Genomic DNA, 54,775 nt, shown 5'->3' on the forward strand with positions numbered 1-54,775 from the left:
TTCGCGATCGCCTCCCCCAGAGGGGGAGGTTCCTTGTGGAGTCGCCTCGTCTTTAAAACCCCGGCGCGACGATCGCTCGCGCCTGGGTCTCGTCGCAGCGGATCTGCTGGATCATCAGCTCGATGCTGTCGAACTTCAGTTCGGGACGCAGGAAGGCGATCAGCTGGGTTTCGATGACCTGGCCGTAGAGGTCCTCGTCGAAGTCGAACAGCCAGGTCTCCAGCCGCGTCTCGACCTCGCCCGTGGTCGGGTTGTTGCCGAGGTTGGCGACGCCCGGGATCACCCGGCCGTCGGGCAGGCGCGTGCGGGTGGCGTAGACGCCGAGTTTCGGCACCACGTAGTCGACGATCTCGACATTGGCGGTGGGAAAGCCCAGCTGGCGGCCCAGCTGCTGGCCGCGGCGCACGACGCCCTCGATGGCGAAGGGGCGGCCCAGGATCCGGGCGGCTTCCTCAGGATGGCCGGCCCGCAGGGCCTCGCGCACGCCGGTGGACGAGAACTTCTCGCCGTCGCGATTGGCGACCGGCTCGGCCACCGAGACCGAGAAGCCCAGTTCCTCGCCATAGGCCTTCATCGCCTGCGGGCTGCCGGTGCGGCCCTTGCCGAACGAGATGTCGAAGCCGACGGCCACGTGCCTGATCCCCAGGCCCTGGTGCAGGACCCGCTCGGCGAAGGCGCGGTCGTCCAGCGTGGCCATCTCGAAGTCGAACGGCAGCAGGTAGAGGAAGTCCACGCCCAGATCGCTCAGCAGGCGGGCCTGCTGCTCGATGGTCATCAGCCGGAACGCCGGCTCGGTGGGGCGAAACAGGCGCCGGGGGTGCGGGTCGAAGGTGACCACGCCCAGCGGGACCTTCAGCTCGCGCGCGGCCCTGGCGGCCTCGGCGATCACCTGCTGGTGGCCGCGATGCACGCCGTCGAAATTGCCCAGCGCCACGGCCGCGCCCTTCTCCTCGGGGGAGACGTCCTTCCAGCCGTGGACGATCTTCAGGCGCACGCGCGGATCCATGCTCAGGCGCCCTTCTTCGGAACCAGGACCACGGCCTCGCCGTCGACCACGGCCTTCCTGCCGACGATGCAGGTGGTCGACAGGGTCACGCGGCCCTTGGCCTCGTCGATGGCGGTGACCGCGACCTTGACCACCACGGTGTCGCCGATGCGCACGGGGCGCTTGAAGTTCAGCGACTGCGACAGATAGACCGCGCCGGGGCCGGGCAGGGTGGTGCCCAGCGCCGCCGAGATATAGCCGGCCGACAGCATGCCGTGGGCGATGCGCTCGCCGAAGCTCGTCGTGGCGGCGTAGTCGGCGTCGAGGTGGACGGGATTGGTGTCGCCGGTGACGTCGGCGAAGGCCTGGATGTCGGCTTCGCCCACGGTGCGGCTGAACTCGGCCGCCTGGCCGACGCTCAAGTCCTCGAGAAAGAGACCCATGCGATCCCCGATCCTGCGTTCTTATTGATCTTGGACAGGCTTTGTAGCCGTTCGATCCGTCTTCACCAGACCAGATCGGCGATGGCGTGCGTGGCGCCGACGCTTTCGGCCGCCAGCAGCTTGGCTACGGCTTCCGGCGCCAGCAGGCCGTCGGGGCCCAGGGCCTTGTCGCCATGGATGCCCTTGGCGACGAACAGGCAGGCCAGCTTCTGGTTCTCGGCGCCCAAGACGTCGGTGATGATCCCGTCGCCGACGCACAGCACGCGCGAGCGGTCCACCGGGCCGCCCTTCAGGCGCTCGGCTTCGGCGAGGGCGAGGTCGTAGATCGCCGCGAACGGCTTGCCGGCCATCACCACCTGGCCGCCCAGCTCCTCATAGAGGTCGGCCAGGGCGCCGGCGCAGAAGATCAGCTTGTCGCCGCGCTGCACCACGCGGTCGGGATTGGCGCAGATGAACAGCAGGCCGCGATCAGCGGCCACCTTCAGGCGGTCGCGATAGTCCTCGGGGGTTTCGGTCTCGTCGTCGTAGAGGCCCGAGCACAGGATGAAGTCGGCGTCCTCGCAGCCGGCGAGCGTCAGGTCGAGGCCCGCCCACAGCGGCGCGTCGCGCTCGGGGCCGATCTTCCAGACCTTCTCGCCCGCGCGCGGCGTCAGCAGAGAGCGGGTGGCGTCGCCGCTGGTGACGAAGGCGCTCCAGGCCTCGCGCTGAACCTTCAGGCCGTCCAGCTGGGACAGCACGTCCTGCGAGGGGCGCGGGGCGTTGGAGATCAGCACCACCGGCCCGTGGTCAGCATTGAACCGCTCCAGCGCCTCGCAGGCCTCGGGGAAGTTGCGAACCCCGTTGTGGATGACGCCCCAGACGTCGCAGAGCACCACGTCATAGCGGTCGGTCAGGGCGGAGAGGCCGGCGGGAAAGTCGATCATGGATTGGGCGGGTACCGGTCATAGGCGGGAGCGTCAATGGCGTCGCGCTGGCCTTCCCGCAGGACCGCGCGCCCGCTCATATGGTGCGTGGGCGCGATCCAGCAACGGGTTCGCACCTCACGTCGCGTCGTGGAAGATCATGCCCAGCGTCCTGCGGGTCCCGCTCCGCACCGCGCTGACGCCATGGCGCAGGATGCGGCGATGGACGCCCCGCGTTCCCTCGGCCGGCCGCTCGCGCACGGCGAAGATCACGCCCTCGCCCTGGCCCAACGGCACGACCTGGGCTGCCGACTGCTGGCGGGGGCGCTGTTCGACGATGACGAACTCGCCGCCCTCGAAGTCGCGGCCCGGCTGGTCGAGCAGAAAGGCGGCCTGCAGGGGGAAGACATGCTCGCCGTAGAGGTCCTGGTGCAGGCAGTTGTAGTCGCCGGGACCGTAGGTCAGCAGCAGCGGCGTAGGCCGCGCCTGGCCGGCCGCGTGACAGCGCTTGAGCATGTCGTCCAGCGCCTCTGGAAAGCGCAGCTCCTCGCCCAGCCGCGCCATCCAGCCGTTGGCGATGGCGGCCAGCGGCGGATAGAGGCCGGCCCGCAGCCTCTGGACCGTCTCGGGCAGCGGATAGGCGAAATACCTGTATTCGCCGCGCCCGAAGCCGTGGCGGGCCATGACCACCCGGCTGCGGAACGGCGCGTCCTCGGGGTAGAGGCCGGCGACCCTGGCGCAGGTCTTCGGCGTCAGGACCGGGCCGGTCAGGGCCCAGCCCCGGGCGTCGAGCTCGGCGGCGATACGCGTCCAGTCCAGGCTCAAGCCGCGCGCTCCCGCTCCAGAAGAGCCTTCTTGCGTTCCACGCCCCAGCGATAGCCGGAAAGGGCGCCGTCCGAGCGCACCACGCGGTGGCAGGGCGTCAGCACCGCCAACGGATTGGCGCCGCAGGCCTGGGCCACGGCGCGCACGGCTTCGGGCCGGCCGATGGCGCGGGCGACCTGGGCGTAGGAGGCCGTGGACCCGGCGGGGATGTCCCGCAGGGCCTTCCAGACGGCGCGCTGCAGCTCGGTGCCGCGCTCGTCGAGCGCGAGGTCCGCGCCGGCGCCGCTTTGGATCGCCGCTGTCAGGGCGGCCAGGGCCGGGGCGGCGCCGTCGTCATCCTCGACCAGCCGGGCGCGGGGAAAGCGGGCGGCCAGGCCCTCGGCCATCGCCGCGCGGTCGTCGCCGAGGATCAGCAGGGCCAGGCCCGTCTGCGAGGTTGCGGCCAGGGCCAGGCCCAGGGGCGTCTGACCAAAGCCGTAAGCCAGGGTCTCGATCGGCTCGTCGGGGCGGCAGCGCAGGCAGGCGCGCAGGCCGGCGGCGCGGGCGGCTTCCCGGGTCTCGTAGAAGGCGACGTTGCGGCGCAGCGGCCGGCCCGCGCAGCTGGGGCGGCAATAGACGCCGGTGGTGCGCACGCCGCAGAAGAAGGCGCCGTCGGCGGCGCGGTCGCGACGCTCGATGGCGGCCCAGCGGTCGTCGTCGGTTTGATAGGCGGTGGTCATGTCGGGCTCCTTTCGGATCTGCCGACAGGATCGCGCCGTCGCCCGGTCGCGTCATTCCGATGCTTGCGGTCAAACGAAAACCGCCGCCGGAGCGATCCGGCGGCGGCTTGAAGTCTCGTGAAGCGGCCTGGCCTACCAGTTGGCGGCGCGGCGGCGCAGCGGGGCCTGGACGAAGTCGGCCGGGGGATCGGTCTCGGCCAGGACGGCGTCGCGGATGGCGCGCGGCTCGCCGAACAGGTGGCCCTGGCCGTAGCCGATGTCGAGATCGAGGATCTCGGCGATCTGGCGTTCGCCCTCGACCTTCTCGGCGATCACCTCGACGCCGTAGCGGCGCATCAGGGCGGCGAAGTCGGCGGCGTTGAGGTCGGGCAGCGAGCTGAGCACCAGCTTGCCGTCCTGCTCTTCCAGCTGCTCGAGGATCAGCTGGGCGCCGACCTTGACGAACTTGACGTCGGCGCGGGCCAGGTCCTGGAAGTCCAGATCCAGGTCCACGACCTTGTCGAGGCTGAACTGGAAGCCGAGGCTGGCGAGGCGGGCCATGTGACGGGCCTCGACCGGGCCGCGCTGGTTGAAGGCGGTCTGGCCCAGCTCGAAGATCAGCGAGCCGGCCAGGTCCTTGTTGCCCTGCAGGAATTCGAGGAACTGCGGGAAGAAGGTTTCGTCGGCCAGGCTGGCCAGCGAGATGTTGCAGAAGATGCCGACCTTGCGGTCCTGCTTGGCCAGGCGGCGCACGATCTGCACGCAGCGGAACAGCAGCAGGTTGTCGACAGCCGTCATCAGGCCTTCCGGCTCGGCCACGGCCAGGTACTCGGCCGGCATCATCACGCGGCCGGTCTCGTCGCGCAGGCGCGAGAAGCTTTCGTAGAAGACGGTGCGGCGCTGGGGCAGGCTGACGACCGGCTGCAGGTAGAGGTCGACGCGGTTCTCGGCCAGGGCGTCCTGCACGGCTTCCAGCACGGCGTTGACCGGAGCGGCGGCGCCGCGGCCGCGGGCGTCGTGGCGGGCGGCCGCGACCTGATGGGTCAGCTGGCTTTCCAGGCGCTCGCTCATGCGCTGCATCAGGTCTTCCAGCTGGTGGACCTCGCTGGTCAGCTCGGCCGAGCGCTTCTCGGCGTCCTCGGCGACGCTTTCCACGAGGCTGGTCATGCGCGCGTCGATCTTCTCGATCTGCTCGACCAGGATGCCGTGGGCCTCGCGCACGGTCTCGATGTCCAGCTTCAGCTGGGCGTTGTCGAACATGCCGCCGATGATGCCGTGGGACGCGAAGCACAGGCCCAGCGACCCGATGAAGGCCGACAGGCCGACAGCAGGGGTCGCCCCCATGCGCCACAGCAGCAGGGAGACGATAAGAGCCAGGCAAAGATAGGCGCCGGTCAGCAGAGCCAGCTTGAGCCTTCGCATTTCGGGTCCCTACGAATCGCTTGCAAAAATTAATGCAACCGGAGCGGCCTTGAGTCGAATAGATTAACGCTGCTGGGCCATTACGCCGCGCCATGCCTGTTAATTTTTTCCGCGACCGGCGTTCTTAAGGGGCATCTTTCATCGACAGTGGCGGTTGGGGCTGATAATCGTTCGCAACTTTTCGCCGCGAGGCCCAAGAATGTCCGACGCCGTCCTCACCGCCGATGACGCCCTTGCTTCCGACGCGCCGACCCGCGCCCTGAGCACGGCCGCGCGCGGCGAGACCGGCGTCATCGTCGCGGTGCGCGGCGAGACCGGCGCGGCCGAGGCCGTGGCGTCCGACGAGCTGGAGCGCCGCCTGCTGGAGATGGGCTTCGTCGAGGGCGCGCGCATCGAGATCCTGCAGGAAGGCCTTTTCGGCCGTGACCCCATCGCCGTGCGGGTGGACGACACCCGCGTGGCCCTGCGCCGCCGCGAGGCGCGCGCCGTGACCGTTCAGTTCGACGGATAGACGCTTTGACCGACACCGCTATCCGGCCCGCGCGCATCGCGCTGGTCGGCAATCCGAATTCCGGCAAGACCGCGCTGTTCAACGCCCTGACCGGGGCCCGCCAGAAGGTGGCCAACTACGCCGGCGTCACCGTCGAGCGCAAGGAAGGCCAGCTGGTCACGCCGGGCGGTCGGACGATCCGCGTCCTCGACCTGCCGGGCACCTACTCCCTGCGCGCTCGCAGCCCCGACGAGGTGGTCACCCGCGACGCCGTGCTCGGCCGTCTGTCGGGCGAGACCGCCCCTGACGTGCTGGTCTGCGTGGCCGACGCCACCAACCTGCGCCTGGTGCTGCGCCTGGTGCTGGAGCTCAAGCAGGTAGGCCGGCCGTTCGTGCTGGCCCTCAACATGTTCGACATCGCCCAGCGCCAGGGCCTGCGCATCGATCTGGAGCAGCTGTCGCGCGAGATCGGCGCGCCGATCGTCACCACGGTGGCGACCCGCAAGCGCGGCCTCGACGAGTTGCTGACCCAGGTCGACACCCTGACGCTGACCCACTCCAACGCCGGCGACAACACCTGGCGCGAGCCGAACGCGAGTGAGATCCGCGCCGCTCACGGCGAGGCCCAGCGCATCTATCGCGACTGCGTGCGCCCGCCCGAGCGTCCCGACACCCTGACGGGCAAGATCGACGCGGTGCTGCTGCATCCGGTGGCCGGCCTGCTGATCCTGGCCGCCCTGATGTTCACCGTCTTCCAGTCGGTGTTCGCCTGGGCGACCGTGCCCGCCGACGCCATCGACGCCGGCTTCGCGGCCCTGGCGGGGCTGGTCTCCGAGCATCTTCCAGAGGGCTTGCTGGCCAGTTTCATCGCCGACGGCCTGATCGCCGGCGTGGGCAGCGTGCTGGTGTTCCTGCCGCAGATCCTGGTGCTGTTCTTCTTCATCCTGATCCTGGAAGACAGCGGCTACATGACCCGCGCGGCCTTCCTGCTGGACAAGCTGATGGGCGTGGCCGGCCTGCATGGCCGGGCCTTCATCCCGCTGCTGTCGAGCTTCGCCTGCGCCATCCCGGGGATCATGTCGACGCGGGTGATCGACAACAAGCGCGACCGCCTGACAACCATCCTGATCGCGCCGCTGATGACCTGCTCGGCCCGCCTGCCGGTCTACACCCTGATCATCGGCGCCTTCGTGCCGCGCGAGACGGTCGGGGGGATCTTCAACCTGCAAGGGCTGGTGATGTTCGGCCTGTTCGCGACCGGCATCGTCTTCGCCCTGCTGGTCTCGGCCATCATCCGCCGCATCTTCTGGCGCGGCGCGGCCGAGCCGCTGATGATGGAGCTGCCGACCTATCGCTGGCCCGAGCCGCGCAACGTGGCGCTGAACCTGTGGACCCGCGCCAAGATCTTCATGAACCGCGCCGGCCGCATCATCCTGCCGCTGATGGTGCTGGTCTGGGTGCTGTCGACCTTCCCCTATCCGCCGGAAGGCGCGACGGGGCCGGCGATCGACTACAGCATCGCCGGGCGCGTGGGTAAGTTCATCGCGCCGGTCATGGAGCCGATCGGCTTCAACTGGCAGATGACCGTGGCCCTGATCCCGGGCATGGCCGCCCGCGAAGTGGCCGTGGCGGTGCTGGGCACCGTCTACGCCGTCGGCGGCGACGCCGACTCCCACGATGCGCTGAGCACCCTGCTGTCGCAGCAGTGGTCGCTGGCCACCGCCCTGGCGTTCCTGGCCTGGTACGTGTTCGCGCCGCAGTGCCTGCCCACCCTGGGCGTGGTCAAGCGCGAGACCAACAGCTGGATCTGGCCGACCGTCATGTTCTTCTACATGGTCGGCTTGGCCTATCTGGCGGCCTTCGTCGTCTACCACACGGCCGTGGCGCTGGGGGCTGGGTGAGTCGTCGGACGGGCGAGGCCGTGTTAGGCTTCGCCCATGACGATCCAGTTCGACATCGCCAAGCTCAACAGCCTCGACGAACTCCTGGCCGTAATCGACGCGGGCGAGGACATGACGCTCGTCCGCGATGGCAGGATCATCGCTACGGTGAATGTCGAGAAGAAGCCGGAAGGGCTTGATGGGCCCAAGGCGCAGCGCCGGCTGGGAGCTTGGGAACACCTGAAGCTGGATCTCCCGGATGATCTTTTCATCGGCCCGGATCCTGAGATCGAGGCCCTGATGGACGCCCCGATAATTCCTCGTACATAGCGAAGCTCAGACGCGCCTGTTCGGTCCCGAGCGGTTCCCGCGAAGTCCCGCGTATCCTTGGGACTTGGGTGGACCTGTTTGGTAGTTTTCAGCTCGACCTAGGGGGCTGAAATGCGGCTACTGATCGATACCCACGTCCTGATCTGGAGCCTGACTGATCAGGCGAAGCTTTCGCCCGCAGTAGCCGGGGCGATGCTCGACCTGAACAACGAGATTTTTGTCAGCGCGGTGTCGATATACGAGGTTCTCTACAAGCGACTGAGGGCGCGTGGAACGTCCCTCGAACGCATGCCGGTCGATCTTGAAAAGGTGGTGCAGGACCAGGGGCTGTCCTGGCTGCCGATTTTACCGGGTGATTGCGCTGCCGCGGCCGCATTACCGGACCATCATCGTGATCCGTGGGATCGCATCCTGGTCGCGCAGGCGAAGAGGGGCGACCTCCTCTTGGCCACTGTGGACGAGGAGGTACGTGCCTACGACGTTCCGATCCTGTGGTAGCCGACGCGCCTCAGCGCGTCGGGACCGGGACCTCGCCGCGATAGTCGTAGAAGCCGCGGCCGGTCTTTTTGCCGAGCCATCCGGCCTCGACATACTTCACCAGCAGCGGGCAGGGGCGGTACTTGCTGTCGGCGAGACCTTCGTAGAGCACGTTCATGATGCTCAGCACGGTGTCCAGGCCGATGAAATCGCCCAGCTCCAGCGGGCCCATCGGATGGTTGGCGCCCAGCTTCATGGCGGTGTCGATGGCGTCGACCGTGCCGACGCCTTCGTACAGCGTGTAGATCGCCTCGTTGATCATCGGCACCAGGACGCGGTTGACGATGAATGCGGGGAAGTCTTCGGCGTTGCTGGTGATCTTGCCCAGCGACTTGGCGAAGGCCACGGCCGTCTCGTAGGTCGGCACGTCGGTGGCGATGCCGCGGATGATCTCGACGAGCTTCATCAGCGGCACGGGGTTCATGAAGTGCAGGCCGATGAACCGCTCGGGTCGGTCGGTGGTCGAGGCCAGGCGGGTGATCGAGATCGACGAGGTGTTGGAAGCCAGCAGGGTGTCGGGCTTGAGGTGCGGCTGCAGGCTGCGGAAGATGGCCTTCTTGACCTCTTCGTTCTCGGTGGCGGCCTCGATGGCCAGGTCGGTCTGGCCGATGGCCTCGACGTTCTCGGCGGCGGAGATGCGCGCCAGGGCGGCGTCGGCCGCGGCCTGGTCGATGATGTTGCGGCTGACCTGGCGGGCGAGGTTCTTGCCGATCAGCGCGATGCCGGCGTCGATACGCTCGCGCGAGACGTCGTGCAGGCGGACGTCGTAGCCGCCCAGCGCGCAGACATGGGCGATGCCCGAACCCATCTGGCCAGCGCCGATCACGCCGACCGTCTTGATATCAACCATGAAAATCCAAGCCTTCGCTCACGGTCGCGCAGGCTCCCGGCAGGGCGCGCTGGACCGTCACGAAAGTTCTAGCACGAGTAGCCGCACGCTCGACAAGGCTTTGCTGCGTTGCAAACGTTCACGAGGCGCCAGTTTGGACGGCGATCCGAAACTATCCGCCTGGCGAGGCCGCTCAGGCGATCAGTTCGGGGTCGTTCCGCCGCAGCCAGGCCGCGGCGTAGGAGCACAGTGGCGTGATCCGCATGCCCTCGGCCCGGGCCACCTCGGCGACCTTGGTCATCAGGCGGCCGGCGGCGCCAGTGCCGCGCAGGGCGGGATCGGCCTCCACATGCGGGATGACCAGGCGATGGCCGCTGCGCTGGTAGTCGGCGAAGGCGATCAGGCCGTCGACTTCCAGTTCGTAGCGGCTCTTGGCGGGGTTGTGGCTGAAGAGGTCGTCGCTCATGGGGCCTGAAACGCGAAAGGGGCGAAGGTGGATGCAGCGCAGCATCACCTTCGCCCCTCACATGGCGTTCAAGCTTGTAGGTTCAAGCTCAAGCCCGAAGCTTGCCGCCCGCTTTCTCGACGGCGGCGACGACCTTGGCCGACAGGGCCTCGATCTCGGCGTCGGTCAGGGTGGCGTCGCGCGGCTGGACCAGCACCTCGATCGCCACCGACTTGGAGCCTTCCGGCACGCCGGGACCCTCGTAGACGTCGAAGACGCGGGCCGAGGCGATCAAGGCCTTGTCGGCGCCGGCCGCGGCCTTGACCAGATCGCCGGCCGCCTTGGCCTTGTCGGCGACGAAGGCGAAGTCGCGGGTCAGCGGCATCAGGGCCGACGGCGTGAACGCCGCCTTGGTCTTGACGGCCTTCTTCTTCGGCTCGGGGATCGCCTCCAGGACGATCTCGAAGCCGTAGACCGGGCCTGCGACGTCCAGCGCCTTCAGCACCGCGGGGTGCAGTTCGCCGAACTCGGCGACGACGGCCTTGGGGCCCAGCTGCAGGCGGGCCGAACGGCCCGGGTGCCACCAGGGCGAAGCCGAACCCTGCGCGGTCTGCAGCGAGGCCACCGGCGCGCCGATCTCCTCCAGCAGGTTCATCAGATCCGTTTTGATCGTGAACACGTCCTCGGCGGCGCGCTTGTCCCAGGCGCGCGGCGGGCGCGGGGCCAGGATGCCGGCCACCACCGTGCGCTGGTCCTTGGGACCGTCGCTCAGGAACACCGGGCCGACCTCGAACAGGGCGACGTCGGCGAAGCCGTGTCGGGCGTTGCGGCCGGCCGCTTCGATCAGGTTGGGCAGCACCGAGGGGCGCATGCAGTCCAGTTCCGAGGCGATCGGATTGGCCAGCACCAGCTCGGCGGCGCCGCCGCCGAACAGCTGGGCGGTGGCGCGGCTGGTGAAGCTCCAGGTCACGGCCTCGGCGTAGCCCGACGCGGCCAGGGCGCGACGGGCGGTGCGGGCGCGGGCCTGGCGGGCGGTCAGCACGCCGCCGACGGCGCGCGGAACTTCCGGCAGGGGCGTGGACGGCAGGGCGCCGAAGCCGGCGATGCGGGCCACTTCCTCCACCAGGTCGGCCTTGCCGTGTACGTCGCGACGGAAGGTCGGCGGCGTCACGCAGACCACGCTCTCGACATGGGTGGCGAACTCGGCGACCGGCACGTCCTTGGGCGGCTCGATCTTGAAGCCCAGGGCCTGCAGGATCGACAGGCTCTTCTCGGGCGCGATGTCCAGGCCCGACAGGCCCTGCACATAGGCCGGGTCGAACAGGATCGGACCGGGCGCGGCCGGCGCCTCGCCGGCCACGAACACGTCGGAGGCCTCGCCGCCGCACAGCTCAAGGATCAGCTTCGTGCCCAGCTCCAGGCCGGGAACGACCGAGCCGGTGTCGACCGTGCGGGCGAAGCGGTACTGGGCGTCGCTGTTGATGCCGGTGTCGCGGCCGGTCTGGGCGATGCGGATCGGCTCGAACCAGGCGCTTTCCAGGAACACGTCGACGGTGGCTTCCGAGCAGCCGGTGCTTTCGCCGCCCATGACGCCGCCGATGCCGATCGGACGTTCGCCTTCGGCGTCGGCGATGACGCTCATGGCCGGGGTCAGCTCGTAGGTCTTGCCGTCGAGCGCGATCAGGTGCTCGTCGCCATGGACGCCGTGATGGCCGAAGCGCGCCACGATCTTCGATCCCGACAGCAGGGCCGCGTCGTAGACGTGCAGCGGCCGGGCGCGGTCGTAGGAGACGTAGTTGGTGATGTCGACCAGGGCCGACTTCGGATTGATGCCGATGGCCTTCAGGCGGTCCTGCAGCCACTTGGGCGAGGGGCCGTTCTTGACGCCCTTGATCAGGCGGCCGGAGAACACCGGGCAGGCCTCGCCGTCCACCGCGACCGTGATCGGGCAGGGGAAGGTCCCCGGGACCGGGGCGATCGACAGGTCCTTCAGCTTGCCCAGGCCCGCGGCGGCCAGGTCGCGGGCGATGCCGGCGACGCCCAGCCAGTCGGGGCGGTTGGGAGTGACTTCGAAGTCGATGACGGCTTCCAGGCCCAGCGCCACGGCGGCGGGCGTGCCGACGGCCAGGTCGCTGGACAGTTCCAGGATGCCCTCGGACCCGTCGTCGGCTTCCAGTTCCGAACCCGAGCACAGCATGCCGTTGGAGACGACGCCGCGCACCGGCTTCTCGACCAGGGTGACGCCAAGGCCCGGCACATAGGCGCCGATCGGGGCGTAGATGGTGGTCAGGCCGACGCGGGCGTTGGGCGCGCCGCAGACGATTTCCTTGCGGCCGTCGATCGTGTCGACCTGGCAGACGCGCAGGCGGTCGGCGTTCGGGTGCTGGACGGCCTCGACGATCTTGGCGACGCTGAAGGCGGCCAGCTTGGCGGCCGGGTCGGTGACATGCTCGACCTCGAGACCGGCCATGGTCATGGCGGCGACCACCTGCGCGGCGGTCGCTTCGGTGTCGAGGTGATCCTTGAGCCAGGAAAGGGTGAACTTCATTGCGTGGTTTCCAACGCCAGGATCTGCTGCAGGAAGGTCTCGGGGCCGGTGAAGCCGACCGCGAAGAACTGGCAGCCGATGAAGGCGCAATCCTTGAAAGGTAGGGCGCCGATGACCTTTTCACCGGCGGGGCGCAGCACGAGGTTGGCGATGTCTCCGCCGTGGAAGCCGAAGTTGGTCGAGTCGAAGGTCACGCCTTCGAGCGCCAGCATCACCACCGGCCCGTGCAGGCGGCAGTTCTTGAAGGTGCGGCCGCTGACCATGTTCACGCCGCCCTGAAGCTGGGCGCGGAACAGGTCGATCAGCGAGATCTCCAGGTTCTCGAAGACCTTGGCCGAACCGTCGATGGTCGGACGCGGGGCGTTCATCACGACAGCCCCGAAGCCGGGTTCGGCGCGGCGAAGCCCGAGAAGCCGTAGTGGGCCAGCCAGCGGCTGTCCGACGCGAACATGTCGCGCAGGTCAGGCATGCCGTACTTCAGCATCCCCAGGCGATCGACGCCCATGCCGAAGGCGAAGCCCTGGTACTCGTCCGGATCGATGCCGCAGGCGCGCAGCACGTTCGGGTGGACCATGCCGCAGCCCAGGATCTCGAGCCAGCTCGAGCCCTGGCCGATCTTGATTTCGCCGCCCGAGCGGTCGCACTGCACGTCCATCTCGGCCGACGGCTCGGTGAACGGGAAGTGGTGCGGGCGGAACTGCGTCGTCACCGCGTCGGTCTCGAAGAACCGGGCGATGAAGGTCTCCAGGGTCCACTTCAGGTGGCCCATGTGGATGCCCTTGTCGATCACCAGGCCCTCGACCTGGTGGAACATCGGCGTGTGGGTGGCGTCGCTGTCGCAGCGATAGGTGCGGCCCGGCGCGATGATGCGGATCGGCGGCTTCTGCGAGACCATGGTGCGCACCTGCACGGGGCTGGTGTGCGTGCGCAGCAGCATGCGTTCGCCCGTCTCCTTCGGTTCGAAGAAGAAGGTGTCGTGCATTTCGCGGGCCGGGTGCTTCTCGGGGAAGTTCAGGGCCGTGAAGTTGTGGAAATCGTCCTCGATGTCCGGACCTTCGGCGACGGCGAAGCCCATGTCGGCGAAGATCGAGACCATCTCGTCCATGACCTGCATGGTCGGGTGGACGGAGCCCTTGCGGCGATAGGGGCCGGGCAGGGTGAGATCGAGGGTCTCGCGGGCGAGGCGCGCGTCGAGCTCGGCGGCTTCCAGCGAGGCCTTCTTCTCGGTGATGGCCGACTGCACGCGGTCGCGCAGGGCGTTGATCGCCGCGCCGCGTTCCTTGCGCTCGTCGGGGCTCATCGCGCCCAGGGTCTTGAGCAGGCCCGAGATCGAGCCGGTCTTGCCTACGGCCGCCACGCGGACGGCGTCGAGCGCTTGCAGATCGCCGGCGGCGGCCACCTGGGCCAGGACGTCGGATTCGAGGGTGTTGAGATCGGTCATGACGGGCATCCGTCTAGGCGGTTTTGACGCTTGGTGGAACCGGATAACGCACAGCAAAAAGCCCTCCGGCTCGCGCCGGAGGGCTTTTCAAAGGATAGGTGAGCGGTGAGGCTCAGATGTCCTTAGGCCAGGGCAGCGCGGACCTTGTCGGCGATGGCCTTGAACGCAACGGCGTCGTTGCCGGCGATGTCCGCCAGGACCTTACGGTCGATCACGATACCCGCCACGTCCAGGCCGTGGATGAATTGCGAGTAGGTGAAGCCTTCGGTGCGGGCGCCGGCGTTGATGCGCTGGATCCACAGCGAACGGAAGGCGCGCTTGCGCACCTTGCGGTCGCGGTAGGCGTACTGGCCGGCCTTGTCGACCGCGGCCTTGGCCGTACGGATGGTGTTCTTGCGGCGGCCATAGAAGCCCTTGGCCTGCTCCAGAACCTTCTTGTGCTTGGCGTGGGCGGTGACGCCACGTTTAACGCGAGCCATGTGTCAGCGCTCCTCTTACAGGCCGTAGGGCAGGTACGTACGGATGATCTTGGCGTCAGCCTCGCTCATCACCTTCGTGCCGCGGTTTTGGCGGATGTACTTGCCGTTGTGGCCGATCAGGCGGTGGCGCTTGCCGGCGACGCCGGCCTTCAGCTTGCCCGTGGCGGTGATCTTGAAGCGCTTTTTGGCGCCCGACTTCGTCTTCAACTTAGGCATTTCGCGTCGGAGCGTTTAACGGCCCCGTCCTCTGGATAGCGAGACGAACCGCCATGGCATGCCAAATTGGCCAGGCGGTTCCGGAAAGGCGGGGTGAATACTGGAGCCCCGGGAGAAAAGCAAGGCCCGACGGACTCTTAAGTCCCGGGCCCGCCTTTCAGGGCGCGGCCTTGGCGCGGCGTCCCACCGTCACGGCCAGCACGACGGCCGGGACCGTCAGCAGGGCGCCGACCCAGTAGGGCGCGCCGGTGGCCAGGCCGAACAGAGGGCCGGCCAGCATCGGGCCGCTCATCCGGGCCAGGGAGCCGCTGGCCATGTTGAGGCCCAGCATCGCGCCCTGCTGGTCGGGCGGGGTGGCGCGCGAGATCAGCGCCGCGATGCACGGGAACACCAGCGACTGGCCGAAGGCGGTGAAGCCCACGAACAGCGGCACGTATGCGGCGCTCGGCACGAAGGGCGTCATGGCCATCGACACGCAGATGATCGAAAGGCCGGCGGTCAGCACCTTGGGCTCGCCGAAGCGGCGGGCCAGGCGTCCGGTCAGCACGCCCTGGCCCAGCGAGGCCACCACGCCGATGACGGCGAAGCACAGGCCCACCTGCTGGGGCGTCCAGTCGAATCGCGCCTGGCTCCACAGGCCGAAGGTCGCCTCCATGCCCGAGAAGGCGGCGGTGGAGACGAAGGTGACCATCAGCACCCGCGACAGCACCGGATGGGCGAACGCGGCCTTCATGGCCTCGCGCCGGGGCGGCGGGGGCGGGGCGTCCTTGCGGGGCGCGCGGCTCTCGACCACGAACAGGAAGACGCCCAGGGCGGCCGTGGCGGCCAGGCCCGCCGCCACCAGCAGCGGCAGCTGAAAGCCCAGTCGCCCGGCGTCGGGGTGCGCCAGCAGGCCGCCCAGCGCCGGGCCGACCACGAAGCCGGCCCCGAAGGCGCTGCCCAGCAGGCCCATGCGCGCGGCCCGCTTCTCGGGCGGGGTGACGTCGGCCATGTAGCCCTGGATCGTCGAGATGTTGCCGCTGGCCGCGCCGCTGAGGAAGCGGATGACGAAGGCCGCCGCGATGGTCGGCGCGAAGGCCAGGGCCACGTACGAGGCGGTGTTGGCCAGGATGGTGACGATCAGCACCGGCCGGCGGCCGATGCGGTCGGACAGGCGTCCCCAGAACGGCTCGGCCAGGAACTGGCCCAGCGAATAGGCCGAGAACAGCGCCGTCACCTGCCAGGGGCTGGCGTTCAGCGCCTTGGCGTAGAAGGGCAGCAGCGGGATCACCAGGCCGAAACCGACCAGGTTGATGAACACCACCAGCAGCAGGACGTAGAGGGCGCGGGAACTGTGGACGGGCGCCGGCGGGGCGGCCGGAGCGGCGGACATGGACATGACGGGAACCTTCGAGGCGGCTCCTCTACGCCCGATGGCCCGAAAAAGCGACTGAAATTTCAGTTTCCGGGTGCGGAGGATGTTTCCAGCCGGCGGACGGCGATGGACTTGGCCTCGAAGCGGGCGTCGCCGAAGGTCGCCGCAAAGGCCACGTCGGCGGCGTCGCGGCCAAAGCCGATGGGGACGAGGCCGGCCAGCGGCGCGCGGCGGGTTGGGTCGAAGGTGCGCCAGGCGCCGCCGAGATAGACCTGAAATACCGCGTGGAAGTCGGGCGGCCGCAGGTCCAGCGCGTAGCAGGAGACGAAGCGCGCGGGCATGTCGAGCGCCCGGCACAGGGCCACGCCCAGGTGGGCGAAGTCGCGGCACACGCCGACGCGATCGACCAGGGTGTCGAGGGCGCTGGTGGCGCCGCTGCTGGTCCCGGCCTCGTAGGTGATGGCGGCGGCGATCCAGTCGGTGATCGCCTGCGCCTGGCCCAGGCCCTGGGGGCGGGCCCCGAAGGTCTGGCGCGCGAAGGCGGTCAGGCGATCGGACGGGCAGTAGCGGCTGGGATTGAGATAGGGCAGCACCGTCAGCGGCAGGTCGTTGACCACCTCGCCGCCGATGAAGTCGCGCTGGTCGACGACCGAGCGCCGCTCGACCTCGGCGACATAGCCTATGTCGAGCGGTCCGGGCTGGGCCAGGAACCGGATGAAGCGATTGCCGGCGAAGGCGTCGACGAAGAAGTCCGCCGTGATCCCCGGGGGCAGCAGGATGGTCTCGTCGTCGACCGTCTGCTCGGCGCCGTCGGCGGCCTGGATCGCCAGGATGAAGCTCGTGGGCGCCCGCACGTCGTAGCGCAGGCGACAGTCGATCGAGAGACGCATGGCGCGGGTTCCGAAGGAGGGCAGTGTTAGGGCGGCGTCCCTAAACGCCTGACGGCGGCGTTTGGGGCCGGGCCGCCATGCGGGCGTCCTCGGCGTCGGCCAGTTCGCTCCACGTGCGGGCGGCCTGCTCGTGCTTGGCCTGGACGTGCGGCAGCGAACTTGCGCCGGCGGCCTCCAGGGCCGTGGCGGCGAGCGCGCGGTATTCCGGCGCGCGAAAGGGATGTCTCAAGGGGCGAAGCTCCTGCCGAAGGCAAAGTCCGGGGCGGGCTTCACCGGCTTCATATGGGGACGAAGCGCGGCGATTACGAATTCGAGGCTCGGCGGGGCGCCGAGCGGCCGATCGATGAATGTCCTTTTCTGTCCGTTCTTAGTCCGTCGTCTTGCTTATCCCGCTTGAGCACGAAGCCTAGCTTGCGCCATCTTCCAAGCCACGGAGACGCAAGAAATGTCCGCCGCCACCGCCCTCATCGTCGTCGACGCCCAGGATTCCTTCCGCCAGCGCGCCTCGTGGGACCCCGCGATCGCCGGGGCCTACCTGGAGCGCCAGCAGGCGCTGATCGACGGCGCCAGGGCGCGAGGCCTGCCGGTCGTGCAGATCCTGCACGTCGAGGCCGAGGGGATCTTCAGCCTGGCCTCGGGTCACGTGCGCACCGTCGAGGGCCTGTCGCTGGCGCCCGACGTTACCTTCCACAAGCCCAGCCACAGCGCCCTGGTGGGCACCGGCCTGCTGGTCTGGCTGACCCAGAACCGCATCGGCCGGGTCATCGTCAGCGGCATCCGCACCGAGCAATGCTGCGAGACCACCACCCGCCACGCCTCGGACCTGGGCTTCGCCGTCGACTACGTCACCGAGGCCACCCTGACCTTCGACATGACCGACCGCCACGGCCGGGTGTTCACCGTCGACGAGATCAAGGCCCGCACCGAGCTCGTCCTGCACGAGCGCTTCGCCCGCATCGTCACCGTCGAGGAGGCTCTCGAAGCCGCATGACCGACCCGTCGCCCGCCGTCATCCCCGTCTATGTCGTCCTGCCGCCGCGCACCCTGCTGCTCGACGTGGCCGGGCCGATGGAGGTGCTGCGGCGGGCGGCGATGGAGCCCGGCGCGCCGGGCTTTTCCGTACGCTACGTCGCCGCCAGGCCGATGATCGACAGTTCTGTCGGCCTGGCCCTGACCGGCCTGGCGCCGCTGCCCGACGCCTTGCCCGACGGTGCGATGGTCGTGGTCTCGGGAAACGTCGACCAAGTGCTGGGCGGCTCCGGCCCGACGGACCAGGACGCCGCCGACGAGGAGGCCATCGTCGTCTGGCTGGCCCGGGTGGTGCGACCGGGCGTGACCCTGGCCTGCATCTGCTCGGGCGCGCTGCTGGCTGCGCGGGCTGGACTGCTGGCCGGCAAGGCCTGCACCACCCACCATGTCTGCATCGAGGACCTGACGCGCCTGGCCCCCAGCGCCCGCGTGCTGGAGGACCGCCTGTTCGTCGAGGACGGCGAGCGGCTGACCAGCGCGGGGATCACCTCGGGCGTCGACCTGATGCTGCATCTGGTCGCCCGGCTGCGCGGGCCGGCCCTGGCCGTTTCGATCGCCCGCCAGATGGTGGTCTATCTGCGCCGGGGTCCCGCCGACCCGCAGCTGTCGCCGTGGCTGGAGGGGCGCAACCACGTCCATCCCGCCGTCCACCGCGTGCAGGACGCCATCGCCGCCGATCCGGCCCGCGACTGGAGCCTGGAGGCGCTGGCCGATCTGGCCGCGGCCAGTCCGCGCCACCTATCACGACTGTTCAACGCCCACGCCGGCATGAACCTGACCGACTACGTCAACCGCCTGCGGCTGGCCCTGGCCAGCGAGATGCTGTCGGCGACCAGGCTGGACATGGAAAGCGTCGCCGAGCGGGCGGGCTTCGCCTCGACCCGCCAGCTGCGCCGCGTCTGGCGGCGGCATCACCCGACGCCGCCCAAGGCCGCCCGGGCGGCGCTCTGATCAGCCGCGCGTGCGGATCCAGCCGGTCAGAGACAGGCGCGGGGCCGCCGCGTGGGGCGTGACGTAGCTGACGGCGTGCTTCTGCGGCACGCGGAAGATGTTCAGGGCGTTGAAGCTGGGCGTGTAGCCCTCGGCCACGTGGCCGTCGCCGTCGAGGAACAGCAGCAGGCCGCCCCAGTCGCTGCGCCATTGCGGCGTCAGGTTCAGGACATAGGCATAGAGGCGGTTCTTGCCGTCGGCGTGATCGTCGTGCTCGGTCAGGAAGTGGCCGGGGCGATAGCGGGTGGCCTGGCAGTCGCAGTATTCGGGGCGATCATCGCCCGTCAGGTCGCGCACGAAGCCGAGGAAGGCCTCGCCGTTGATCAAGTCGTAGGCGGCCTCCAGCAGCCGGCCCTCGCGGCGGCCGGCCTCGACCTCGTCGCTGACCCGGAAATTGTCGAATCGAAAGCCGAAGCCGGCGCGGGTCTCCTCGGCTACCTGGCGGTCGAGGGCTGCGTCGTCGGCCGCCGACAGGGCGCCGGGGCCGTCCAGCGGCAGGTTCCAGAGCTTGGTTCCGACACCGACCACGCCGCTCCACGGCGTGTCGATGGTGAGGGCCGCGTGCAGGCGCGCGGCCGAGTCGGCCGTCAGGATCCCCGGCACGTGCAGCCGGCCGGTGGCCGCGAAGGCTCCATGCCAGGCCTTGGGCGTCAGGCCCGGGTCGAGCGACAGGGGGTCTTGCTTGGGGGCGGACTGGGGCATGGACGGAACCAGAAACGAAAAACGCCCCGGCATGACCGGGGCGTCTTCAGCATAGAGCCTGAGCTTAGCGGGGCGCCAGGATCATGATCATCTGGCGGCCTTCCATGCGAGGCTCGTATTCGACCTTGGCGATCTCGTCGAAGTCGGCCTTGACCTTGAGCAGCAGCTTCATGCCGAGCTCCGGGTGCGCCATTTCACGACCGCGGAAGCGCAGGGTGACCTTGACCTTGTCGCCTTCCTCGAAGAAGCGGTGCATGGCCTTGGCCTTCACCTCGTAGTCGTGGATGTCGATGTTCGGGCGGAGTTTGATCTCCTTGAGCTCGACCACCTTCTGACGCTTGCGAGCCTCGTTCTTCTTCTTCTGTTCCTGGAACTTGAACTTGCCATAGTCCAGGATCTTGCAGACAGGCGGGTTCGCGTTCGGAACGATTTCCACCAGGTCCAGCCCAGCTTCCTCGGCCGCCTCCATGGCGGACGCGGTCGGCATCTCGCCCTGCTTCTCGCCGTTCTGGTCGATCAGCAGCACGCGGGGGACGCGGATTTCATCGTTGATACGCGGTCCATCCTTGACGGGCGGCGCTTGCATGGGACGGCGAATAGGGGCGGCTCCGGAATTGTTGTAGAGGATTTCGCGCGGCGCCCATGGGGCGTCGCGTTGAGATGATATATGACGCTAGACACGGGCGCTATCAAGCGTCCGCCGCGACAAGAGCGTTCCATGCCGCCGGAGATCGGCGGCGAAAGGGGCGACGGGGTGGGAACGCGATCGGGACGGGCGGCCGTTTCCCATCCCTCCAGACGACGATTCGACGCCCTTGAACGCCGCCGCCGCCTCCTCCGTCCCGCCCATGCCCGCCACGCGCCACACGCTCATCGAAGACGTCCACGCGCTGCTGATCGGCACGAGCTTCATCGCCGTGGGCCTGACCCTGCTGAAGACCGCCGGCCTCGTGACCGGCGGCATCGCCGGGATCGCGCTGATCGTCTCCTATCTCGGCGGCTGGCCGGTAGGGGTGGTGTTCTTCGTCCTGAACCTGCCGTTCTACATCTTCGCCCAGCGGGCCCTGGGGTGGACCTTCGCGTTCAAGACCCTGGCGGTGAACGTGGCCCTGACCGGCCTGACCCTGGCCCTGCCGTACTGGCTGAAGCTGAAGGGCGTGGATCCGATCTTCGCGGCGGTGTTCGGCGGCACAATCATCGGCATGGGCATTCTGGCCCTGGCCCGTCACCGCGCCTCGGTCGGCGGCATCGGCGTGCTGGGCCTGTGGCTGCAGGAAAAGCACGGGATCAGCGCCGGCAAGGTGCAGATGGGCACCGACGTCCTGGTGGTGGGCGCGGCCTTCATGGTCGTCAGCCTCGACAAGCTGCTGCTGTCGATCCTGTCGGCGGTGGCGCTGAGCGTCGTCATCATCGCCAACCACAAGCCGGGTCGCTACGCCGGCTATTGACGGCGATGTTCATTGCCCCTGTGGGGCCAAGCTGGCATACGACGCGCGACGTAGCGCGCGTTAGCGCTACCAGGAGTTCCGCATGACCCGTCCCGTCCTGGCGACCGCCCGCGCCCGCGTCGAACTGCTGCCCGAGGTGGGCGGTTCGATCGGTCGCTTCGTGTTCGACGGCCGCGACGTTCTGCGCCCGACGCCGGAAGGCGCGACCGACGCCCTGAACGTCGGCTGTTTTCCGCTGGTGCCGTTCTGCAACCGCATTCCGAACGGCCGCTTCGCCTTCCAGGGCCGTGACATCGCGCTGGCCCCGAACCTCGGCGGCCATCCGCATCCGCTGCACGGCCAGGGCTGGCGCGCGGCCTGGACGGTGACGGGCCTTTCCGACACCCGCGCCGTACTGACCTACGACCACGCCCCGTCCGACTGGCCCTGGGCCTACCGCGCCGAGCAGATCCTGGTGCTGTCGGACGATGGCCTGCGCATCGAGTTGTCGGTGACCAACACCGGGACCGACACCATGCCGGCCGGCCTTGGCCTGCACCCCTATTTCGCCGCCCGCCCGGGCGAGGCCCTGAGGATGGACGTCGACGGCGTCTGGATGGTCGACGCCGACGTGCTGCCGACCGCTCATCACCAGGGCCCCTGGATGCGCGACTGGACCGTGGGCGCGCCGACCGCGACCGACAGCCTGATCGACAACTGCTGGACGGGGTTCGGCGGCAAGGCCGTGCTGTCGGCCCCGGAAGGGACCTCGACGATCATCGAGGCCTCGGACAACTGCCGCTGGGCCCACGTCTACTCGCCGCCGGGCGCCGACTTCGTCTGCGTCGAGCCGACCTCCAGCCGTCCCGACCCGTTCGGTGAAGGCGACACCGGGATCGTCGCCCTGGCCCCGGGCGAGAAGGCGTCGGTCTGGATGACCCTGACGATCGCATGATCGCCGACCTGCTCGATTTGCGCCGGATCAAGGCGCGCTGGACCGACACCGGCTTGACTGGCGCCATGTGCGCCCCTTCGCCCGCCCGTCCGCTGGTGATCATCGTCGAGCCCGACGAGGCCCTGCGCGAGGCCCTGGCCTTCGCCCTGGAGACCGAGGGCTACTGGCCGCGCGCCTTCGCCGGCGTGGCCGAGGTTCCGCTGGCCGAACTGATCGCCGCCGACTGCCTGGTGCTGGACGTCGACCTGCTGGCCCTGGCCTCGCTGCGCGGCAAGGGCGTGCGCACGCCCGCCGTGCTGGTGGCCGAAGGCCCTGTCGACCTGACCGTCACCGACGCCCTGTGGGCCGGGGTCGCCCACAAGCCGCTGATCACTGACGCCCTGAGCGTGCAGGTGAAGAAGGCGGTGGGGGCGTAATCCAGACCCTCTCCCTGAGGGAGAGGGCGAAGGGCCGGAGGGGGAAGTCCCTCCCGAGGCCCGGGACGCCCTACAGGCGGGTAGTCACATCCCCCTCCGTCGGCTTCGCCGACACCTCCCCCTTCAGGGAGAGGATTTTCAGTTCCGCACCGACAGCGTCATGCGCACCAGGGCGGCCAGATTGTCGGCGTGCATCTTGCTCATCAGCTTGGCGCGGTAGATCTCGACCGTGCGCGGGCTGATGCCCAGGTCGCGGGCGATGATCTTGTTGGGGTGGCCGGCGACGACGCCGTCCAGCACCTGGCGCTCGCGCTCCGACAGGGTCTCCATCCGCGCCAGCACCTGGGCCTGGTCGTCGCTGACCGTGGGCTGGGGCGCGGCGGCCAGGGCGCGCTGGAGGGCCGCCAGGATGCGTGCTTCGGAGAACGGCTTTTCGATGAAGTCGACGACGCCGTCGCGCATGGCCTCGACGGCCATCGGGATGTCGCCGTGGCCGGTGATCATCACGACCGGCAGGGCCGAGCCCTCGGCCTTCAGGCGGCGCACCAGCTCCTGGCCGGTCATGCCGGGCATGCGCACGTCGGTGATCACGCAGCCGGGCTCGACCTCGGAGAGCTCCGACAGGAAGGCCAGGGCGCTGGCGTAGGTGCGCACGCGGAAGTCGGCCGTCTCCAGCAGGAAGGCCAGCGAGTCGCGGGCGTCGGCGTCGTCGTCGACCACGTGCACAACGGCGTCGCTCATCAAATCGTCTCCTGGTCGGCTGCAGGCGTGCGGGTCTTGGACGGGGCGGGGCCGGGCGGCAGGGTGAAGCGGAACACCGTGCCGCCGCCGGGATTGGCGTCGGCCCAGATGCGTCCGCCGTGCGCCTCGATGATCGAGCGCGAGATCGACAGGCCCACGCCCATGCCCTCGGCCTTGGTGGTCATGAACGGCTGGAACAGGCGCTCGCGGAACTCGTCGTCAACCCCGGCGCCAGTGTCGGCCACCGACACCTCGACCGTGCCGTCCTCCAGCCGGCGGCTGGCGACGGTGAGGCGTCGCACAGCCTGGCCGTCCATGGCCTCGAGGGCGTTGCGGATCAGGTTGACCAGCACCTGCTGGATCTGCACCCGGTCGGCGAAGACGGCGTCGCAGGCCTCGTCCAGGGCGATGCGAACCTCGGCCTGACCCTCGCGAACCCCGATCAGGGCCAGGGCGCGGGCGTCGTCGACCAGTTCCGACAGGCTCTCGACGTCGCGCTCGGTGGCGCCGCGTCGCACGAACTCGCGCATGCGGTGGATCACGTCGCCGGCCCGCAAAGCCTGGTCGGAGGCGCGGTCGATGGCGTCGCGCACCTTGGCCTGGTCCTCGGGGCGGCCGCGATCCATCAGCCGGCGCGAGCCGGTCAGCAGGTTGGCGATGGCCGACAGCGGCTGGTTCAGCTCGTGGGCCAGGGTGGTGGCCATCTCGCCCATGGCCGTCAGGCGCGAGACGTGGACCAGCTCGCCCTGCAACTCCTGCAGGCGGGCCTCGGTGGCGTGGCGCTCGGTCAGGTCGCGGATGAAGCCGGTATAGGCGCGGGTCGGGCCCTTGGTCTCGCCGACGGCCAGCTCCATGGGGAAGGTGGTGCCGTCGCGGCGCAGGCCGGTGACGACGCGGCCGACGCCGATCACCCGCTTCTCGCCGGTCTGTTCGTAGCGCGCCAGATAGTCGTCATGGGCGGTCTGGTGCGGCTCGGGCATCAGCATGCTGACGTTCCGGCCCACCGTCTCGGCGGCGCTCCAGCCGAACAGCCGCTCGGCGGCCGGGCTGAACGAGGTCATGATCCCGCGCGGATCGATGACAACCACCGCGTCGGGCACGGTGTCGAGGATGGAGCGCAGGTGGCTGGTCATGGCCACGGTGCGGCGGCGGGCGGCGTGGAACCAGCCGCCGCCGATCGACATGCCCACCCCGATCATCAGGAACACGATGCTCGACACCGCCGTCGCCTGGTCCGGATGCGGCGAGAAGGTCAGGAGCCAGACGATGGCCGAGGCCGCGACCGTCGAGATCAGGCCGGGCACCAGGCCGCCGAGCGCGGCGCTGACCAGCACCGCCGGCACGAACAGCAGGAAGGCGGCCGGCGCGGCGTAGCGGCTGGGCAGGGCGAAGAAGAGCAGGGCGCAGGCGGCGATCATCGTGGCCGAGGCCAGAAACACGCCGGGGCGCAGCTCGCTGTGCAGCGGGCCGGGAGCACGCGGGGGAGCGGCCATGGGCCTCAAGGCTTCGCCGGTTCGATCATGGGCCGGCTTATAACCGACCCGACGGGCCGCGACACCGTTTCCACCGCCACGGCTTGTTCGCAGAGCGTCAGCGGCGCCTTGCGGTGGCTGACCAGCACCAGGCCTTGCCCGGTTCGGCGCAGGCGAGCGTCGAGCCGAGCGACCACCTGGGCCTCGGTGGCGGGGTCGAGGCCCTCGGTCGGCTCGTCGAGCAGCAGCCAGGGGGCGTCGCGCAGCAGGGCGCGGGCCAGCGACAGCCGCCGGCGCTCGCCGCCCGACAGCCGCTCGCCCGCCTCGCCCACCCAGGCGTCCAGCCCCTGGGGCAGGGCGCGCACCCGGTCTGCCAGGGCGGCGTCGTCGAGGGCGGCCCACAGGGTCTCGTCGGTGGCCGTGGGCGCGGCCAGCTTCAAGTTCTCGCGCACCGTGCCGGCCAGCAGGGCGGCGTCCTGCGGGGCGTAGGCGAAGGCCGGACGCAGGGCGGCCGGCGGCAGATTCGCGCCGTCCTCGCCGTCCAGCGCGAAGGCGCCAGTAGGGGCGGGGCGCAGGCCGAGCAGCTGTTCCAGCCGCGTGGTCTTGCCGCTGCCGGTGGGGCCGGTCAGGGCCAGGCGCGCTCCGGGGGGCAGCTCTTGGCCTTGCAGGCGCAGGGCGGGACGGCCGGCCTTTGTGGGCGGCGTGTCCTGGGGCGCGTGGCGCAGCAGGGCGTCGAGCCGTTCGCCGGCCGCCTCGGCCGCGCCGTCCTGGTCGAAGGCGCGGGCGATCGGGGCGGCCGCCTCGACGGCCATGACGGCGGCCAGCGCGGCCAGGGCCGCCAGCGGGGCCGAGGCCGGGGCGGCCAGGGCCAGTACGGCGGCGACGGCGATGCCGGTCAACGCGCCTTCCGACAGGCCGAGGATCCCCTGCGCCCGGGCGGCGCGGACCTTCAGGGCGTCCAGCCGGTCGCCGAGCATGGCGATGCGGTCGAGGGCGGGCCCCTCCGCCCCATAGACCCTCAGCTCCGGCGCGGCGGCGGCGAAGGCGGCCAAGGCCTCCTTGAGTTCGCCCGCCGCCGCCTGGATCGCCGCCCCGGCCGGGGCGCTGAGCCGCCGGGTCAGGATGCGGGCGAGAACGAGGTGGGCGGCGACGGCGACCAGTATGGCCAGGGCCGGTCCGATCCCGGCCAGGGCGGCCAGCGCCACGGCCATGCCGACCCCCGCGCCGGCGCCCCACGGCGCGGACAGGCGCACGAAGCGGGTCTCGACCGCGTCGACGTCCTGCACCAGGCGGGCGGCGGCCTCGCCGCGCGAGATCGCCAGGGCCTCGCGCGGCGGCGCGGCGGCCAGGGCGGCGAACAGGCGCGGTCGGATGGCGGCCAGGGCGTCCAGAGCGGCGGCGTGGCCCTGCAGGCGCTCGCCGTAGCGGGCGACGGTGCGCAGTATGGCCAGCAGGCGGATCGTGGCGCTGGGCAGCAGCACGTTGAAGGCCTGGGCCGCAGCCAGGCCCGCGACGCCGGCCAGGGCCGCGCCGGTGATGAACCAGCCCGACAGGCCCAGGAGGGCGGTGGAGCCGGCCCCGACCACGGCGGCGGCGATCGCGGCGGTGATCAGGGGACCGGCCTGGCGGCGACGCTGCTCGGCGACGAGCTTGGAGAGCGGGCTCTTGGTCACAGGCGCACCACCTGGTCGGCGACGGCCGCCAGGGCCTCGGAATGAGTGGCGATCAGGGTCGTGCGGCCGGCGGCGGCCTGCCGGATCGCGGCGATCATCGCCGCCTCGGCCTGGGCGTCGAGATCGGCCGTCGGCTCGTCCAGCAGCAGGATCGGCGCGGGCTTGAGCAGGGCTCGGGCTATCCCCAAGCGCCGGCGCTCTCCGCCCGACAGGCCGCCGCCGCGCTCGTCCAGAGGCGCATCGAGACCGCCGCGGCGGTCGAGCAGGTCCGACAGGCCCGCGCGGCGGGCGGCGGTTTCCAGGTCGTCGCGCGAGGCGTCGGGCCGCGCCAGGGCCAGGTTGTCGGCCAGGGTTCCGGCCAGCAGCAGCGGCGACTGCCCGGCCCAGGCCAGGTCGGCGGCGAAGGCGCCGGCCTCGGAGAGCCTGGCCTCGCCCACGCGCACTTCGCCGGCGGTCAGCGGGGCAAGGCCGGTCAGCAGGTTCAGCAGGGTGGTCTTGCCGCAGCCGCTGGGGCCGAGCAGGGCGGTGATCTTTCCGGCCGGGGCGACGAGGGCCAGGCCGTCGAACACCGCCGCCTCGCCGCCGGGATAGGTCACGCCCACGCCCTCGAAGCGGATCTGCGGCGCGGACGGCAGGGCGAGCGGCGCGGCGGCCGGGGCGGGGACGGGCAGGCGGGCCAGGGCCAGGGCGGCCGTCTCGGCGGCCTGGCGGTCGTGATAGGCGGCGGCCAGCCGGCGCATCGGGGCGTAGACCTCCGGCGCCAGGGCCAGGGCGAAGAAGGCCCGCTTCAGGTCCAGCGTCTCGGGCACGGGGAAGGGCAGCAGGCGCAGCAGGTTGAAGCCGCAATAGACCGCCGCCAGCGCCACCGACAGGGCCGCGAAGAACTCCAGCGCCGCCGACGAGAAGAACGCCACGCGCAGCACCGCCTGGGTGCGCCTGGAAAGATCGTGGGCGGCGCCCGCCAGGCCCGCCGTGACCCGGCTTTCGGCCTGGAAGGCCAGCACCACCGGCAGGGTCCGCACGCGGTCGAGGAACAGGGTCGACAGCCGCTCCAGCGCCAGGAACTGCCGGCGCGAGGCGTCGGCGGCGGCCATGCCGGCCAGGGCCATGGCGGCGATGAACGGCAGCAGGGTGAAGAGCTGGATGCCGGCGCAGACCGGACTGGCGATCGCGGTCAGGCCGATCAGCAGCAGCGGCGCCACCGCCGAGGCGCTGCGGGCCGGAGCAAAGCGCGAGAAGTGGCCGTCCAGCGCCTCGACCCCCTCCATCACGGCGGTGACGGCCGCGCCGCCGCGCGGCGCGCCGGGGGCCAGCAGCGAGGCTGCGGCCTGGCGCCGGGCATGGGCTTTCGCCCGAGCCGCCGCCTCGGCGCCGGCGCGGGTCGCCTTCGCCGCCAGGAAGCCGCGCGCCAGGGCCGAGACGAGGGCCAGCGCCAGGAAGGGCAGGGCCTCGGCCAGGCTTCGGGTCAGGGCGTCGATCCCGAAGGCCAGGCCGGCGGCGAAGCCGGCCGCGCCGACCACGTCGGCCAGCCGCCAGGCGGCCGCGGCGCGGCTGAACGCGGAGGTTGTCCTGTTCAAGCTTCGCAGCCACGGGCGCGCGAGCGTGAGGATCTCGGTCTCGACGGGGGTCCGAACGGTCATGGCCAGGCTTTAGCGCTCCATCGTGCAAAGGCCTTGATCCGCATCAAAGACCCCTATCGGAAACACGCCTAAGGCGAGATGCTCGTGCGGCGCGACCGATCGCCGTCCGACACCGGAGCTACGCATGGATCCCGCCGTCGTCGATTTATCCCGCCTGCAGTTCGCCCTCACGGCCCTGTACCACTTTCTCTTCGTGCCCCTGACGCTGGGGCTGTCCTTCATGCTGTTCATCATGGAGGCGGTCTACGTCATGACCAAGCGCCCGATCTGGCGCACGGTCACCAAGTTCTGGGGCGCGCTGTTCGGCATCAACTTCGTCCTGGGCGTGGCCACGGGCCTGACCATGGAATTCCAGTTCGGCATGAACTGGTCGTACTACTCGCACTATGTGGGCGACATCTTCGGCGCCCCGCTGGCCATCGAGGGCCTGATGGCCTTCTTCCTGGAAGCCACCTTCGTGGGCCTGATGTTCTTCGGCTGGGACAAGCTGAAGCCGGTCACCCACCTGCTGGTCACCTTCCTGGTGGCCCTGGGCACGAACCTGTCGGCCCTGTGGATCCTGGTCGCCAACGGCTGGATGCAGAACCCGGTCGGCGCGGCCTTCAACCCCGACACGATGCGGATGGAGGTGACCGACTTCAAGGCGGTGATCTTCAACCCCGTGGCCCAGGCCAAGTTCGTGCACACCGTCAGCGCCGGCTACACCATCGCCGCCGTCTTCGTGCTCGGCGTCTCGGCCTTCTACCTGCTCAAGGGCCGGTGGACGGGCGTGGCCAAGCGCTCGATGACCGTCGCGGCCGCCTTCGGCCTGGCTTCGGCCTTGTCGGTCGTCGTCCTGGGCGACGAGAGCGGCTACGCCCTCACCGACAACCAGAAGATGAAGCTGGCCGCCCTGGAAGCCATGTGGGAGACCGAGCCCGCTCCGGCCGGCCTGACCGCCGTCGGCATCCCCAGCCTGGCCGACCGCAAGACCCACGCCGAGGTGAAGATCCCCTACGTGCTGGGCCTGATCGCCACCCGCAGCGTCGACAAGCCGGTCGAGGGCATCTTCGAACTGGTGGCCACCGCCGAGGACCGCATCGAGCGCGGCGTTGTCGCCTATGACGCGCTGGAGAAGCTGAAGGCCAATCCGCAGGACCTGGCCGCCCGCGGCGTCTTCGAGGCCAACCGTCGCGACCTGGGCTACGCCCTGCTGCTCAAGCGCCACGTCGAGGACCCGCGCACGGCCTCCAAGGAGCTGATCGCCAAGACCGCCTGGGACACCGTGCCCAACGTGCCGGTGATGTTCTGGGCCTTCCGCATCATGGCCGGCACGGGGCTCCTGATGATCGCCCTCTTCGCCACCGCCTTCGTGCTGGTCACCCTGCGCAAGCACGAGACCAAGTGGTTCCTGCGCCTGGCGGTGCTGGCCATTCCGCTGCCCTGGATCGCCACGGAGCTGGGCTGGGTGCTGGCCGAGGTCGGGCGTCAGCCCTGGGCCGTGGAAGGGGTCCTGCCCACCTTCCTGGCGCCCTCCAGCCTCAGCGTTCCCCAACTGATCGCCAGCATCGTCGGCTTCACCCTGCTCTACGGCGCCCTGGCGGTGGTCGAGGTCGGGCTGATCCTGAAGACCATCAAGAAGGGCCCGTTCGCCGAACAGGACGCCTTCCCCCCGGAATCCGGCGCGCCCGTCGTCGCCGAAGCCGTCGCCTAAAGGAGACCGCTAGATGGAACTCCCCCTCGACTACCCGACCCTCCGCCTGATCTGGTGGGGCCTCCTGGGCGTGCTGCTGATCGGCTTTGCCCTGACCGACGGCTTCGACATGGGCGTCGGCGCCCTGCTGCCCTTCATCGGCCGCAACGACGAAGAACGCCGGACGGTGATCAACACCATCGGCGCCACCTGGGAAGGCAACCAGGTGTGGTTCATCACCGGCGGGGCGGCGATCTTCGCGGCCTGGCCGATGGTGTACGGCGCCAGCTTCTCGGGCTTCTACCTGGCCATGTTCCTGGTGCTGTCGGCGATGATCATGCGGCCCGTCGCCTTCAAGTACCGGTCCAAGCGGCCGGACGCCAAGTGGCGCTCGTTCTGGGACTGGTCGCTGTTCGTCGGCAGCTTCGTGCCGGCCCTGGTGTTCGGCGTCGCCGTCGGCAACGTGCTGCAGGGCGTGCCGGTCCACCTCGACAGCGACCTGCGCAGCACCTACCACGGCCACTTCTTCGAGCTGTTCACGCCCTTCACCCTGGTCTGCGGCCTGCTGTCGACCGCGATGCTGGTGCTGCACGGCTCGGCCTGGCTGGCGGTGAAGGCCGAGAAGGGCCCGATCGTCGACCGCGCCCGCAAGTTCGGCCTGATCGCCGGGATCGCCAGCATCGTGCTGTTCGCCCTGGGCGGCCTCTTGGCCATGCGCCTGGGCTTCCGGGTCGAGGGGGTGGTCGATCCGGCCGGTCCGTCCAATCCGCTGCGGGCCACGGTCGTGGCCGCGCCGGGCGCCTGGTTCGACAACTTCGGCCGCTATCCGTGGATGACCATCGCTCCGGTGCTGGGCTTCGTCGGCGCGGCTTTTGCGACCTTCGGCCTGTGGAAGCGTCAGGAAGGCCTGGCCTTCGGCGGCTCCTCGGCCTCAGCCGCCGGCATCATCGCCACCAGCGGCCTGTCGATGTTCCCGTTCATCCTGCCCAGCACGGTCGACGCCCATTCCAGCTTCCTGGTGTGGAACGCCTCGTCCAGCCACACGACCCTGTTCATCATGCTGGTCGTGGTCGTGGTGCTGATGCCGGTGGTGCTGGCCTACACGGCCTTCGTCTACCGGGTGCTGTGGGGCCGCACGAGCAGCGCCGCCCTCAAGACAGACCCCGCCCTCTACTGAGAAGGAACCTGGATCATGTGGTACTTCACCTGGGTTCTCGGCCTCGGCCTGGCCCTCGCCTTCGGCGTCCTCAACGGCGTCTGGTACGAATTCAACCTGACCGACGAGGGCGATACGGGCCTCTCCGAGCCCTGATCGCGCCGACCGCTTGAACGCGCTGACCGCCGTCCCGGCCCCGGGGCGGCGGTTTTGCCTTGCGTGGTTGCGGCTGTCGCAAACGGCGCCGCCAGATCGTCCTCCAGGAGGACTCATGGTGAACAGGCGCAAGCTGATGCTCAGCCACGACGGCGTGAGGATCTATCACAGCTGGAAAGGCGGCCGGGCCCTGACCTGGTGGTACGCCCTGGCGCCCGACCATGACGCCGAGGGCGGCGGCCGCGACTTCGACATTCGCAGGCTGCCCGAGGCCTATCTGGCGGGCCTCGACCTCGACATGGCCCGCGTGGCCGACGCCGCCGAAACGCTCAAGGCCTATGAGCGCATGCTCGACGCTCACCGCGAGGTCCTGCGCCGGGCGATCGACGCCCGCCACGACTTCGAGGCCAGCGTGGCGCGGGATCACCGAAAGGGCGGCGCCTGGACCTGGTTGCGGCGGCTGATGGGACGCTAGATCGACTTCACCGCCTTGGCGTGGTCGCGGATGATGGCCAGGGTCGAGGCGTCGGCGTCGAACACGCCGAACAGGCCCTGCTCCTCCTGCGGGGGATCGCCGACATAGGAGCGGTCGCCCTTCTTGAACCAGGCGTCGGCGTGCTGGGCGCGGCCCTCGCCGTTCCAGGCCCAGAAGTTGACGCCCGCCGTCGGGCCGCCGGCCTTCATGTCGGCCTCCACCTCGTCGAACACCATCTTGTAGAACCGGTCGCGGAAGGTGACCGGCGAGCCGGGCGCGAAGGCGCGGCCGTCGCGGATCAGGCCGAACTCCTCGATGGTCAGCGGCTTGCCCATGGACTTGGCCAGGGCGATGTGGCGGCGGATGTAGTCGCGCGACCGCGCCGCGCCCGCTTCGTAGGTCGCGGGCTGGTCGGTCATCGAGATCCAGCTCCAGTTGTTGGGCCAGACGTGCAGGGTCAGGTAGTCGATGGCCGGGGTCTTGTGGCTCTCGACCACGCAGGCCTCGCTGCCCAGGCAGCCCATGTCGCCCTCGCTGCCGCTGGACACCAGGTGGTTGGCGTCGATCGACTTGATGAAGCGGGCGGTGCCGTCGATCCAGGCGTCGTAGGCGGGGCGGTTGGCCTTGCCGAATGCCTCGCTGCCGGCCGGGCGCGGCTCGTTGGCCAGCTGCCAGGCCATGATCGTGGGATCGTCGCGATAGGGCTTGCCGGTGACGGTGCTGGTGCGGCCGACCAGGGTCTTCACATAGTGGCGGAAGAGGGCGTTGGCCTTTTCGTCGGCGTAGAAGCGGGCCGAATAGTCGGCGAAGGCGGGCCAGGGGTGGGCCGGGTCGCCCTGCTGGAACCAGGTCCCGTTGCCGGTCCAGTTCAGATAGGCCGGCATGCCGCCCGACCAGTCCCAGAAGTTGTTGACGTAGATGACGGCCTTCATGCCGCGCTTGCCCATCTCGGCCAGCAGTACGTCCAGGCCCGTCAGCAGGGTCTGGTCGTAGTCCTCGCCCGGGCCGCGGAAGGTGGGATCCATGGCCACCTTGGCCGGCGAGCGCTCGCCCGCGCCCAGGACGCGCAGGTTGGTGACGCCCAGCGATTGCAGCTTGTCGAGTTCGCGAGCCAGGCGCGCGTGGTCGCCGAAGGCGGCCGGGGCGCCCAGCCAGGCGCCGTACCAGAGGTTGGCGCCGACGAAGCGATAGGGCTTGCCGTCGAGGCTCAGGCGGCCGTCCTCGACCTTGACGAAGCCCTTCCGCGCGGCGGCCAGGGTCGGAAGGGCGGCCAGGCCCGCCGTCAGGCCGGCCGCGCCGGCGGCCAGGATCGCGCGTCGCGAAAGCATTCCCGGTGTCTCCCCACTTGTGATTTGCGGGGACGTTAGCGGAGCCGGATGGGCGTGGTCCAGCGATTAAATAAAATTGATGAAGTTAATCGGCGTGCTTGTGCGCGGGCCTGGCGGCATGGGCCACGGTCCAGTCGACGATCGCGTTCACGGCCGACGGCGCCAGGGTCTCCTCGATCTCGGCATATTCGGACGGCGCGCCGGTCTTGGCCGTCTGGAACAGGTGGTTCAGGCCTGGCAGCGGCAGGATGGTCACGTCCTTGTTGCCGGCCAGCGCGGCCTTGATGGCCGGCAGGTTCTCGGCGGCCGAGACCTGCACGTCCTTCTCGCCGTTTATGGCCAGGACCGGCGCCTTGACCTGTTTCAGGTAGCCGGCCGGATCGAGGCCGAGGAAGGTCTTGAACCATGGGGTGGCGAAGCGCCCGAACCCGGCCTCGGCGGCTTCGGGCGGCATGCCCTGCTCGGCCAGCAGCGAGGCCAGGCGAGGTTTCAGCTTGGCGGAGTCCGGCTCCGCGATGACCATGTCGCTGACCTTGGCGATCAGCTTGACCTGCTGGTCGATCATCGCCTGCGGGGCGCCGCCGGCCAGGGCGATGTCGCGGCTCTGGCTCTGCATCACCTTGGCGCCCGGCAGGCCGGTGCCGGCCATCAGCACCACGAAGGCGATCCTGGGGTCCTTGGCCGCGACGATCGGGGCGATCAGCCCGCCTTCGCTGTGGCCGATCAGGCCGATGCGGGCCGGATCCACGTCCTTGCGGCCGCGCAGGAAGGCCACGCCCGCCTCCACGTCGGTGGCGAAGTCCAGGCTGGTGGCGGCCTTCAGCTCGCCGCGTTCCGAACCGCCGGCGCCGCGGTCGTCGACCCGCAGCACGGCCACGCCCTTGCGGGTAAGGGCGTCGGCCAGCACCAGGAACGGCTTGTGCTCGAACAGGGTCTCGTCGCGGTCCTGCACGCCCGAGCCGGTGATCAGCACGGCGACGGGGAAGGGGCCTTCGCCCGGCGGCAGGGTCAGGGTCCCGGCCAGCTTCAGGCCCGAGGCCGGATTGACGTACGACACCTCCTCGGCGCGATAGGGGAACGGCGGCTTGGGCGTCTGCGGGCGATTGGCCGGCGTCACCGCCGGCGGCGTGCGGCTCATGGCCAGGGGCAGGCTGGCGCCGCCCTGCAGCCACTGGCCGTCCAGGCTCTTGCCGTCGGCCGACAGCTGTCCTTCGAAGCTGGCCGGGGGATAGATCAGGGTCAGGCGCGCCTTGCCGTCGGCGAAACTGGCCGTGGCCTTCAGGCCCATGGCGCCCTGGGCGGGGCTGTCGATCTTGGCGGTTCCGTCGGCCAGGACGTGGAACACCAGCGGCAGTTTGGTCGGTCCCGCCTGCAAGGTCCCGTACCACTCGCCGACGAGCGGCTGGACCTGGGCGGCGGCGACGGCGGGCGCCAGCAGGGCCGCGGCGATCACGGCGGACGGCAGGAAACGCATGGCTTGAAGCTCCCCGAGAAACTGCACCGCAGATTGTGCATGTCGGCGAGCGGCCGTCTACCGCTGCTCCAGGCCGTGCCAGATCCGGGTGATGGTCACGCGCTGGCCTTTGACACGGTAGCGAACGACGTAAGCGCTGTGGCCGAAGGGGATGTTGATCTCGCGGGTGAAGGCGCCCATGGAGCGACCCCGCAGAGGGGATTCAGCGAGGCTGCCGATCGCCTTCTCGAGAAGAACACCGAGACGAGCGGCCGCCGTTGGGTCACGCTCAACGAGCCAAGCCTCCAGGCGATCGAAATCCCGATCAGCGCGAGGCGAAATGATGATCGGGTAGATCAATCTTCCCGGCGACCGGAGCGAAGAAGCTTGGCTCGGAAGTCTTCCCAGGAAATGGCTTCTTCCTCGCCGGCCTCGACGGCGTCGGCGATGGCCTCGTCGATGGCTGGATCGGGGTCGATCGTTCTGGGGGGCAAATCCTCCAGTCCCGCCTCGATCAGCGACCTCGCATAGTCGGCGGCCGACAGGCCAAGCAGGTCCGCCACGGCTTGGAGCCGGGCGGCCTGTTCTTCGTCGATATGGATGTCGAAGCCGTCGGCCATGGGCGAAGGGTCTCGCCCATGGCCGGAGAGGTCAAGATCAGAGATTCAGCAGCGCCGGGTCGCCGCCCTGGGCGGTGATGTTGACGCTGAGCGCGCGCTCGACGGCGAAGCGCAACAGGGCGTGGGGGCCGCCGGCCTTGGGGCCGGTGCCCGACAGGCCCTCGCCGCCGAACGGCTGCACGCCGACCACAGCGCCGGTCATGGTGCGGTTGATGTAGGCGTTGCCGGCCGGGACCAGGCGCACCACCTCGTCGGCGAAGGCCTGGATGCGCGAGTGCACGCCCAGCGTCAGGCCGTAGCGGCGGGCCGCCAGGGCGCCGGCCACCTGTTCCAGGTCCTCGGGCTTGTAGCGGACCACGTGCAGGATCGGGCCGAACACCTCGCGCTCGAGGAAATCGGCGGCCGGGATTTCGGCCAGGACCGGGCCGAAGAACGTGCCGCCGGCCGGGGTTTCCAGCGCGTGCAGCACCTTGGCTTCATGCTTGAGGCGGACCAGGTGCTTTTCGAGCGCGTCCTTGGCGTCGGCGTCGATCACCGGGCCGAGGTCGGTCGCGGCGTTGGCCGGATCGGCCACCACCAGGGCGTCCATCGCGCCCTTCAGGCCCTCGATGATGTGGTCGGCGGTGTCGGTCGGCAGGAACAGCAGGCGCAGGGCCGAGCAGCGCTGGCCGGCCGAGCCGAAGGCCGAGACGATGACGTCGTCGATCACCTGCTCGCGCTGGGCGGTGGTGTCCACGAACATGCCGTTGAGGCCGCCGGTCTCGGCGATGAACGGCACGATCGGGCCCTGGCGTTGGGCGAGGGTCTGGTTGATCCGCCAGGCGGTGTCGGTGCCGCCCGTGAAGGCGACGCCGTCGAGGCCCTCGTGTGCGGTCAGGGCCGCGCCGACGGTCTCGCCACGGCCGGGCAGCAGGGCCAGCAGGCGTGGGTCCAGCCCCGCGGCGTGATAGAGCTTCACCGCTTCATAGGCGATGATCGGCGTCTGCTCGGCCGGCTTGGCGACCACGGCGTTGCCGGCGGCCAGGGCCGCGGCGATCTGGCCGGTGAAGATGGCCAGCGGGAAGTTCCACGGGCTGATGCAGACGAAGACGCCGCGACCGGCCAGGCCAAGGGTGTTGGTCTCGCCGACCGGACCTTTAAGCACCTCGGGCTCGCCGAACTGCTTTTCGGCCAGAACGGCGTAGTAGCGGCAGAAGTCGACGGCCTCGCGCACCTCGGCGATGCCGTCGGCCAGGGTCTTGCCGGCCTCGCGCGACAGGATGGCGATCAGGCGCTCGATATTGGCTTCCAGGGCGTCGCCCATGGCGCGCAGCACCTTGGCGCGGGCCGGGCCCCCGGCCTGGTCCCAGGCCGGTTGGGCGGCGCGGGCCAGCTTGAAGGCCTTGTCGATCTGCGGCAGCTGGGCTTCCGACACCGCGCCGACCACGCGGCCGGCGTCGATCGGCGAGACCACCGGCAGCGGCGGGCCGCCGGCTTCCATCTTGCCGCCGACCAGCGGACCCGACTGCAGCGGGGCGGCGTCCAGCACCGTCACCGCGGCCGACAGGCGGAAGCGGTCGGCGCGGGTCGACAGGTCCAGGCCCGCGCTGTTCTTGCGGCCTTCGCCATAGACGTCGATCGGCGTGGGGATCTTGGCGTGGCGGTCCGGGTGGGCCTCGACCACGTCGATCGGGTCGGTGACCACCTTCTCGACCGGCACCCGTTCGTCGAGCAGGGCGTGGACGAAGCTGGTGTTGGCGCCGTTCTCGAGCAGGCGACGCACCAGGTAGGGCAGCAGGTCCTCGTGCCCGCCGACGGGGGCGTAGGCGCGCAGGGTGATGCCGTCATAGAGGTCGTCGGCGGCCTTGTAGAGCGCCTCGCCCATGCCGTGCAGGCGCTGGTGCTCGATGCGGACGCCGGCGTTCTTGGCCATGCGCACCACGGCCGCCAGGGTGTGGGCGTTGTGGGTGGCGAACTGGGCGTAGAGGTGCGGCGCGGCCCCGATCAGGGCCTTGGCGTTGACCAGGTACGACAGGTCGGTGGCGGGCTTGGTGGTGTAGACCGGATAGTCCGGGCGGCCGGCGACCTGGGCGCGCTTGATCTCGCTGTCCCAGTAGGCGCCCTTGACCAGGCGGACCATCAGGCGACGGCCGGTCTCTTCCGACAGCGCCTTCAGGCGGGCGATGACCTCGCCGCAGCGCTTCTGGTAGGCCTGCACGGCCAGGCCCAGGCCTTTCCACTCCGCCAGGGCCGGTTCGCGGCACAGCTTGTCGAGCAGCTTCAGCGACAGCGCCAGGCGGTCGGCCTCTTCGGCGTCGATGGTGAAGTTGATGTCGTACTTGGCGGCGATCAGCGCCAGACGCAGGGTGCGCGGATAGAGCTCTTCCCACACGCGGTCTTCGTGCGTGGCCTCGTAGCGTGGGCACAGGGCCGACAGCTTCACCGACACGCCGTGGCCGGCCTCGGGACCGGCCTTGTTGGACAGCTTGCCGACCGTCTCGATGGCGTCGGCGTAGGACTTTTCATAGCGGGCCGCGTCGGCGGCGGTGCGGGCGCCTTCGCCCAGCATGTCGAACGAGCACATGGTGTCTTCGTTCGCGGCGCGCTTGATGGCCGCCTCGATGGTGCGGCCCAGCACGAACTGCTCGCCCATGATGCGGATAGCCTGGCCGACGGCGGCGCGGATCACCGGTTCGCCCACGCGGCCGGCCAGCCTTTTGATGAACGCCGGCAGATCCTTGCGGGCCTCGTCGTCGGGCTCGACGATCTTGCCGGTCAGCATCAGGCCCCAGGTCGAGGCGTTGACGAACAGGCTGTCGCTGCCGCCCAGGTGAGACGCCCAATCCGCCGAGCCGATCTTCTCGGCGATCAGGCGGTCGCGGGTCTCGTCGTCGGGGGTGCGCAGCAGGGCTTCGGCCAGGCACATCAGGGCCAGGCCCTCGCGGGTGCCCAGGCTGAATTCCTGCAGGAAGCTCTCGACCACGCCCTGCTTGCGTACGGACCGGCGGGCGCCGCGCACCAGGGCCTCGGCCTCGGCGCGGACGGCGGCGCGATCCTCGCTGGACAGGGGCCCCGCGGCCAGCAGGTCGGCGATCACCGCCTTTTCGTCACGGTACTTGCCGTCGTCCAGGGAGTCCCAATCGGCCATGATGCGCCTCGCTAATGATTTATCGTCGCTGTAGCCCGGCTATGATCGAAGGTGCTTCGTTTGTTGGCTCTGGCTTCCGTATCCTGTTCGGCGTAAACGTCGAAAAACGTTGTCTGCTCCAGGCGTGCGAAAAGCCCCGCGACAGGGCGTCGCGGCGTGCGTGGGCGCAAGCCTGGGTCGGCAGCTTATGAGGGGAAGGGGAGCACTGGAAGGGACGCGTCTCGGGGGGACTCGCGCGTCCCTTCCGCTCGTCGCCGACGCTGGGGGATGCGTGGCGAGCTTTCCCGCCGAGCGGGAGGCCCTTGGCGAAGCGCGCCGACTGGGGGATGCGGCGTGGGGGAAGCTTCGCTAGGACGATTGAGGGTGTAGTCCTCTTCGTGCCGAAGGTGCTTTGTTTGTTATCGCTATTATCAGAACAATCTTCGCTGAAAGTGACGAAAATCCATGTCCGCTCTAGATGACACCGACCGCCGGCTGCTGCGCGTGCTGCAGGCCGATGGGCGGATCACCAACGCCGAGCTGGCCAAGCGCTGCAACCTCTCGCCGGCCGCCACCTTCGACCGGGTGCGGCGCCTGCGCGAGCGCGGCTTCATCACCGGCTACGCGGCGCTGCTGGATCCGGCCAAGGTCGACCGCGCCCTGCTGATCTTCGTCGAGGTGGTGCTGGACCGCACGACCGGCGAGGTGTTCGACGACTTCGCCGCCGCCATCCGCCGCGCGCCGGAGGTGCTGGAGTGCCACATGGTGGCCGGCGGCTTCGACTATCTGATCAAGGCCCGCGTCCGCGACATGGACGCCTATCGCAGCTTCCTGGGCGACATACTGGTCAAGATGCCGGGCGTGCGAGAGACGCGGACCTACGCGGTGCTGGAAGAGGTCAAGAGCACGGTCCAGCTGCCGCTCTGAAGCGCCGGCTCCCCACGCTCGCCCTTTCCCGCTAGACTGGCGCCCATGATCCACGACCTGCCTATCGGACTGGCGCTGCGCCGCTTCCGGCGGCTGAACGCCGTCAAGCAGGGCGCCGTTGCCGAGCTGCTGGCCGTGTCGCAGGGCACGGTGTCGCGCTGGGAAAGCGGCGAGCACGAACCCGACGAGGCCCATCGCGAGCGGATCGCGGCCCTGATCGCGGCGAAGGCGGGCGAGGGGAGCGACGCGGCGATCCGGCGGCTGGTCGAGACCTCGTCCCAGGCCGTGCACCTGGTCTGCGACGCCACCCACCAGCTTCTGGCCGTGTCGCCGGCGCGGCTGGCCTCGTGGCGGATCGACGCGTCCGACTATCTGGGCGTGTCGCTTTGGCGTTTCGCCAGCCCCGAGATCGCCCGGGCCCAGGGCGAACTGGCCCGGACGGGCTGGTTCGAGCGTCCCTACCAGCGGCTGCGTTTCGAGACCGGTCCCAACGACAGCCCCGAGGTTCCCGTGGCGCTGGGCCTGACCGAGTGGGAGACCATTCCCCTCGCCGACGGCCGCGTGGGCCGCCTGACCACCACCATCGGCTGAAGGCTTTCACGCCGTGGGCCACCACGCATAAGTTTTTCGTGTCGCGCGAAGGCGCATCGGTCTAGGGCGGCGCCATGCTGCGTTCCTGGTCCAACATCATCGCCCTGTGGCTCATCGGCGTGCTGGCCGCCGCCCAGCTTCCCAAGATCGCCGTGCTGGTTCCGGTGCTGCGCCAGGAGCTAGGCCTGTCGCTGGCCCAGGCGGGCTTGCTGGTGTCGTTGCTGGAGATCGGCGGGGCGACCCTGGGCATCGTCGCGGGCCTGGCGCTGGGCCGGTTCGGCGGTCGCCGCTTCATGGCGATCGGGCTGGTCGGCCTGCTGGCGGCCAGCCTGGTCGAGGCCTTCGCGCCCAATGTCGCGGTGCTGTTCGCCGCCCGGGCGCTGGAGGGCGTGGCCTATCTGCTGGTGGTCATCGCCGCCCCGACCATGATCGCCGCCGTCGCCTCCGACAAGGCGCGGGGACCGGCCCTGGCGCTTTGGAGCACCTTCGTGGCCGTGGGCGTGGCGGTCGGCAGCGGCGTCACCGGCTTCGCCATGGCGCTGAGCGGTCCGCGCGGGGCCATGCTGGTGTGGGCGGTGCTGTGCGCGCTGGGCCTGCTGGTCGCCCTGCGCCAGCCCAAGGGCCTGTCGGACGGCGCCCGCATCGCCCTGCCGCCGCCGGCCGCCTGGGTGCTGACCCTGGGCTTCGGACTCTACACCGTCTTCATCTGCGCCCTGACCATGCTGCTGCCCAGCTTCCTGATCGAGAAGGCGGGCGCTGGCGTCGCCGGCGCCAGCATCGCCACGGGCCTTGTTTCGCTGGCGGCCCTGCCGGGCTCGGCCATCGCCATCCGCCTGCTGCACGCCGCGCCGCTGGACCGGCGGCGCATGACGCGGGTGGTCGTCCCCGCGCTGCTGGCCACGGCCGTGGTCGCGCCCTTCGTCTTCCTGTCAGCCAAGGCCCTGCTGGTCGCCGGAGTCGCCTTCCTGGTGGTGCTGCTCAGCGGCATCGCCTCGCCGCTGGTCTTCGCCCGCCTGCCGGCGCTGGCGGGCGGGACCGACGGCCCGCGCATCGCCGCCGCCAACGGCCTGCTGACCCAGTTCGGAGCCGGCGGGGCCCTGATCGGCCCGCCCCTGGGTGGCCTCGTGGTTGGGCGTTTCGGCTGGGAGGCCCTGGGCGCCGTCATCGCGGTCCTGGCCGTGGCGATGCTGGCGGCGATGCTGGCGGCCGAGCGGATGGCGCGGAAGGCTATCTAATATTCTCCCGTCATTCTCGCCCTCGTGGCGAGAACCCCTGTTTCCGCCCGCACGGGAAGTGCAAGCGGATCGTCGACGATCCGCTCCATCCGCCCTTGCGGTCGATAGAGAGGTTCCCGCCACGAGGGCGGGAATGACGGGAAGGGGGATATGAAAAAGCCGCCCAGGTTTCCCCGGGCGGCTTCTTTTTCGGTGCTGGCGAAAGCCTTAGTGGCTGTCGCGCGGCAGGCCCTTGGTCTGGGCGATGCGCTGGTACTTCACGGCCGGTTCCAGCACCGCGCCGGTCTCCATCTGGCCGACGATGGCGCGCTGGATCTCCTGCCACGGGGTCTGGCTTTCCGGGTACTTGTAGCCGCCGGCGGCCTCGAGAGCCTTGCGGCGCTCGGCCACTTCCTCGGGGCTGATCAGCACGTCGACGCGCGACTTGCGCAGGTCGAAGCGGACGCGGTCGCCGGTCTTCAGCAGCGCCAGGCCGCCGCCGACGGCGGCTTCCGGCGAGGCGTTGAGGATCGACGGCGAGCCCGAGGTGCCCGACTGGCGGCCGTCGCCGATGCAGGGCAGCTGCTTGATGCCGCGCTTGATCAGGTAGTCGGGGGCGCGCATGTTCACCACCTCGGCCGAGCCGGGGTAGCCGACGGGGCCGGCGCCCCGCATGAACATGATCGAGTTCTCGGTGATGCCGACCGACGGGTCGTCGATGCGGTGGTGGTAGTCTTCCGGACCGTCGAACACCACGGCGTTGCCGACGAAGGCGTCCGGGTCTTCGGGGTTCGACAGGTAGCGGTCGCGGAACTCGCCCGAGATCACGCTGGTCTTCATGATCGCCGAGTTGAACAGGTTGCCGCGCATGACGACGAAGCCGGCGCGCTCGACCAGCGGGCGCTCGTACGGGCGGATGACGTTCTCGTCCTCGATCACGGCGTCGCGGCAGGCGTCGCCCATGGTCTGGCCCGAGACGGTCATGACGTCTTCGTGGATCAGGCCCTGCTTGATCAGCTGGGCGGTGACGGCCGGAACGCCGCCAGCGTGGTAGTAGTCTTCGCCCAGATATTCACCGGCCGGCTGCAGGTTGACCAGCAGTGGGATGTTCTCGCCCTTCTCCTGCCAGTCGTCGACCGACAGCTCGACGCCGACGTGGCGCGCCAGGGCGTTCAGGTGGATCGGAGCGTTGGTCGAGCCGCCGATGGCCGAGTTGACGGCGATGGCGTTGAGGAAGGCCTCGCGGGTCAGGATGTCCGACGGCTTGAGGTCTTCCTTGACCATGTCGACGATGCGCAGGCCGGTCAGGTAGGCGTTCTCCTGGCGGTCGCGATAGGGGGCCGGGATGGCGGCCGAGCCGGTGAGCGACATGCCCAGCGCCTCGGTCAGCGAGTTCATGGTCGTGGCCGTGCCCATGGTGTTGCAGAAGCCGGTCGACGGGGCCGAGCTGGCCACCAGCTTGATGAAGCCGGCGTTGTCGATCTCGCCGGCGGCCAGCATCTCGCGGGCCTTCCAGACGATCGTGCCCGAGCCGGTGCGCTCGCCCTTGTACCAGCCGTTCAGCATCGGGCCGACCGACAGGGCGATGGCCGGGATGTTCACGGTGGCGGCGGCCATAAGGCAGGCCGGGGTGGTCTTGTCGCAGCCGATGGTCAGCACGACGCCGTCGATCGGGTAGCCGTAAAGGGTCTCGACCAGGCCCAGGTACGACAGGTTGCGGTCGAGGCCCGCGGTCGGGCGCTTGCCGGTTTCCTGGATCGGGTGGACCGGGAATTCGATGGCGATGCCGCCGGCGGTGCGGATGCCCTCACGCACGCGTTCGGCCAGCACCAGGTGGTGGCGGTTGCAGGGCGACAGGTCCGAACCGGTCTGGGCGATGCCGATGATCGGCTTGCCCGACTGCAGCTCTTCCAGCGTCAGGCCGTAGTTCAGATAGCGCTCGAGATAGAGCGCCGTCATGTCCACGTTGTCGGGATTGTCGAACCAGGCCCGCGAACGAAGGGTGCTGGGCGCGGACTTGGTGGTCATGTCGGTCCTGTTTTTCCTCGATCGATCCAACCGGATCGCCTCGCCGGGCGAGGTTTATACTATTTGTCTGACTATACCGGCGAGCGCGGAGCGTCAACGACCGCCATGGCGGGCAAACGTCGCACGCCTTCAAGGTCTTGCGAGCCGATCGCAAGAGCCGAAAGAGCGCTTGAACGCCGATGATAGCGCTCACATTCTATCGCTGGTCGCCGCGTCGCGCCATCCACGACGATGTTCGCCCAACGCGGAATATGTAGGACCATTGCGCGCGGTGGTCGAGCGGGCAAGCCGGTTCTTGTCATCGCGGCAAGGGCGAGGTTCCTTGCGGACGGCCTTCTCGACCCGTTTTCGCGGTCCTGTTTGACAGGAACGGGGAGGGCGCTATTTGTCGGACTAATCTTACAGAGGTCGCGAGGCGCGGCCCGAGCCATCGTCAGGTGTCCGTCCAGATGACCATCCGCATCGCCATCGTCGGCCTGGGCAAGATCGCCCGCGATCAGCACCTGCCGGCCATCGAGAAGGACGCTCGGTTCGAGCTGGCGGCCGTGGCCAGCCGCAGCGCCGGCGTCGACGGCGTCCCGCACTTCACCGACCTTTCCGAACTGCTGGCCTCGGACGTGCCGTTCGACGCCGTCGCCCTCTGCACTCCGCCGCAGGTGCGTCACACGATCGCCCGCCAGGCCATCGACGCCGGCAAGCACGTGATGCTGGAGAAGCCGCCGGGCGCGACGCTGAGCGAGGTCGAGGACCTGAAGGCCGCCGCCCAGGCCAAGGGCGTCACCCTGCAGACCACCTGGCACTCGCGCTACGCCACCGCCGTCGCCCCGGCCCAGACCTGGCTGTCGGGCAAGACCATCAAGTCGGTCCAGATCAACTGGAAGGAAGACGTGCGCGTGTGGCACCCCGGCCAGACCTGGATCTGGCAGGCCGGCGGCCTGGGCGTCTTCGATCCGGGCATCAACGCCCTGTCGATCGCCACCGTCGTGCTGCCGGCCTTCTTCCTGGAGAAGGCGACGCTGCACGTGCCGGAGAACTGCCAGTCGCCGGTCGAGGCGCAACTGACCTTCCGCACCGTGACCGGCGCGCCGGTCCAGGCCGATTTCGACTTCCTGCAGACCGGCGAGCAGAGCTGGGACATCATCATCGACACCGACGGCGGCGAGCTGAAGCTGTCGCACGGCGGTTCGCGCCTGTGGGTTGACGGTGAACTGACGCACGAAGGGCCGGACGAGGAATATCCGGGCCTCTACGACGCCTTCGCCCGCCTGATCGCGGCCGGCGGCTCGGATGTCGACGTCAGCCCGCTGCGCCACGTGGCCGATGCTTTCCTGCTGGGCGAACGGGTTACGGCGCCGGCCTTCATCGAATAGCCCGTACCCATGCAAATTAAGCATTGGTTGCGCTAACATTGGACTGACAACCGGACGCGGAAGGGCCTATATGCGGGCCATTCCCGTCCGCCAAAACGCGAGCGTCCGCCCCATGACTGAACTCCGCAGCCTGAACCCCGCCACCGGCGAGCACTTCGGCGAGGTCTTCCCCGAACCGACCGCGGAGCAGATCGAGGCGGCGCTGGCCGCCGCGAACGCCGCCTTCGACATCTATCGCGAGACCGATCTCGAAACCCGCGCGGCCTTCCTCGAAGGCGTCGCCGCCGAGATCGAAGCCATCGGCGACGACCTGATCGTGCGCGCCATGGCCGAGACCGGCCTGCCGCGTCCGCGCCTCGAAGGCGAGCGTGGCCGCACCACCGGCCAGCTGCGCCTGTTCGCCAAGACCGTCCGCCAGGGCGACTTCCTGGGCGCGCGCATCGACCCGGCCCAGCCCGAGCGCAAGCCGCTGCCGCGCGCCGACCTGCGCCAGCGCTTCATCGGCCTGGGCCCCGTCGCCGTGTTCGGCGCCAGCAACTTCCCGCTGGCCTTCTCGACCGCGGGCGGCGACACCGCCGCGGCCCTGGCCGCCGGCTGCCCGGTCGTGTTCAAGGGCCACCCGGCCCACCCCGGCACCGCCGCCCTGGTCGGCGCGGCCATCAGCAAGGCCGTCGAGAAGGCGGGCCTGCCGGCCGGCGTGTTCTCGCTGCTGACCGGCCAGACCCACGAGCTGGGCGGCGCCCTGGTCCGCGATCCGCGCATCAAGGCTGTCGGCTTCACCGGCTCGCGCGCCGGCGGCGTGGCGCTGATGAAGATCGCCAATGAGCGCCCCGAGCCGATCCCGGTCTATGCCGAGATGAGCAGCGTCAACCCGGTGATCCTGTTCCCGCACGCCCTGGCCGCCCGCGCCGAGGCCCTGGGCGCGGCGTTCGTCGGTTCGCTGACCATGGGTTCGGGCCAGTTCTGCACCAACCCGGGCCTTATCTTCGCCCTGGCCGGTCCGGACTTCGACAAGTTCGTGGCTTCGGCCTCGGCCGCCCTGGCCGGCGCCCATCCGCAGGTCATGCTGACCCCGGGCATCTTCGGCGCCTACGAGCAGGGCGTCGAGAAGCTGGGTTCGCGCCCCGGCGTCACCGTGGCCGCCCGCGGCCTGGTCGGCGAAGGCTGCAACCAGGGGCAGGGCGCCCTGTTCGTGGTCGAGGCCGAGACCTTCGCCGCCGACCCCGCCCTCAGCCACGAAGTGTTCGGCTCGTCGTCGGTGATCGTCCGCTGCCCGGACGTCGCTACCCTGGCCGGCCTGCTGGAAGGCCTGGAAGGCCAGCTGACCGCCACCCTGCATCTGGACGCGGAAGACGCCGAAGCCGCCCGCGGCCTGCTGCCGATCCTCGAGCGCAAGGCCGGCCGCATCCTGGCCAACGGCTGGCCGACCGGCGTGGAAGTGGCTCCGGCCATGGTCCACGGCGGCCCGTTCCCGGCCACCTCGGACGGCCGCTCGACCTCGGTCGGCACCCGCGCCGTCGAGCGCTTCCTGCGCCCCGTGTGCTACCAGGACCTGCCCGACGTGCTGCTGCCGGCGGCGCTGAAGGAAGCCAACCCGCTGGGCGTCAAGCGCGCCATCGACGGCGTGCTGTAACAAAAGCAGATCCTTCGGGGTCAGGAAGAGCGCGCGGGGGAAACTCCGCGCGCTTTTTTCTTTGTCAGAACAGCCGCTCGGCCAGCAGCCAGACGCTGAAGGCGAGACACGAGGCGGGGATCAGCACCTTGCCCATGGCGGGGCTCCTTGGTCGATGGAGCCATCATCGCCGATCGCGGAATCGGCGGCTTGGACGCGGCCGCTCCGCCGTGAACATTCTTGCGACGACGTCTAAATCGTCGGTTTCGCCCATCGGGCGTAACACTTGGCGGGCGAGCCTGAACGCTGGCGACAACCTTCCGGCCGCTTTGAAACGGAAGTGTATCGGCGAGGCGCTCGCCGTAGCCGCGCGGAAATTTGCGAGACACGCCTGGGCCATGCAGGGCCCCTAAGCCTCGGAGGTTCCTTCAAGCGGGTCCTCCATGTCGCGTAAGCTTCTGATCCTCTCGGCCGCCGCCCTGCCGATGCTGCTGCACGCCGCCCAAGCGGCCGCGGAGACGGAAGTCACCAGCAGCAGCCGCACGACGCCGATCGCCACCTCGACGGCCGCCAGCGGCGCGGCCGACGACGTCAAGGTCACGACCGACGGGGTGATCACCTATGCTTCCGAAGGCCCGATCGTCACGGTCGACAGCAGCAACACCCTGACCAACAACGGCACGCTGAAGAGCACGGACGTCTCCAACTCGACGGGCGTCCTGATCAACGGCGGCGTCACCTCGACGGTGACCAACGGCGGCACGATCAGCCTGACCGAGGACTACGACTACGTCGATAGCGACAGCGACGGCGACTACGATGGCCAGTTCGCTCTGGGGACCAACCGCTATGGCATTCGCCTGACCGGCTCGGGCGACTACACCGGCACGATCGAGAACACCGGCACGATCACCATCGAGGGCAACAACTCGGGCGGGATCATGCTGGGATCGTCGGTGATCGGCGACATCCTCAATTCCGGCTCGATCTCGGTGACCGGCGACAATGGGTATGGCGTCCGCAACACCGCCAAGGTGACGGGCAACATCGTCAGCGACGGCTCGATCAGCGTGCTGGGCGCCAATAGCGTGGGCCTGGCGGTCGACGGCGAGGTCGACGGCTCGGTCATCGTCCAGGGCACGATCACCGCCACCGGCTATCGCTACACCAGCCGCTACACCGATCCCGACGACGAGGCGCTGCTGGACGCCGACGACCTGCTGCAGGGCGGCTCGGCGGTGAAGATCACCAGCAACGTCTCCAAGGGCCTGGTGCTGGACGCCCCGCCCGAGGACACCAACGACGACACCTCAGACGACGAGGACGGCGACGGCGTCACCGACAGCGACGAGGGCACGGCGGCCGTCTACGTCTATGGCGGCGCGCCGGCGATCCAGATCGGCTCCGACAGCCAGGCGATCACCCTCGGCTCGGCCGGGGAGGGGATCTACGACTACGGCCTCGTCATCCGCGGCTCGGTCGGCGCTTATGGCGTCCATGCGGGCGTGGCGGCCACCGGCGTGCAGATCGGCGGCTCGGCCGGCTACGAGACCCTGGTCACCAACGGGATCAACCTGGAAGGCTCGATCTCGGCCAGCGCCTACGAGGCCGACGCCATGGGCCTGCACCTGACCTCGGGCGCCATCGCCTCGATCCTCAACAACAGCGGCGCGCTCAGCGGCTCGGTCGAGGCCGAGGGAAGCTCGAACGCCTACGCCCTGCTGATCGACGCCGGGGCGACCATGAACTCGGTCGTCAACAGCGGCAGCATCGTCGCCACCCTGTCGGGCGAGACCGGCAACGCCAACGCCATCGTCGACAATTCCGGCACGCTGACCAGCATCACCAACACCGGCGCGATCGCCGCGTATGTGGTCGCCACCGACGACGACTACGACACCGACGACAGCGATACAGACGCCACGAACGAGACGGTCACCGGCAAGGCGATCGCCATCAACCTGAAGGCCAACACCACCGGCGTCACCATCACCCAGACCGGAGTGAACGACGGCGACGACGGCGACGACGGGGTGGCCGACACCGATACCGACGGCGACGGCGTGGACGACGCCGACGAGCCCTCGATCGTGGGCCAGGTGCTGCTGGGCTCGGGCGACGACACCCTGAACCTGCTGAACGGCACGCTCTATGGCGACATGTCGTTCGGCGACGGCGCCGACACCCTGAACATCGACGGCACGGCCTATGCGATCGGCGGCCTCTACGACAGCGATGGCAAGCTCTCGATCAACATCGGCAACGGCGGCCTGCTGATCACGAACCCCGACACCATCAAGGCCACCAGCCTGAACCTGGGGTCGGAAAGCACTTTGGTGTTCACGGTCGATCCCAACGCCGGGACCTCGACCCAGCTGGTGGTCGACACCGCCACCATCGCCAGCGGCGCCAACCTGGGCCTCGTGTTCAATAACCTGCTGACCGACGCCAGCACCTTCAAGGTGATCTCGGCCGGGACGCTGACGGCCGGCGAGATCGACCAGGACCTGCTGGGCGACGCGCCCTACCTCTATGTCGCCGAGGCCCGCACCCAGGACAACGACGTCCTGATCGACGTGCGCCGCCGCACGGCCGCCGAGGCCGGCATGACCACCGGCCAGACCGCGGCCTATGACGCGACCTTCGCCGCGCTTAGCGCCAACGAGGACATCGCCAGCGCCTTCCTCAGCCAGTCGACCAGCGACGGCTTCTACAATCTCTACAATCAGATGCTGCCCAGCACCGGCGAGGGGATGTTCTCGACCCTGCAGGCCGTGCAGCAGCAGATCTCCGCCTCGACCGCCATTCGCCCGGACGGCCAGGACCGCTACGGTCCCGACAGCGTCTGGGTGCAGGAGATCAACAGCCTGGTGCGCATCGAGGACGGCGAGAACCTGGGCTCGGACACCAAGGCCACGGGCATGGTCGCCGGCTACGAGGCCATGGGCGACGCCGGCGGGGCCCTGGGCGTGACCCTGGCCTTCGCCAGCCTGGAAGAGAAGGACACCGCCGCCAAGGTCGGCGAGGAGACCACCGCCTCGCTGTTCCAGGCCGGGACCTATTGGCGCCGGTCGGTGGGCGGCTGGCGCTTCAACCTGGGCGGAAGCCTTGGCTACATCCGCTTCAACGGCGACCGCAGCTTCATCAGCGAGGACGTCGACAGCGACGGCTACTCGGACGTCGCGATCACCAACACCGCCTCGTGGAACGGCTTCACCGCCAACGCCTTCGCCGGCGTCGGCTACGAGCACAAGTTCGGCCGCAACTACATCCGACCCGAGGCGCGCCTCGACTACGTCTACCTGTGGGAAGGCGAGCGCAAGGAGCACGGCGGCGGCGAGGGTTTCGACCAGACGGTGGCATCGCGCAAGTTCGACAACCTGTCGGGCGACATCGGCGTCGCCTTCGGCCGCGAGTTCGGCAAGGAGGTCTGGGTCCGTCCGGAAGTCCGCGTCGGCTACCGCAAGACCCTGGCCGGCAAGTACGCCGACACCACGGCCTGGTACTCGGGCGGCACGCCGTTCACGATCCTGGGCAATTCGGCGCGCACCGACGCTGTGACGCTGAATCTCGCCCTGCGCGCCGGTTCCGACCTTTCCTATTTCGCCCTGGAGGGCGGGGCCGAGGCCTCGCGTCGCCAGACCCGTTATTCGGCCCGGCTTGTCGGCCGGGCGATGTTCTGAGAACGCCCGTGAGACCCCGCCTGCTCATCGTCGACCCCGACGTCGACTCCCGCGCCGCCATCACCGCCCTGCTGGGCCGGTTCGACCTGGAAGTGCTCGAAGCCGCCTCGGCCCGCGAGATGGACCAGATCCTGGGCCGCACCCAGATCGAGCTGGTCGTCATGGACATCCTGCTGCCAGACGAGGCCGGCCTGTCGGTCTGCGCCCGGCTGCGACGCCTCAACCCCGCCCCGGGCGTGGTGGTGGTCAGCGCCGTCGACGACGAGAGCGACGTGGTCGTTGGCCTGGAGATGGGCGTCGACGACTATATCGCCAAGCCGTTCCGGCCGCGCGAGACCGCCGCCCGCATCCGCGCCGCGGTGCGCAGGCGCCAGGCCTGGCGCGCGCCCGAGCCGGTGGCCGCCCCGCCGGTCTACCAGTTCAGCGGCTGGCGGCTGAACGTGGCCACCCACGAGCTGTTCGACCCGCGCGGCGACTCGGTGAACCTGTCCTCGGCCGAGTTCCTGGTGCTGTGGACCCTGGTGGCCAAGCCCCAGCAGATCCTGACCCGCGACCAGTTGCAGCAAGGCCCGCCCGAGGCCCGCAGCAAGGCGCCGCCGCAGCAGATCAACGTCACCATCAGCCGCCTGCGCAGCAAGCTGCGCCGCGCCGAGGGCGGCGCCCAGATGGTGCGCACCGTGCGCCATGCGGGCTACATGTTCGCGCCGCGGGTGGACCGGGTGCACGCTGACTGAATTAGAGAACCTCCCCCTGTGGGGGAGGTGATCGCGAAGCGATCGGTGGGGGGCGTGGCTGCGAAATCGGCAACAGCCCGGCAAGCTGAAAACTTCCCCCCACCGGCCTTCGGCCGCCTCCCCCACAGGGGGAGGTTCCTAGTTACTTCTTCCTGACAAACACCAGGCTCTGGTCCGGCGGGCCGGGCTTTCCGTCGATGTCCTGCTCGACCAGGATGGTGTCGGGGGCGGTGACGCCGACGCGCATGCTCTGGCGGCGGCCGGTCTGGCCGTGGGTCATCACCGCCACGCTGGATTGACCGGTGCGCTCGACGCTGAGGGTCACGAAGTTGAAGTTGACCACGGCCCGGGTCGGCGCGCCGTCCAGGGTCGCGTCGGCGAACTGGATGGCGGCCACGCCCTCGTCGTCCTCCTCGACCAGCGTCCAGGCGATCGCCTTGCCGTCGTCCTTGGTGATGTCGAGCTCGCCGCTGATCGGCGCGGTCCCGGTCAGGGCCTCGTTGAAGCGCGAGCGCGACAGGTCCAGCGTCCACTTGCCGGCGACGCCCAGCGGCCCGGTGGCGGGCGCCTGAGCTTGGGCCAGGGCGGGGGCTGCGGCCAGCAGCAGGCCAAGGCCCGCGAGCGCGGCGGCGGCTTTGAGATGGGCCATGGCGTGGGTTCCGGACGGGGTGGCTTACGAAGGGTCAATGTCGGGTCGCGAGCAGCGTTCGTCCAGAGGCGGCCGCCAGATCATTTGGGGATTGCCAAGCGCGCCGCCGCCCCGTTCTGGTCGGGGCCACCTGGAATCGGAGCCTTCGCCCATGCGCCGTCTGTCGCGTTCGATGCTGTTCGCCGCCTCGCTGTTCGCGGCCGGCGCCCTCTACGGCCCAGAGGCCGAGGCCGCCGAGAAGACCGACACCTCGGTCAAGGCCGTGCAGAAGATCGTCGGCGGCCCGGGCTTCAAGGCCGCGGTCAGGCAGCTGGACGCGGACTACGACCGCACCGTCGCCGACATCGTCACCCTGACCGAGATCCCCGCGCCGCCCTTCAAGGAAGAGCAGCGCGCCAAGGCCTATCTGGAAATGCTCAAGGCCGTGGGGTTGAGCGACGTCGAGATGGACGCCGAGGGCAACGTCATGGGCGTGCGGGCCGGAACGGCGACCAAGGGCAAGGGCCCGTTCGTGGTCATCGCCGCCCACCTCGACACCGTCTTCCCCGAAGGCACCGACGTGAAGGTCAAGCGCGAGGGGACCAAGCTGTCGGCCCCCGGCATCGGCGACGACACCCGCTCGCTGGCCGTGCTGCTGGCCTATGTGCGGGCCATGGACGCGGCCAAGATCAAGACCAAGGCCGACATCCTGTTCGTCGGCAATGTGGGCGAGGAGGGGTCGGGCGACCTGCGCGGGGTCAAGCACCTCTTCACCAAGGGCAAGTACCAGGGCCGGATCAGCGCCTTCTTCTCGATGGACGGCTCGGACCCCTCGCGCATCGTCGACCGGGGCGTCGGCTCCAAGCGCTATCGCGTCACCTTCAAGGGGCCGGGCGGCCACAGCTATGGCGCGTTCGGCGTCGTCAACCCGATGACGGCCATGGCCCAGTCGGTGGTCGACCTCTATGCGGTCAAGCCGCCGGCCGATCCCAAGACCACCTATTCGGCCAGCGTGGTGGGCGGGGGCACCTCGGTGAACTCGATTCCCAACCAGATCTTCCTGGAGTTCGACATGCGCTCGGAAAGCGCCGCCGAGCTGGCCAAGCTGGACCAGACCTTCATCGGCATCCTCGACAAGGCCGTGGCCGGCGAGAACGCCGCCCGCTCGACCAAGCCGGGCGTCATTTCCTACGACGCCAAGGTGATCGGCGAGCGCCCGGCCGGCGGGACCGATCCCAAGGCGGCCATCGTCGCGGCCACGGCGGCGGCGATCTCGGCCCTGGGCTTCACGCCCGAGCACGAGGCCTCGTCCACCGACGCCAACCTGCCCATGAGCTTGGGGATCCCCGCCATCACCATCGGCGCCGGCGGCAAGGGCGGCCGCGCCCACGCCCTGGACGAGTGGATCGACATCGAGAAGGCCCCGACGCTGAAGGGCATGCAGGTGGGGCTGGCGGCGCTCCTGGCCGTGGCGGGCGTGGAGTAGTCGAACCTCACCCTGTGGGGGAGGCGATTGCGGGAGCGATCGGTGGGGGGGGGTGAGTTTCCAGCGCAGCGGAAGCTGAAAACGGCCCCCCTCCGGCCCTTTGGGCCACCTCCCCCAGAGGGGGATGATCTGCCGATCAGGCCTTCCGGTTCAGGGTGATCGCCGTGGCGTTGTTGGCGTAGCCGGCGCCGTGGGCGCTGGGGCCGTAGCCGGCGGCTTGCGGGCGTTGGGCGGCGATCTCGTTGGCGACGGCGCGGACGAGGCCTTCGGTGACGGTCTTGGCGGCGGCGATGGCGCGCGACTGGCGGGCCAGCACGGCGTCGAAGGCCTCGGTGGCGCGGACCAGGCGGCGGCGACGGTCGGGCGTGGCGGCCTGCACCAGGGCGACATTGCCGCGCACCCGCGCCGACTCGTGGCGATAGACATTGGCCAGCTTGGCCGTCTCCTCGACGTGGCGGGCGGCCTCGTGCGGGCGGCGGGCCTCGAAGGCGGTGGCCTGCTTGGCGATCAGGTCGGTCAGGCGCTCGGTCAGGATGATCAGCTGTTCGACGCGCTCGTCCGAGGGAGAGAGTGAGGCGGAGCTCATCATTGGGCGACCTCCTGCAGGCCTTGCATCTTCAGCATCTCGCGCTGGACGGTGGCCGAGACGCCGACGCCGCCGGACTTGGTCACTTCCTTGGCCATGGCGTCGGTCAGCAGCGACTTGAACATCTCCTCGCCCTGGCCGCCGCCGAACGGTTCGGGCGTCTTCACGCCCTCGAACATCGACTGCATCATCACCGACAGGAACGAGGACTCGAACTTGTCGGCCGTCTCCTTGATCTTGCCGCGCTTGAGCAGCTCGGCGGCCGAGCTGGCGGTGGGGCCAGTGCTGGCGGTCAGGCCGGTGATCGGCGGCGAGGTGATGGAGAAGGCGCTCATCACATCACCTCGATGTCGGCTTGCAGGGCGCCGGCGGCCTTCACCGCCTGCAGGATGGTGATCATGTCGCGCGGGGTGACGCCCAGGGCGTTGAGGCCGCCGACCAGGCTCTTGAGCGACGCGCCGCCGCCGAGCGTGATCAGCTTCTTGCCCTTTTCCTCGTCGATGCTGATCGCCGATTGCGGGACCACCGTGGTGCGGCCCTGGCTGAACGGGGCGGGCTGGCTGACGGCCGGGGTTTCCTGGACCGAGATGGTCAGGTTGCCCTGGGCGATGGCCACCTGGCTGATGCGGACGTCGTCGCCCATCACCACCACGCCGTTGACCTCGTCGATGATCACCTTGGCCGGGCCGTCGGGCTCGACTTCCAGGTTCTCGATGGCGGTCACGAAGCTGATCATGTCCATGCCGGCCGGCGAGCGGATGGCGACGATGGTCGGGTTCTGGGCCTGGGCGCAGCCCGGGTACTTGGCGTTGATGGCGTCGGCGATGCGGCGCGAGGTCGTGAAGTCGGGGTTGCGCAGCGACAGGCGCAGTTCCGTCATGGCCACCATCTGGAAGCCGGTCTCGCGCTCGACGTCGGCGCCGGCGGCGATGCGGCCGGCGGTCGGCACGCCGCGGCTGATCGAGCTGCCCGAGGCGCCGCCGGCCGAGACGGCGCCGGTCTGCACCTGGCCTTGGGCGACGGCGTAGGTCTGGCCGTCGGCGCCTTGCAGCGCGGTGACCATCAGGGTGCCGCCCTGCAGGCTCTTGGCGTCGCCCATGGCCGAGACCGAGACGTCGATCTTCGCGCCGGCGCCGGCGAAGGCGGGCAGCTTGGCGGTGACCATGACGGCCGCGGCGTTCTTGGCGTTGAGGTTGGCGTCGCGGATGTTGACGCCCTGGCGCTCCAGCAGCGACTCCATGCTCTGCTTGGTCATCGGCGCGTTGCGCAGGCTGTCGCCCGTGCCGTTGAGGCCCACGACGATGCCGTAGCCGATCAGGTGGTTATCGCGCACGCCTTCGACGGCGACGATGTCCTTGATCCGCGACTTGGCGGCGGCCGGACCGGCGACGACGACGGCGGCGGCGAGGGCCAGGCCGGCAAGAACGGAGCTGAAAAGTGAACGACGCATGGACTTCCACACCGAGGACGCAATTCCGTCGCGGCCCATGCCAGAACCGGGCCAACGGAAAAGGTGAGGAAAATCAATGATCAGGGCGGGCAAAAACGCCTGCGACAATCCTGTCCGGCAGATTCTGCCCGGCATTAACCATACCGCAAGCGGGCTTCTCGAATATGAGTTCTCATCGGGGAGCGCGACTCCCTATATGTAGGCGTACAAGACCAGCGGTGGAGCGACGGTCGTCATGAAGGTTTCGAGCACGGGAGGCGTGGGCGCGGCTGGCGCATCACGCGCGCGGCCGACGGGCGGCGGGTCCAGCTTTTCGCTGCCTAGCGTCGGTGCGGCCGGCGGCGTCGCCGGAACCGCGGCGGCCGGCGGCCTGGCGGGCGTGGGCTCCCTGGACGCCCTGCTCGCCTTGCAAGCCAACATGGATCCGACCGAGCGCAAGCGCCGGGCGATCCGCCGGGCCGACGACATCCTCGACATCCTCGACGGCCTGAAGATCGCCGTGCTGGACGGGGAGGTCTCGCCCAGCACCATCGACAAGCTCAAGCGGGCCGTTCGCGAGCATCGCGAATCCGTCGACGATCCGAAATTGCAGAGCCTGCTCAACGAGATCGAGACCCGCGCCGCCGTCGAAGAGGCCAAGCTGGCCGTCATGCGCGGCGCGTGAGGAACGGCGGGATGGAACCTCTGGCCCTTTCCCGCGATTTTACAGCCCCGGTCGGCGCGGCGAAGCTCGCCGTAAGC

Annotated in this window: 54 protein-coding genes; 22 read left to right on the forward strand and 32 right to left on the reverse strand. The window is 69.6% G+C overall.

The window, feature by feature from the left end; all coding sequences use genetic code 11:
• Window positions 1–52: 52 nt before the first annotated feature.
• The 6 genes from DDF62_RS03890 to tipF form a co-directional block, all read right to left on the reverse strand.
• Window positions 53–994: a bifunctional riboflavin kinase/FAD synthetase gene (locus DDF62_RS03890; protein ID WP_116488202.1), complete on the reverse strand. Its 942-nt coding sequence runs from the start codon at window positions 992–994 to the stop codon at window positions 53–55.
• A gap of 14 nt (window positions 995–1,008) precedes the next feature.
• A complete protein-coding gene (locus tag DDF62_RS03895; RefSeq protein ID WP_058347678.1) occupies window positions 1,009–1,428 on the reverse strand; it encodes a MaoC family dehydratase in 420 nt (139 codons plus the stop codon).
• A 62-nt stretch (window positions 1,429–1,490) separates the two neighbouring features.
• Window positions 1,491–2,351 (reverse strand): TIGR01459 family HAD-type hydrolase, encoded by an 861-nt coding sequence (locus DDF62_RS03900; protein WP_116487894.1) that lies wholly within the window; start codon window positions 2,349–2,351, stop codon window positions 1,491–1,493.
• Between the two features lie 117 nt (window positions 2,352–2,468).
• The gene (locus DDF62_RS03905; RefSeq protein WP_116487895.1) at window positions 2,469–3,155 is read right to left on the reverse strand and encodes a 2OG-Fe(II) oxygenase; all 687 of its coding nucleotides are present in this window, start codon (window positions 3,153–3,155) and stop codon (window positions 2,469–2,471) included.
• The gene (locus tag DDF62_RS03910; RefSeq protein WP_116487896.1) at window positions 3,152–3,874 is read right to left on the reverse strand and encodes a methylated-DNA--[protein]-cysteine S-methyltransferase; all 723 of its coding nucleotides are present in this window, start codon (window positions 3,872–3,874) and stop codon (window positions 3,152–3,154) included. The genes DDF62_RS03905 and DDF62_RS03910 overlap by 4 nt, the downstream gene beginning before the upstream one ends.
• Window positions 3,875–4,006: 132 nt before the next feature.
• Entirely contained in the window at window positions 4,007–5,275 is a 1,269-nt protein-coding gene (gene tipF, locus DDF62_RS03915; protein WP_116487897.1) for a flagella assembly cyclic-di-GMP phosphodiesterase TipF, read from the reverse strand.
• 199 nt (window positions 5,276–5,474) lie between these two features.
• Between tipF and DDF62_RS03920 the strand changes: the two genes are divergently transcribed.
• The 4 genes from DDF62_RS03920 (at window position 5,475) to DDF62_RS03935 (ending at window position 8,473) form a co-directional block, all read left to right on the forward strand.
• Entirely contained in the window at window positions 5,475–5,786 is a 312-nt protein-coding gene (locus DDF62_RS03920; RefSeq protein WP_116487898.1) for a FeoA family protein, read from the forward strand.
• Window positions 5,783–7,666 (forward strand): ferrous iron transport protein B, encoded by a 1,884-nt coding sequence (feoB, locus tag DDF62_RS03925; protein WP_165832182.1) that lies wholly within the window; start codon window positions 5,783–5,785, stop codon window positions 7,664–7,666. The genes DDF62_RS03920 and feoB overlap by 4 nt, the downstream gene beginning before the upstream one ends.
• A 36-nt stretch (window positions 7,667–7,702) precedes the next feature.
• Window positions 7,703–7,975 (forward strand): hypothetical protein, encoded by a 273-nt coding sequence (locus tag DDF62_RS03930; RefSeq protein ID WP_116487900.1) that lies wholly within the window; start codon window positions 7,703–7,705, stop codon window positions 7,973–7,975.
• A gap of 111 nt (window positions 7,976–8,086) precedes the next feature.
• Complete coding sequence (locus DDF62_RS03935) at window positions 8,087–8,473, forward strand: type II toxin-antitoxin system VapC family toxin (RefSeq protein ID WP_116487901.1); 387 nt, start codon at window positions 8,087–8,089, stop codon at window positions 8,471–8,473.
• A 10-nt stretch (window positions 8,474–8,483) separates the two neighbouring features.
• On the opposite strand, the gene DDF62_RS03940 is transcribed toward DDF62_RS03935, so the two are convergent.
• From DDF62_RS03940 to DDF62_RS03985, 10 genes are all read right to left on the reverse strand, one after another.
• Window positions 8,484–9,362 carry a 3-hydroxybutyryl-CoA dehydrogenase gene (locus DDF62_RS03940; protein ID WP_116487902.1) on the reverse strand — a complete coding sequence of 293 codons (879 nt, stop codon included), beginning with the start codon at window positions 9,360–9,362 and terminating at the stop codon, window positions 8,484–8,486.
• Between the two features lie 172 nt (window positions 9,363–9,534).
• Window positions 9,535–9,807 (reverse strand): GNAT family N-acetyltransferase, encoded by a 273-nt coding sequence (locus tag DDF62_RS03945; RefSeq protein WP_101715107.1) that lies wholly within the window; start codon window positions 9,805–9,807, stop codon window positions 9,535–9,537.
• 88 nt (window positions 9,808–9,895) lie between these two features.
• Window positions 9,896–12,334: a phenylalanine--tRNA ligase subunit beta gene (gene pheT, locus DDF62_RS03950; RefSeq protein WP_116487903.1), complete on the reverse strand. Its 2,439-nt coding sequence runs from the start codon at window positions 12,332–12,334 to the stop codon at window positions 9,896–9,898.
• The gene (locus DDF62_RS03955) at window positions 12,331–12,702 is read right to left on the reverse strand and encodes a hypothetical protein (RefSeq protein WP_101718181.1); all 372 of its coding nucleotides are present in this window, start codon (window positions 12,700–12,702) and stop codon (window positions 12,331–12,333) included. Before DDF62_RS03955 ends, pheT begins: the two co-directional genes overlap by 4 nt.
• A complete protein-coding gene (gene pheS / locus DDF62_RS03960) occupies window positions 12,702–13,775 on the reverse strand; it encodes a phenylalanine--tRNA ligase subunit alpha (RefSeq protein WP_116488203.1) in 1,074 nt (357 codons plus the stop codon). Before pheS ends, DDF62_RS03955 begins: the two co-directional genes overlap by 1 nt.
• Before the next feature lie 122 nt (window positions 13,776–13,897).
• A complete protein-coding gene (rplT, locus tag DDF62_RS03965) occupies window positions 13,898–14,254 on the reverse strand; it encodes a 50S ribosomal protein L20 (protein WP_058347692.1) in 357 nt (118 codons plus the stop codon).
• A gap of 15 nt (window positions 14,255–14,269) precedes the next feature.
• Window positions 14,270–14,470 (reverse strand): 50S ribosomal protein L35, encoded by a 201-nt coding sequence (gene rpmI / locus DDF62_RS03970; RefSeq protein ID WP_058347693.1) that lies wholly within the window; start codon window positions 14,468–14,470, stop codon window positions 14,270–14,272.
• Between the two features lie 157 nt (window positions 14,471–14,627).
• Window positions 14,628–15,848, reverse strand: coding sequence for an MFS transporter (locus DDF62_RS03975; protein WP_208866821.1), 1,221 nt, complete (start codon window positions 15,846–15,848; stop codon window positions 14,628–14,630).
• Between the two features lie 59 nt (window positions 15,849–15,907).
• Window positions 15,908–16,714, reverse strand: coding sequence for a transglutaminase-like domain-containing protein (locus DDF62_RS03980; RefSeq protein ID WP_116487904.1), 807 nt, complete (start codon window positions 16,712–16,714; stop codon window positions 15,908–15,910).
• Window positions 16,715–16,754: 40 nt separating this feature from the next.
• Window positions 16,755–16,943 carry a hypothetical protein gene (locus DDF62_RS03985; RefSeq protein WP_116487905.1) on the reverse strand — a complete coding sequence of 63 codons (189 nt, stop codon included), beginning with the start codon at window positions 16,941–16,943 and terminating at the stop codon, window positions 16,755–16,757.
• Between the two features lie 216 nt (window positions 16,944–17,159).
• Between DDF62_RS03985 and DDF62_RS03990 the strand changes: the two genes are divergently transcribed.
• Together DDF62_RS03990 and DDF62_RS03995 are read left to right on the forward strand one after the other, a co-directional pair.
• Window positions 17,160–17,705, forward strand: a complete 546-nt coding sequence (locus tag DDF62_RS03990) for a cysteine hydrolase family protein (protein ID WP_116487906.1) — start codon at window positions 17,160–17,162, stop codon at window positions 17,703–17,705.
• Complete coding sequence (locus tag DDF62_RS03995) at window positions 17,702–18,694, forward strand: GlxA family transcriptional regulator (RefSeq protein ID WP_116487907.1); 993 nt, start codon at window positions 17,702–17,704, stop codon at window positions 18,692–18,694. The genes DDF62_RS03990 and DDF62_RS03995 overlap by 4 nt, the downstream gene beginning before the upstream one ends.
• Here the strand turns inward: DDF62_RS03995 and DDF62_RS04000 are convergent, their stop codons facing one another.
• Together DDF62_RS04000 and infC are read right to left on the reverse strand one after the other, a co-directional pair.
• The gene (locus DDF62_RS04000) at window positions 18,695–19,435 is read right to left on the reverse strand and encodes a 2OG-Fe(II) oxygenase (protein WP_165832166.1); all 741 of its coding nucleotides are present in this window, start codon (window positions 19,433–19,435) and stop codon (window positions 18,695–18,697) included.
• A 64-nt stretch (window positions 19,436–19,499) separates the two neighbouring features.
• The gene (gene infC / locus DDF62_RS04005) at window positions 19,500–20,021 is read right to left on the reverse strand and encodes a translation initiation factor IF-3 (protein WP_058347699.1); all 522 of its coding nucleotides are present in this window, start codon (window positions 20,019–20,021) and stop codon (window positions 19,500–19,502) included.
• Window positions 20,022–20,250: 229 nt separating this feature from the next.
• Between infC and DDF62_RS04010 the strand changes: the two genes are divergently transcribed.
• From DDF62_RS04010 to DDF62_RS04020, 3 genes are all read left to right on the forward strand, one after another.
• Window positions 20,251–20,883: a YitT family protein gene (locus DDF62_RS04010; RefSeq protein WP_244286693.1), complete on the forward strand. Its 633-nt coding sequence runs from the start codon at window positions 20,251–20,253 to the stop codon at window positions 20,881–20,883.
• An 82-nt stretch (window positions 20,884–20,965) separates the two neighbouring features.
• Window positions 20,966–21,817, forward strand: coding sequence for an aldose 1-epimerase (locus tag DDF62_RS04015; RefSeq protein WP_116487909.1), 852 nt, complete (start codon window positions 20,966–20,968; stop codon window positions 21,815–21,817).
• Window positions 21,814–22,233, forward strand: a complete 420-nt coding sequence (locus DDF62_RS04020; protein ID WP_116487910.1) for a hypothetical protein — start codon at window positions 21,814–21,816, stop codon at window positions 22,231–22,233. The genes DDF62_RS04015 and DDF62_RS04020 overlap by 4 nt, the downstream gene beginning before the upstream one ends.
• Before the next feature lie 138 nt (window positions 22,234–22,371).
• Here the strand turns inward: DDF62_RS04020 and fixJ are convergent, their stop codons facing one another.
• The 4 genes from fixJ to cydD are packed head-to-tail and all read right to left on the reverse strand — an operon-like array spanning window position 22,372 to window position 27,759.
• The gene (fixJ, locus tag DDF62_RS04025) at window positions 22,372–22,974 is read right to left on the reverse strand and encodes a response regulator FixJ (RefSeq protein WP_116487911.1); all 603 of its coding nucleotides are present in this window, start codon (window positions 22,972–22,974) and stop codon (window positions 22,372–22,374) included.
• Window positions 22,974–24,467 (reverse strand): PAS domain S-box protein, encoded by a 1,494-nt coding sequence (locus DDF62_RS04030; RefSeq protein WP_116487912.1) that lies wholly within the window; start codon window positions 24,465–24,467, stop codon window positions 22,974–22,976. The genes fixJ and DDF62_RS04030 overlap by 1 nt, the downstream gene beginning before the upstream one ends.
• A 5-nt stretch (window positions 24,468–24,472) precedes the next feature.
• Window positions 24,473–26,119 carry an ATP-binding cassette domain-containing protein gene (locus DDF62_RS04035; protein WP_116487913.1) on the reverse strand — a complete coding sequence of 549 codons (1,647 nt, stop codon included), beginning with the start codon at window positions 26,117–26,119 and terminating at the stop codon, window positions 24,473–24,475.
• The gene (gene cydD / locus DDF62_RS04040) at window positions 26,116–27,759 is read right to left on the reverse strand and encodes a thiol reductant ABC exporter subunit CydD (RefSeq protein ID WP_116487914.1); all 1,644 of its coding nucleotides are present in this window, start codon (window positions 27,757–27,759) and stop codon (window positions 26,116–26,118) included. The genes DDF62_RS04035 and cydD overlap by 4 nt, the downstream gene beginning before the upstream one ends.
• Before the next feature lie 124 nt (window positions 27,760–27,883).
• Here cydD and DDF62_RS04045 point away from each other — a divergent pair, with 124 nt between their 5' ends.
• From DDF62_RS04045 to DDF62_RS04060, 4 genes are all read left to right on the forward strand, one after another.
• Complete coding sequence (locus DDF62_RS04045) at window positions 27,884–29,452, forward strand: cytochrome ubiquinol oxidase subunit I (protein WP_116487915.1); 1,569 nt, start codon at window positions 27,884–27,886, stop codon at window positions 29,450–29,452.
• 13 nt (window positions 29,453–29,465) lie between these two features.
• Window positions 29,466–30,608: a cytochrome d ubiquinol oxidase subunit II gene (gene cydB, locus DDF62_RS04050; RefSeq protein ID WP_116487916.1), complete on the forward strand. Its 1,143-nt coding sequence runs from the start codon at window positions 29,466–29,468 to the stop codon at window positions 30,606–30,608.
• A gap of 15 nt (window positions 30,609–30,623) precedes the next feature.
• Window positions 30,624–30,743, forward strand: coding sequence for a cytochrome bd-I oxidase subunit CydX (cydX, locus tag DDF62_RS04055; protein ID WP_058347708.1), 120 nt, complete (start codon window positions 30,624–30,626; stop codon window positions 30,741–30,743).
• A gap of 115 nt (window positions 30,744–30,858) precedes the next feature.
• Window positions 30,859–31,218 carry a hypothetical protein gene (locus DDF62_RS04060; protein ID WP_116487917.1) on the forward strand — a complete coding sequence of 120 codons (360 nt, stop codon included), beginning with the start codon at window positions 30,859–30,861 and terminating at the stop codon, window positions 31,216–31,218.
• Here the strand turns inward: DDF62_RS04060 and DDF62_RS04065 are convergent.
• The 5 genes from DDF62_RS04065 to putA all read right to left on the reverse strand — a co-directional run bounded on the left by DDF62_RS04065 (window position 31,215) and on the right by putA (window position 37,746).
• On the reverse strand, window positions 31,215–32,546 hold the full coding sequence (locus DDF62_RS04065) for a glycoside hydrolase 5 family protein (RefSeq protein WP_116487918.1): 1,332 nt from the start codon (window positions 32,544–32,546) through the stop codon (window positions 31,215–31,217). The genes DDF62_RS04060 and DDF62_RS04065 overlap by 4 nt on opposite strands.
• Window positions 32,547–32,631: 85 nt before the next feature.
• Complete coding sequence (locus tag DDF62_RS04070) at window positions 32,632–34,020, reverse strand: alpha/beta hydrolase family protein (protein WP_116487919.1); 1,389 nt, start codon at window positions 34,018–34,020, stop codon at window positions 32,632–32,634.
• A gap of 57 nt (window positions 34,021–34,077) precedes the next feature.
• Complete coding sequence (locus DDF62_RS04075; protein ID WP_116487920.1) at window positions 34,078–34,359, reverse strand: type II toxin-antitoxin system RelE/ParE family toxin; 282 nt, start codon at window positions 34,357–34,359, stop codon at window positions 34,078–34,080.
• Window positions 34,356–34,619: an antitoxin gene (locus DDF62_RS04080; RefSeq protein ID WP_116487921.1), complete on the reverse strand. Its 264-nt coding sequence runs from the start codon at window positions 34,617–34,619 to the stop codon at window positions 34,356–34,358. Before DDF62_RS04080 ends, DDF62_RS04075 begins: the two co-directional genes overlap by 4 nt.
• Window positions 34,620–34,656: 37 nt before the next feature.
• The gene (gene putA, locus DDF62_RS04085; RefSeq protein WP_116487922.1) at window positions 34,657–37,746 is read right to left on the reverse strand and encodes a bifunctional proline dehydrogenase/L-glutamate gamma-semialdehyde dehydrogenase PutA; all 3,090 of its coding nucleotides are present in this window, start codon (window positions 37,744–37,746) and stop codon (window positions 34,657–34,659) included.
• Between the two features lie 444 nt (window positions 37,747–38,190).
• On the opposite strand from putA, the gene DDF62_RS04090 reads away from it, so the two are divergent.
• From DDF62_RS04090 to DDF62_RS04100, 3 genes are all read left to right on the forward strand, one after another.
• Window positions 38,191–38,652, forward strand: coding sequence for an Lrp/AsnC ligand binding domain-containing protein (locus DDF62_RS04090; protein ID WP_101718161.1), 462 nt, complete (start codon window positions 38,191–38,193; stop codon window positions 38,650–38,652).
• 45 nt (window positions 38,653–38,697) lie between these two features.
• Entirely contained in the window at window positions 38,698–39,243 is a 546-nt protein-coding gene (locus DDF62_RS04095) for a helix-turn-helix domain-containing protein (protein WP_116487923.1), read from the forward strand.
• A 74-nt stretch (window positions 39,244–39,317) separates the two neighbouring features.
• Complete coding sequence (locus tag DDF62_RS04100) at window positions 39,318–40,478, forward strand: MFS transporter (protein ID WP_116487924.1); 1,161 nt, start codon at window positions 39,318–39,320, stop codon at window positions 40,476–40,478.
• A gap of 207 nt (window positions 40,479–40,685) precedes the next feature.
• Here the strand turns inward: DDF62_RS04100 and DDF62_RS04105 are convergent, their stop codons facing one another.
• Entirely contained in the window at window positions 40,686–42,485 is a 1,800-nt protein-coding gene (locus tag DDF62_RS04105; protein WP_101715787.1) for an IlvD/Edd family dehydratase, read from the reverse strand.
• A 449-nt stretch (window positions 42,486–42,934) separates the two neighbouring features.
• Here DDF62_RS04105 and DDF62_RS04110 point away from each other — a divergent pair, with 449 nt between their 5' ends.
• The 4 genes from DDF62_RS04110 to DDF62_RS25355 all read left to right on the forward strand — a co-directional run bounded on the left by DDF62_RS04110 (window position 42,935) and on the right by DDF62_RS25355 (window position 49,884).
• The gene (locus DDF62_RS04110; RefSeq protein ID WP_116487925.1) at window positions 42,935–43,855 is read left to right on the forward strand and encodes a Gfo/Idh/MocA family protein; all 921 of its coding nucleotides are present in this window, start codon (window positions 42,935–42,937) and stop codon (window positions 43,853–43,855) included.
• A 112-nt stretch (window positions 43,856–43,967) separates the two neighbouring features.
• A complete protein-coding gene (locus DDF62_RS04115) occupies window positions 43,968–45,488 on the forward strand; it encodes an aldehyde dehydrogenase (NADP(+)) (RefSeq protein WP_244286694.1) in 1,521 nt (506 codons plus the stop codon).
• A 422-nt stretch (window positions 45,489–45,910) separates the two neighbouring features.
• Window positions 45,911–49,150: an autotransporter outer membrane beta-barrel domain-containing protein gene (locus tag DDF62_RS04120; protein ID WP_116487927.1), complete on the forward strand. Its 3,240-nt coding sequence runs from the start codon at window positions 45,911–45,913 to the stop codon at window positions 49,148–49,150.
• Window positions 49,151–49,158: 8 nt separating this feature from the next.
• Window positions 49,159–49,884 (forward strand): response regulator, encoded by a 726-nt coding sequence (locus tag DDF62_RS25355; protein ID WP_165832168.1) that lies wholly within the window; start codon window positions 49,159–49,161, stop codon window positions 49,882–49,884.
• A gap of 142 nt (window positions 49,885–50,026) precedes the next feature.
• On the opposite strand, the gene DDF62_RS04130 is transcribed toward DDF62_RS25355, so the two are convergent.
• Window positions 50,027–50,533, reverse strand: a complete 507-nt coding sequence (locus DDF62_RS04130) for a hypothetical protein (RefSeq protein ID WP_116487928.1) — start codon at window positions 50,531–50,533, stop codon at window positions 50,027–50,029.
• Between the two features lie 151 nt (window positions 50,534–50,684).
• Here DDF62_RS04130 and DDF62_RS04135 point away from each other — a divergent pair, with 151 nt between their 5' ends.
• A complete protein-coding gene (locus tag DDF62_RS04135; RefSeq protein WP_116487929.1) occupies window positions 50,685–51,998 on the forward strand; it encodes a M20/M25/M40 family metallo-hydrolase in 1,314 nt (437 codons plus the stop codon).
• 136 nt (window positions 51,999–52,134) lie between these two features.
• Here DDF62_RS04135 and DDF62_RS04140 read toward each other — a convergent pair whose 3' ends face one another.
• The 3 genes from DDF62_RS04140 to DDF62_RS04150 are packed head-to-tail and all read right to left on the reverse strand — an operon-like array spanning window position 52,135 to window position 54,034.
• Complete coding sequence (locus tag DDF62_RS04140; RefSeq protein WP_279629655.1) at window positions 52,135–52,587, reverse strand: flagellar basal body protein; 453 nt, start codon at window positions 52,585–52,587, stop codon at window positions 52,135–52,137.
• Complete coding sequence (locus DDF62_RS04145) at window positions 52,584–52,919, reverse strand: rod-binding protein (RefSeq protein ID WP_116487931.1); 336 nt, start codon at window positions 52,917–52,919, stop codon at window positions 52,584–52,586. Before DDF62_RS04145 ends, DDF62_RS04140 begins: the two co-directional genes overlap by 4 nt.
• Window positions 52,919–54,034, reverse strand: coding sequence for a flagellar basal body P-ring protein FlgI (locus DDF62_RS04150; protein WP_116487932.1), 1,116 nt, complete (start codon window positions 54,032–54,034; stop codon window positions 52,919–52,921). Before DDF62_RS04150 ends, DDF62_RS04145 begins: the two co-directional genes overlap by 1 nt.
• Window positions 54,035–54,269: 235 nt before the next feature.
• Here DDF62_RS04150 and fliX point away from each other — a divergent pair, with 235 nt between their 5' ends.
• Window positions 54,270–54,698: a flagellar assembly regulator FliX gene (fliX, locus tag DDF62_RS04155; RefSeq protein WP_116487933.1), complete on the forward strand. Its 429-nt coding sequence runs from the start codon at window positions 54,270–54,272 to the stop codon at window positions 54,696–54,698.
• Window positions 54,699–54,775 lie beyond the last annotated feature (77 nt).

This window comes from Caulobacter radicis (genome assembly GCF_003094615.1).
GTDB classification, from domain to species: domain Bacteria; phylum Pseudomonadota; class Alphaproteobacteria; order Caulobacterales; family Caulobacteraceae; genus Caulobacter; species Caulobacter radicis.

Excerpts from the sequence above, each read along its gene's own strand:
- DDF62_RS04150 (WP_116487932.1), bottom strand. The coding sequence starts at position 54,034 with ATGCGTCGTTCACTTTTCAGCTCCGTTCTTGCCGGCCTGGCCCTCGCC.
- pheT (WP_116487903.1), bottom strand. The coding sequence starts at position 12,334 with ATGAAGTTCACCCTTTCCTGGCTCAAGGATCACCTCGACACCGAAGCG.
- DDF62_RS04140 (WP_279629655.1), bottom strand. The coding sequence starts at position 52,587 with ATGATGAGCTCCGCCTCACTCTCTCCCTCGGACGAGCGCGTCGAACAG.
- DDF62_RS04060 (WP_116487917.1), top strand. The coding sequence starts at position 30,859 with ATGGTGAACAGGCGCAAGCTGATGCTCAGCCACGACGGCGTGAGGATC.
- DDF62_RS03910 (WP_116487896.1), bottom strand. The coding sequence starts at position 3,874 with ATGACCACCGCCTATCAAACCGACGACGACCGCTGGGCCGCCATCGAG.
- DDF62_RS03945 (WP_101715107.1), bottom strand. The coding sequence starts at position 9,807 with ATGAGCGACGACCTCTTCAGCCACAACCCCGCCAAGAGCCGCTACGAA.
- DDF62_RS03995 (WP_116487907.1), top strand. The coding sequence starts at position 17,702 with ATGACCGACCCGTCGCCCGCCGTCATCCCCGTCTATGTCGTCCTGCCG.
- putA (WP_116487922.1), bottom strand. The coding sequence starts at position 37,746 with ATGGCCGATTGGGACTCCCTGGACGACGGCAAGTACCGTGACGAAAAG.
- DDF62_RS03955 (WP_101718181.1), bottom strand. The coding sequence starts at position 12,702 with ATGAACGCCCCGCGTCCGACCATCGACGGTTCGGCCAAGGTCTTCGAG.
- DDF62_RS03935 (WP_116487901.1), top strand. The coding sequence starts at position 8,087 with ATGCGGCTACTGATCGATACCCACGTCCTGATCTGGAGCCTGACTGAT.
- infC (WP_058347699.1), bottom strand. The coding sequence starts at position 20,021 with ATGCAAGCGCCGCCCGTCAAGGATGGACCGCGTATCAACGATGAAATC.
- fixJ (WP_116487911.1), bottom strand. The coding sequence starts at position 22,974 with ATGAGCGACGCCGTTGTGCACGTGGTCGACGACGACGCCGACGCCCGC.
- DDF62_RS04065 (WP_116487918.1), bottom strand. The coding sequence starts at position 32,546 with ATGCTTTCGCGACGCGCGATCCTGGCCGCCGGCGCGGCCGGCCTGACG.
- DDF62_RS03895 (WP_058347678.1), bottom strand. The coding sequence starts at position 1,428 with ATGGGTCTCTTTCTCGAGGACTTGAGCGTCGGCCAGGCGGCCGAGTTC.
- DDF62_RS04045 (WP_116487915.1), top strand. The coding sequence starts at position 27,884 with ATGGATCCCGCCGTCGTCGATTTATCCCGCCTGCAGTTCGCCCTCACG.
- DDF62_RS03900 (WP_116487894.1), bottom strand. The coding sequence starts at position 2,351 with ATGATCGACTTTCCCGCCGGCCTCTCCGCCCTGACCGACCGCTATGAC.
- DDF62_RS04100 (WP_116487924.1), top strand. The coding sequence starts at position 39,318 with ATGCTGCGTTCCTGGTCCAACATCATCGCCCTGTGGCTCATCGGCGTG.
- rpmI (WP_058347693.1), bottom strand. The coding sequence starts at position 14,470 with ATGCCTAAGTTGAAGACGAAGTCGGGCGCCAAAAAGCGCTTCAAGATC.
- tipF (WP_116487897.1), bottom strand. The coding sequence starts at position 5,275 with ATGCGAAGGCTCAAGCTGGCTCTGCTGACCGGCGCCTATCTTTGCCTG.
- fliX (WP_116487933.1), top strand. The coding sequence starts at position 54,270 with ATGAAGGTTTCGAGCACGGGAGGCGTGGGCGCGGCTGGCGCATCACGC.
- DDF62_RS03920 (WP_116487898.1), top strand. The coding sequence starts at position 5,475 with ATGTCCGACGCCGTCCTCACCGCCGATGACGCCCTTGCTTCCGACGCG.
- DDF62_RS04115 (WP_244286694.1), top strand. The coding sequence starts at position 43,968 with ATGACTGAACTCCGCAGCCTGAACCCCGCCACCGGCGAGCACTTCGGC.
- DDF62_RS04090 (WP_101718161.1), top strand. The coding sequence starts at position 38,191 with ATGTCCGCTCTAGATGACACCGACCGCCGGCTGCTGCGCGTGCTGCAG.
- DDF62_RS03990 (WP_116487906.1), top strand. The coding sequence starts at position 17,160 with ATGTCCGCCGCCACCGCCCTCATCGTCGTCGACGCCCAGGATTCCTTC.
- cydB (WP_116487916.1), top strand. The coding sequence starts at position 29,466 with ATGGAACTCCCCCTCGACTACCCGACCCTCCGCCTGATCTGGTGGGGC.
- cydX (WP_058347708.1), top strand. The coding sequence starts at position 30,624 with ATGTGGTACTTCACCTGGGTTCTCGGCCTCGGCCTGGCCCTCGCCTTC.
- DDF62_RS03975 (WP_208866821.1), bottom strand. The coding sequence starts at position 15,848 with ATGTCCATGTCCGCCGCTCCGGCCGCCCCGCCGGCGCCCGTCCACAGT.
- cydD (WP_116487914.1), bottom strand. The coding sequence starts at position 27,759 with ATGACCGTTCGGACCCCCGTCGAGACCGAGATCCTCACGCTCGCGCGC.
- DDF62_RS04000 (WP_165832166.1), bottom strand. The coding sequence starts at position 19,435 with ATGCCCCAGTCCGCCCCCAAGCAAGACCCCCTGTCGCTCGACCCGGGC.
- DDF62_RS04105 (WP_101715787.1), bottom strand. The coding sequence starts at position 42,485 with ATGACCACCAAGTCCGCGCCCAGCACCCTTCGTTCGCGGGCCTGGTTC.
- DDF62_RS04070 (WP_116487919.1), bottom strand. The coding sequence starts at position 34,020 with ATGCGTTTCCTGCCGTCCGCCGTGATCGCCGCGGCCCTGCTGGCGCCC.
- DDF62_RS04020 (WP_116487910.1), top strand. The coding sequence starts at position 21,814 with ATGATCGCCGACCTGCTCGATTTGCGCCGGATCAAGGCGCGCTGGACC.
- DDF62_RS04110 (WP_116487925.1), top strand. The coding sequence starts at position 42,935 with ATGACCATCCGCATCGCCATCGTCGGCCTGGGCAAGATCGCCCGCGAT.
- DDF62_RS04145 (WP_116487931.1), bottom strand. The coding sequence starts at position 52,919 with ATGAGCGCCTTCTCCATCACCTCGCCGCCGATCACCGGCCTGACCGCC.
- DDF62_RS03980 (WP_116487904.1), bottom strand. The coding sequence starts at position 16,714 with ATGCGTCTCTCGATCGACTGTCGCCTGCGCTACGACGTGCGGGCGCCC.
- DDF62_RS04130 (WP_116487928.1), bottom strand. The coding sequence starts at position 50,533 with ATGGCCCATCTCAAAGCCGCCGCCGCGCTCGCGGGCCTTGGCCTGCTG.
- DDF62_RS04095 (WP_116487923.1), top strand. The coding sequence starts at position 38,698 with ATGATCCACGACCTGCCTATCGGACTGGCGCTGCGCCGCTTCCGGCGG.
- DDF62_RS04080 (WP_116487921.1), bottom strand. The coding sequence starts at position 34,619 with ATGGCCGACGGCTTCGACATCCATATCGACGAAGAACAGGCCGCCCGG.
- DDF62_RS04120 (WP_116487927.1), top strand. The coding sequence starts at position 45,911 with ATGTCGCGTAAGCTTCTGATCCTCTCGGCCGCCGCCCTGCCGATGCTG.
- rplT (WP_058347692.1), bottom strand. The coding sequence starts at position 14,254 with ATGGCTCGCGTTAAACGTGGCGTCACCGCCCACGCCAAGCACAAGAAG.
- DDF62_RS03930 (WP_116487900.1), top strand. The coding sequence starts at position 7,703 with ATGACGATCCAGTTCGACATCGCCAAGCTCAACAGCCTCGACGAACTC.
- DDF62_RS04030 (WP_116487912.1), bottom strand. The coding sequence starts at position 24,467 with ATGGCCGCTCCCCCGCGTGCTCCCGGCCCGCTGCACAGCGAGCTGCGC.
- pheS (WP_116488203.1), bottom strand. The coding sequence starts at position 13,775 with ATGACCGATCTCAACACCCTCGAATCCGACGTCCTGGCCCAGGTGGCC.
- DDF62_RS04015 (WP_116487909.1), top strand. The coding sequence starts at position 20,966 with ATGACCCGTCCCGTCCTGGCGACCGCCCGCGCCCGCGTCGAACTGCTG.
- DDF62_RS04135 (WP_116487929.1), top strand. The coding sequence starts at position 50,685 with ATGCGCCGTCTGTCGCGTTCGATGCTGTTCGCCGCCTCGCTGTTCGCG.
- DDF62_RS03940 (WP_116487902.1), bottom strand. The coding sequence starts at position 9,362 with ATGGTTGATATCAAGACGGTCGGCGTGATCGGCGCTGGCCAGATGGGT.